Consider the following 57,671-nt stretch of genomic DNA (forward strand, 5'->3'; position numbering starts at 1 on the left):
ACGCCCCGAGGGATTTTCACCCTAGATATGTGGCATGCCCGCCACACATAAAAAAAACAGGAAGCGTTCCTGTTATCCATTGAAATTCACTTTACCAAACTTTGCGCCATTTTTCTTATTTTTCAACTTACGTTCTAACAGGGAGCCTTGTGGCTTCTGTTTTACGCTGCGACTTTTTTCCAGCAAAGCTTTCGTATCTAATTTCTTTTTTTCACTCATGCATTTCACTTCCTATCTTTTACTAAGTAAATATTGTTTTAATTCTTCAACATCGTTCACGATGACATCCGCACCTGCAAGTTGTAATTCCTCTTCATCTCCATAACCAAACAATACACCGACACTGGCAAGATCATGTTCCTTTGCCCCCAATATATCATGCTTACGATCACCAACCATCACACAATGCTCTTTTTCTAGGTTTTCCTTTTCCAAAATATAGGCGATGACTTCACCTTTACGACTTCTTGTGCCATCCAATTCACTGCCATAAATACCATCAAAATATTCAGCAAGTTGATAATGATGTAAAATCGTTTTCGCAAAAACATGTGGCTTGCTCGTTGCCACAAACAACTGTCTTCCATCTTCCTTCAGTTGTTGCAACATCGTTTTTATACCAGGATATACTTTATTTTCCAGGATTCCCTTTTCTTTAAAATAAACGCGATATTGTTTGATTGCTTCATCGCACTGTTCCTTATTAAAACCATAAAATTGTGCAAACGAATCTGCTAAAGGCGGACCGATAAAGGTAATTAAATCATTTTTATCTTCGATAGGGATACCCGCTTTTTCTAAAGCATATGCCACGGAATTTGTAATGCCTTCCTTAGGATCCGTTAAGGTACCATCTAAATCAAATAGAATTGCTCGCATTATTCATCCTCCTCTAATATAGAATATAACTCTTTTAAATTGGTTATTTCATAGGTAATTGGTAAATCCTGCACATTTGGTTTTTGTTTAGGATTCATCCAACAGGTCGCAATACCTGCATGAATACCTCCCTGCATATCACTTGATAAGGAATCTCCGATTATTAATGTCTGCTCTTTTTCAAATGATGGAATATGAGCAAAACAATAATCGAAATATTCCTTCATTGGTTTTCGATAACCGATTTCTTCTGATATGAATGCTTTACGGATATGTTGATCTAAGCCTGAATCATGCAAACGCGAATGCTGCGTTGCGCTTACCCCATTTGTTACGATATACAATTCATAATCTTTCTTCAAATGTTTCACAAGTTCGAGCGCATGTGGCATGAGGGCATGTCCTTTTCCTAATTCTTTTTGATATATATGCTCAAATTGAACACCATCTTCAGCAATATGGAATTCATCAAACAGCTTACCAAAGCGTGTAAAGATAACTTCTTCCCTTGTCATTCTTCCTTCTTCATAGGCATTCCATAAAGCAGTGTTAATCTGCAGATAACGGTTTTTCATCGCTGGAGTAAAGGGAATATTCTGCATGGTAAAGGTTTTACGCAGAGCTTCTTTTTCCGTCTTATCAAAATCCAACAAGGTATTATCTGCATCAAATAATAGCGTTTTATATTTCTTCATACTGACTCCTTATGCGTAACGTTCATAATGCCATCATAACTTTTACAGCGGCATCACTTTATCACAAACTTCATTCTATTCCTTTACGTATTCATTTTAATCCCACATAACTATATCATAAACAGGAGATAAAACCTATAAAAATTGCCGATCCTATGCTTTTCTACAACTTAGAACCATGATACAATCATTACCATAAGAGCAGGAGGGCATGTGAATGAAAGAATTAATTTTAGTGGGATGTGGAGGCGCCTTAGGAGCCATATTGCGTTATGGTTTAGGACTTCTTCCGATGCGTACTTCTTTCCCCTTTATGACTATGCTAATAAATATTCTTGGTGCACTCTGTATTGGTATGATAATAGCTTATGCTCAAGAAACAAAAGCACAACCGGATATCATACTTTTCATTAAGACTGGATTTTGTGGAGGCTTTACGACTTTTTCTACCTTTTCTTTAGAAACGGTGCAGCTTTTTGAAACACAACGTTATCTTAGTGGCAGTATATATGCATGTGGCAGTCTGCTGTTTTGTATCCTTGCTGTCTTGTTAGGACGATGGCTAATGTTGCTGTTTCTTTCTTGATATACTATAAAAGATGATTACAGAAACACTGTATTTATCAATGATTACTGTATTAGCACTCTCATTTATAGAGTGTGTTTATACAAGTGATGTTGATGGATGTTGATCAAATAAGCTCTTGTAGTTTTTCTAAATCAAATAAATTTGTCGGTAAGGTTAATAACGCTTTCTTCCTTCCATCATTATAATTATCTAATAAATATTGAATTTACGACGCACTCCCACCATTTCCTAATGAAAGGTTTTTTTCCTCATATGTTTTAAGGTTAAAATCATTTATAAAAGATACCCATTTTTTGTATACAACATCGGAATATAACGAATGCCTCCGGCTTCAATTTCATGATTGATGGCGCGAAAGCCTAAATGTTCGTACACTTCTTTTGCATAGAGTGAGGAATTCACCGTGATGATCATTTGTTTTTGTAAACGCAACATGCTTTGAAACAAAGCTTTCCCTACCCCTTTGCGATGGTAGTGTTCATCTACAAAGAAAAGTGAGATGTGTCCCTCACACATTGCCATTACTCCAATCAAAATATCCTCTTCATATGCTCCTAAAAAGATGAGACGCTCAAAAAGATCATCCCGCATCAGATAGGCATAGAAATCCTTCACACCTTCTTCACTATAATCAACTGCATCAAATCGCAAAAAGGTTTTCCATATCAGCTCCCTCACCTGAACATCTTCTTGTTTCGATATCCGATCAATTCGCATTTACGCTCATCTCCTTTCCATATTTGCGTATATGCAATGTTTTTTAAACCCATCGTTATACTTGCTGATAGATAAAAATATTATTTCATTATCAGATTATTTTTCTTACCTATAGCATACCATGAGCAAAAGAAAAAATCACTGGCTTATGACATATCCAGAATCCTAGACACATTGAAATTTTACTAACTTTTACCACATGGATTTGGCGATGTAATTGTTGCTTCCGGTATCCCTCCATCTGTATTTCTGCCAGGTAGCCACTGTAAATTTGCTCCTAATTCATTTCCAGATGGAATTCTTATATTCCCAGGATTTTTTATATCAACTCTTACTGGTGATGCACCTAATGTACCAGGCTCGTAACTTTTTCTAAATTAGAAATTTCTTCTCAGCTTGCTCTATAAGGTCGTCTGCAACAGATGATGGCATAACAAAAGTTCCTCCTGGAGGTCCAGCAGTTCTGATTTTAGCCTGTATCATTATTTTTGCGACATCTCCATCAAATTGTACCTTCGCCGAATTGCTTTTGTAGTTCCTTAATTTCTAGAGGTAATTTATCTATAATATTATCTATTTGTTTTTCATTAGGTTTGAAATCATTGAAAATTTTAAATTTTATATTTTTACACCTTATATCAATATGTTAATTTTATATTCAATTTAACATTATCCCTTGCACTTTGGAAATTGTAATTGCATAACCCATAATCTGATTTTCTAAATCATCTATTCGATAACGCCATTCTGACCCAACGGATAAATTTATATTTCTATCACCTAAATTAGTTGAATTCATTGGTTTACAATACTTCATTATCGCGTCTGGACATCTTTTAAAGCTTTTATAATATCCTCATAGTTTGTAATTAACTCTGCTTCTTTTTTTTCTTTAAGCTGATAGTATCCTTCCATTCCCCTATGAATTATTGCATAAGTAGTTGGATTATTTTCTCGATCTGTACAATTGATAACATATTGACAGAATTCCACAGCTTGATTTGTTTCATACCCCAACTCATGAATTGAAAGTTCAATCATCATTCCTTGAACATCTGTAGGTGATTTCCCCATCTCATAAGCAAGCGCATTTAGTACTCCAAACATAAATGCTCCATACACTTGACGTGCCAGTTCATCTTGAAATTCTGTTATTCTTAAAATTCTAGAAATATCATTGCTGGCCTCTTTAGCTTTTTTTAAAAAATCTGCCTTTCTTTTCATTTTTTCCTCCTAAAATACCAATATTCTTCCTTTGGGATAGTTACCTTCCCAGCCATATGGCAAATGCCCTAATAAATAAATTTCTAACATTTCACTATAAAATTCTGAGCGGATAATGTCACAATAACTATTAACCATAATTATATTTATTACATCGAAAACAACAGCCGTTTTAATTGATTCTGTTATCTTATCTTCTAATAGCATGGCATCTAATTTAATGATAAGATCTGGTATAACTGTTGCTTTAATTTGATTGACCATATCGTTCCAATACAAATTATACTCATTTGGATTATTTACCGATAGCCATCCTGTTACTTGATTAACTTCTTCTAAACAAATATTTTCCCATTTCAACCCAGCAATTGATTTACTTATTTTTTTAAACTTTTAGTTTTAATATCGCCTTTATAAGCTTCACCCATCTTTGATAAAAGATTAGTTTCATTAAATTTTTTGATCAGTTGCTCATCCAGTTGCATTTCAATCACCTTTCTATAATTTCAATACGTTAATCCGTATCCATATAATATTATCAAGCAAGCATTTTAATCGTTCAACAATAGTATTTACTACCTTATGAATAACCTTTAAATAGGAAATATTTCTAATTATCAATTTTTTCTTACCTATAGCATACCATGAGCAAAAGAAAAAGCATATCCTAAGTATGCTTTTTCTTTAATCATTAAGCTGAATTCTTACTTTCTTGCATATAGTGTTTGTTTATAACTCATGCACGTAAATACATAATAGCTTCCATAAATTAAGATAACGACAATGGCACAGAAGAAATTAGCTAATCCTATATCACCGATTCCCAAACCGGACATTAAAGATGTAGATACTACAGGAATACCAACAGATGCATGAATAACAGCCAACACTAATGGCAACAAGAAATAAATAGATATCTGTGCATAGATGGAATGATTCATCATCTTTTCACTTGTACCGATTTTTCTTAAAATCAAATAACGTTTTTGATTATCCTCAGCCTCAGAAAGCTGTTGCAATGCTAATACTGCTGCACTTGCCACTAAGAAGACTACTCCCAAATACAAACCGACATACGTGAACAGCATACCTAATCCTGCCTGATTATCAATAATCAATTTACGAGTCATAGAAGAATAGCGAAGAGTTTGTTCATTCGTTCCCAACAGCTTCTTTGCATTCTCATGTACCTTCGTATCATATGCCTCGATCTTACTTTCATCTTTAACATCAATATTCCAGAAAGTATGATGGCTAGCTATTTGCGGTGGCAATATGGCATCAGGCACAACGATGGCAGCCCCTGTACTAAACCCAAATTCTGTGGCAATATTGATGGCTTCCTCTTGCTTTACTTGTAAATGCAGTTTATGATTAAACACCTGCAGTGGCTTTTTCGTCTGTTCTGCGATTTCATTTAAGGTTGGAATGATACTAGATGAGCCGCTGATAAAGAAAGTTTCATCCTGCTTTAACTGCATGGGAGATAACTTCCAGGCACGTCTGGCTTTATTAAAGTCACTTAATGTGATAATTTCCAGATCTGCATCTTTATACAACATACCAGTGTCTACATCTTTCGCATAATTAAATAAATCCTTTAATTTCAGATGATCCGTATAAACGGAAATTGTCTCACTACTCGTTATATTTTTATCCGTGTCTAGCATCAAGATCTGACGCATCTTTTGTGTATCAGCTTTTTGATATTGGGTAAAGGAATAAGCATATGGTGTCTGTGTATCCAAGGATGTTTTTAATGAATCATTCAGATTCCATCCTACAGATAAGGCTCCTACACTTAATAACAGCATAAGGCAAACTATGCTCATAGAAACAAAACTAGTATTGATTTTGGCATTTACCTGACGTAATACAAACATACGCAATCCGCGATAGTATAAACGCTTGCTGGAACGTATGAACTGTAAGAGGAAACCCGATAGGGACAAAAAGAAGAACAATGTTCCTAAGCTTCCCATAATTAGAATAGGAACTAAACAGCTCGCAAACATCTGAGTAGAGCGTGTCGCCAGATAATAAGCTGCCCCTAACAACAACAACGAAACGATAAAAATGAGTACAGCGATGAAAGGTTTTTGAATTCTAGCTTTTTCTTGTTTACGCTCAGCCTGCAATAGTTCTATCAATTTTACTTTCGCTATAACTCTGGTATTCAGCATCATGATAACCAGAAAAATAATCGTAAAGGAAATAGCAGTGATAATAGCTGCTGATGGCGAGAAGACAAAGTTATAATTTACTTGAACTGAGAACAGATGTGCGGTAAAGATGCCTAAGCCTTGTGAGCACAATATACCTAGTAATAATCCAACACCAAGTGATACCACACCAATGCATACGGTTTCATAAATTAAAACCTTAGAGATATCTTTTTTCTCCATGCCCAACAACATATATAAACCAAATTCTTTTTTCCGTCGTTTAATCAAAAAGTTGTTGGCATACATGACCAGAAAGGCCAGTACGATAGCCACAAAAACGGATAAGATTCCCATGAAAATGCCAAGTGTTTGTAGCATGATGGATTGTGAGTCATTTAATGACATGATTTCCTTTTGCGCTTGAAAGGAATTAAAGGTATAGAATAAACAGATAGAAAACATCAGAGTTAGAAAATAGATCATATAATCTTTATAGCTTTTTCTGACGTTATGCAGCGCAAGTCTGGTTAATTTCATTTACATCCCTTCTTTCACTGTAATTATAAAAGAACAAGTATCTCGCTGCCATCGTTGTCACTTACACTTTCCTTACAAATTTGAAATAATAATAAATTTTTCCACATAGCATTGGCCAAAAAAGCATAAGAGGGGTTATGTATCTAGAATGTCTTATGATACGTTATGTTATAACTATATTTATAGGAAGTAGTCAAAGCGAAATTAGGCAACAGAATGCTGAACATGGCATGTTTGTTCCTATAAAACAAAAAGACAATATTTTCCATCCGTATGAATACTATTTTACCATATGCTGGCATGTTAGAAAGTACATATTTTTCCTTATTTTATTATTGCCAGATTTTATTTTCTATGGTAATATAGTTAAGCAGTTAAATCTTAGGGGTATAGTACAATGGTAGTATAACGGTCTCCAAAACCGCTGATGGGAGTTCGATCCTCTCTACCCCTGCCATGAAAAATAGCCAGACACCGAAACGGTGTCTTTTTTTATAAACTGGCAGGGGCAGAGAGGTCCTTATAAACAGACCATATCTTTCCATAGCAAAAGATAATACTCAATATGCTATAATAAACGCATGAAAACAACACATAAAGAAAAATTATATCTGAATGAACATAATAAAAAACAATTAGGCGCTATGATACGATGGCTGCGTTTACAAGCCGGCTGGACACAACAACAGCTTGTTGATAAAGTAGGGATCCTCTCTTTACGGACATTGATATCTTTAGAACAAGGAAAAATTGTAAAAGATGATGATATTTATGATACGTTACTGGATCAATTTGCATTATCCTTTAATTATACGCACCCTATGGATAAACATATCGAGCAAATGCTATCGGCTATGCTTTCTGCTTATGCGCATTATGATGACGAAGCTATGCGTGCCATCTGCATAGCTTTATTGCAATCCTTACTTCCTTATCAGCAACATGTGCAGGAATTCTTTTATATTCGCATATTACAAGTCTTTACTCGCCTTTGGACAAGTCAGGAATATCTTTCATCAAAAGATTACCAATTATTTTTATCCTGTCATGATTTTCTAAGTGAATCCTTGCAAATCATGATGGAGGATGCTCTTTATCAATGGCAATGTACTTTTCCCCATAATAACATTGTATTAGAACAACTTTATCAACAATTCCATATGCATTACCATCATCATATCACCCGCTTTTCAATTGGTATTGTCTTACATTTAAGTGATAAACATCACGACTATCTACAAGCTTTTCTCATCTTAAAGGAATGTGAACAATATGAGCTAATGCATAAGGACAATCCCCATGCACTTTTTTCCATATATCATTGGATGAGTAATCTTGCCATTTTTATAGAGCCCCAGCAATTTGAATTCTATAAAGAAAAAGCTTTATCTTATATGAAACAAACAAGCCTTTCTTCTCATACGCTTGCTATCTTCTATTATAATATTGGCGGATGTTATTATTATCAGAAACAATATGCCAAAGCGCTGACATGTTATCAATCTTCTTTCGATACAAAGAGCCATTCCCCCTTGCCTTTATTGATATGGATGTGTCATGCACAATTCTGTCTTGATAAAACATTGCCAGCCTGTATCATGCAAAAAATTGATGTACAAGCCTGCAGTAAAGCATTACGCGATTGTTGGCACTATTTTATCTTAAAGCGTGATGGTCAAAATGCCCAGACATTGGAAACCTATATCATGAAAACACTGTTACCTGTCTTACAGACTCTGGCACCGGAATTTCATAAGGTTTACCACGATGAGTTAAAAGCTCTGCTTCCTCTAACACGCAATTATAAACAACTATTGTTATTTGAAGAAAAATTAAATCTCGCCTAACTATCTTTTCCCATTTCTTTTGCATATGCCTTGTTTTTTTCTTCTTAACAAGCGTCTTTTACCTATACATGCAGATTTATTGGAAGGCATTTTATCAGTGGTACAATAAGCTTTACAGGAGGCTGATATTTATGAATTTAGAAGAACTTTATCAACATGTTCATGAAGAAGAACGATTACAGAAATCACCCGCAGCGCATATCGAATTTCTTACGACCACGCAGTATCTTACACAATATTTGCATGGACATGAACGTATTTTAGACTTAGGAGCTGCCACTGGAGCTTATGCTTTACCGCTTGCTGAAGCAGGCTATGAGGTATGTGCCATGGATCTGATGCCCCATCACCTAAATCGTTTGAAACAACAAAAGAAGAAACAGATGAAGCTGACCCTACACCAAGGAAATGCTATGGATCTCTCCAGGTTTTCAGATGATAGTTTTGATATCATACTATGTATGGGACCTCTATATCATCTTAAAGAAGAAGAGCAACGAATCTGTTTGGATGAAATGCATCGCGTTGTAAAAGATGGTGGAATTATCTTTTGTGCATTTCTTAGTAACCTTGCCGTGTTTACCACGGAAGCCTTATATCCGAATAGTTCTTTTTTGAATAGCTCACAATATGATCCAACTACCTTTAAAGTCATCAATGATCCCTTTGTAAGCACCTATGTGCAGAAAGCAGAGCAACTCTTTCAAAGCATGGGCTTTACGCTTTTAAAAACCTTTAGTCAAGATGGACTTGCTGAAGTATTGGCAGAACGGATCAACGCATTAACAAAACCACAATATGAAGAATGGCTGCGTTTTCATCTGGCCATTTGTGAACAAAGAGAGCAACTTGCACATTCCAATCATCTCATTAGTATTTTGCAATCCCATAAAACACGTCAACGTTTACAGGATACAACGCGTTTACGGCTGCAGCGACTGTCTATGCAAGATCATGTACAAATGTACGAGATGGCTAAAGATCCTGACGTTGCTCGCATGTGCGGATGGAAGCCGCATGCTTCTCTGGAAGAAACAAAACAAATCTTATCTAATTTTCTGATAAACGATCACACATGGGGCATTTATCAGAAAACGGATAATACTCTGTATGGACTCATCAGCTTAGATGCGGATCAACATCGTCCTCGCAATGGCTATCGCATGTTGGGCTATTGGATCGGAAAACCCTATTGGGGCAAGGGCATTGTTGTCGAGGCTGCAAAAGAAGTCTTACGCTATGCATTTGAAGATCTGCACTGCACAATAATCAGTGTCTATCATTTCCCTTTTAATACACAAAGTAAACGTGTTATCGAAAAACTGGGATTTCAATATGAAGGCACCTTGCATGATGCTTATGAATATTACGATGGTACCTACTTTGATGAAGTATGTTATTACCTAAAGCAGGAACCGTCATAGCCATCTTGTGATTTCTCACTTTATAAAAGTTAAAAAGGTAAAATCTTGAATATGTGATGCTATACTATTGCATACAAAGTATTCACAAATTGGTGGTATTTGCCAATACGAATGGTGGTAGCATTTCTACGCTTTCTTCTGATGAATTCTTTCCTTCTTACATCGATAAATTTTTTAATCTTCATCGCGTTTCATCTGAAATAATGATACAATAATAAGATGAAAGATAAGGTGATGGTATGGAATTTACAATAGCTCAGATACGTGACTTTGCAGGCGATGAGCAAACATTTGAAAAGGGAGAAAAATTGATGAAGGAAAAAGCCATCAAATCGTTGGATATCGATGACTTTTCAAGTCCTGAGATCATTATGGTCAATGCTAATGTCGTAGATAAAAAAGTATATCGGGAAGTGAATATGTCAATCGATAAGGATGACTTCATCGTAAGAGCTCATTTGTGTGGCTGTGAAGAGCATGCCCAAAAAATGACCTGTGCACATTGTGTCGCTGTTTTGCTGCGCCTAATGGAAGACAGTAAACGCAAAAACGCGGAAAAGGAACAGATGGAAAATAAAGTAGTCGATAAACATGCCATTCAGATCATGAATATCTACGAAGAACAAATCGTCTATTCTTCATTGGCCATGAACTTAAAAACAGCCATTCATTTGGAACCCGTATTAGAAATACGTAAAAAAAACATTCTTGCGTTAACCTTAAAAATCGGCAATGAAAAACAATATATCGTCAAAGACATCGCATTATTTCTGGATGATATTGCCCATAATGTAAAAAAAGCCTATGGTAAGGAACTGGAATTCATGCATAATTATTATAGCTTTGATGAAACGAGTCAAAAGCTGATTGATTTCATGCGTCATCATGAACATGATGTTTTGTATTTTTTAAATCATCCTACCTTAGAAAAAGCCCCGCAATCCCGTAATATGTGCATGACGCCGGATGCTTTAGATGAATTTTATGAATTATATACCGATCAGGATGTCATGCATCGCATGAAAGAAAAAACATTGATCAACATGCGCTTTCTTGCTATCAATCCCCCTTTTTCTTTACAGATACACAAAGATGCCCAGCAGATTTTTCATATTTCTCTGAATGAAGGAGACTATCGTCTGTTTAAAGGACGAAACCATCTATATGTTCTTATGAATCATATCCTTTATCGTTGTGATAAAGATTTTACAAAAGCCTGTGAGCCAATGCTCAGCGGATGCTTAGAACATCATAATACCTTAACCGTGTCAGATGGCTTGATGAGTGCCTTCTATAATAATGTTATTTTAAATGTCAAAAAATATCTGCCTCTGCATGGTGAAGATATTTCTATGTATGCGCCATTACCATTAGAATGTAAGGTGTATATCGATATGCCGAAACAAAATGTCATATCTGCACGTTTGCTGTATTGTTATGGAGATGATATGTATAATGCGTTCAGTGATACTTCCTTATCTGCCAGTCGCAACTTCAATGATGAAATTGCCGTACGTCTGATTTTTACCAAATATATGACACGGATTGACGCTATGGAAGGACTTGCCTATATTGAACATTCACAAGATGCCATATATGAATTTTTAAATAAAGGCTTTGAAGAATTATCACAGACCTGTGAAATGTTTGCCAGTGAGAAATTCCGCAAACTGCAGATACGTGATAGTGTGAATATCTCCATGGGTGTACGTATTGAAAGTGATTTGCTAGAAATTGATTTTGATACCTTTGATTTTCCTGTCGAAGAGTTGCAAGAGGTATTAAAAGCATACCGTTTGAATAAAAAATACTATCGTATGCGCAACGGTTCTTTTGTCAATATTGAAGATAGTGCTTTGCAAGAGTTGTCTTTTATTTTAGATGGCATGCATGTAAGTGAAAAAGAGCTCGAAAGTGGTAAAATCAAGGTTCCCAAATATCGTTCTTTATACATCGATAAAAGCCTAAAAGATGCTGAGATGATCAAGGTTGAGCGCGATGCGACTTTTAAAGATATCATCCGTAGTATACGCAATGTTAAGGACTCTGATTTTAAGGTTCCTCACAGTCTGAAAAACATTTTGCGAAATTATCAAAAAGATGGTTTCCGCTGGCTAAAAACGATGGCCAATTATGGTTTTGGAGGAATTTTAGCTGATGATATGGGCATTGGTAAGACCTTGCAAGTAATTACTTTATTGGAAGATGAAAAGCTCCATGATCCACAGGCTATCTCTCTTGTTGTCTGTCCAAGTTCACTGATTTTGAACTGGCAAAGTGAAATCGCGAAATTTTCTGATGCCTTAACGAGCATTTTGATTACCGGGAATATGGAGGAACGAAAAGCCTTAATCTACAAAGCGAAAGATTATGATGTCGTGATCACCTCTTATGATTATCTCAAACGTGATATTGAACACTATGAAAATTTCCACTTTACTTATCAAATCATTGATGAAGCTCAGTATATCAAAAACCATAATACGAAGAATGCCGTATCTGTCAAACAGATTCAGGCAGCCCATCGATTTGCCTTAACCGGAACACCAATTGAAAATTCATTAGCGGAATTATGGAGCATTTTTGATTTCTTAATGCCAGGTTATCTATATACTTACCCTTACTTCAAAAAGCAATATGAGATTCCTATCGTGAAAGAAAATGATCCTATAACCTTAAAGGAATTAAAGCGAATGGTAGAACCGTTCATCTTGCGCCGTGTAAAGAAAGATGTCTTAAAAGAACTTCCTGAAAAAGTCGAACATACGATGATGATCGAATTAGATGAAGAAACCCGAAAATTATATATGGCAAATGTATCTTTGATACGAGAAGATTTGCATAAAAGCTTTAAACAAAAAGGCTTTGAAAATAGTAAGATCATGGTGCTGAGTATGTTGACCAGATTGCGCCAATTGTGCTGTGATCCCCGCTTGCTGTATGAAAATTACCAGGGGGTAGGCAATAAAATTAACGCGTGCATGGAATTTATCGAAAACTGTCGTGCATCGGGTAAAAAAGTCTTATTATTCTCACAGTTTACCTCACTGTTATCGTTGATTGAAAAAGAGCTAAAGCAACGCGAAATTGATTACTATCTATTAAAAGGCAGCACCCCAAAAGTACAGCGTCAGCAATATGTAAATGCCTTTAATGTTGATGCTACACCGGTTTTTTTGATATCTTTAAAAGCCGGAGGAACCGGGTTGAATCTTACCAGTGCCGAAGTTGTCATTCACTTTGATCCATGGTGGAATGTATCTGCCCAAAATCAAGCTACCGATCGAGCCTATCGCATCGGACAGCACAACAATGTACAGGTCGTTAAACTAATTGCCAAAGATACAATCGAAGAAAAAATCATGCATTTACAAGAATTAAAACAAGATTTAAGTGATAGTATCATTCACTTGAATGACGGTTTGATTACTAGCATGAGCAAAGATGAAATTATGGATTTGTTCTAACTTACAAGAACAAGAGGCTGGATCCTTGCAAAGCGCATATACTTTTAAGGACAGCCTCTTTCATTTCGTCTATAAGATTTTCAACGTTTTTTTAGTTATAGAAACAAGCTTTTTTTCAACGCTTTTTTTATTTCTTTGTTAACATGGATTGTGCCTTTGTGAATAATATCGGCTGTATCTGAGGATATGTCCACTCTGGTATCTTCTTTACATCCGTGAAGAAAGCAATTTCCTGTATCTCACTTTCAGGAAGTTCATCAAAGTCATACACCTCTGCATAATACAACATACCAAATGTTTCATGCTCATCACTGCTTTCTTTTACGCGTGTTTTACCAAGGCAGGAATACACACACAAGGGAATCAGTTGATATTCCTTCGCTCCACTCTCTTCATAAAACTCCCGTCTTGCACAATCCAGAATAGACTCATTTGCTTCTCGATGTCCGCCGCATAATTCATAGCTGTTGCGCTGTTTGTGTTTACAAAAGACCCATTGTTCCTTATATTTAGCCACTATGACAGCAAATAGCAACTTTTCATCATCAACCTTTTCATAAAATTTGATTTTCATAAGACCACCTCTTCACATTTTTCATGCAATTGTTATGGTTTTATATAGGTAAAACCTTTTTCTTGCAATGCGACAATATCAGCCACACCTGCTTCAACAATGACGATATGCTCAAGAAGATCGACAGCTTCTAACTGCTGTGCACGCAACGCATTTTGACATGCGTGAAAAGATATTCCCTTAGCAAATAAAGCAAGGATTTCCTTTGCAATATTTTCCTGTGTGTCCTCTTTCCCATATCCTTTTACGGCTTCACCATTTGCTACGACGACGATTTGAAACACCTCATCATGGTGTTCATAAAACGTGATAAGATTCTTCACATTTCCTAATGTTAATGACCAATTCTTCATTTCATCTATATGAAATACAACTTTTTTCATATTCAACACTTCTTTCTGTGCATTCTTTTTTTTATTATAGCACATCTATTCTTACACATAACGATGATTGCTAGGAAAGCATGTTTTCAACAGATCATTTGACTATTTTGTTAATGGCGAGCATACCTATTTAACAGGTGATACTATGCTGTTTGCATTAGAATTTGATGAGGAAGTCAGTGCTCGCTCTTATTTAAAAGAATTATTAAAATGTTATCCATACGATATTGAAGAGACCATGGTGCTTTCTCTTTTAACAAAAAATCCTTTCCCTTACCGTCCTTTATTAATTTTTCTGCAATACTTTTCTGCTATTGGTAAAATTCACATCATCACCAAGCCAGATGTTCCTTCTCCCTCTTTACAGCATCTTTGGGAAAATATGAGTCGTCTTGTTCAACAATCAGGCTCCATTTTACCCATGCATCAATTTGCTTTTGATGCTACCTATCAAGTAAAGAAACACCCCTTATCGCATCCCTATGCGCATCTTCCCTTGAGTCATATTCCTTTCTTAAGCGAAGTACAGTTACACAGTGTTCCGGTCATCGCTATGGCAAAACATTCTCATCAATATCCGATACGAAAAAGCGATACTTTTTTATATCGGGATATCAGTATGGATGCCACTAGCTACCTTGGCATCTGTATCCGCATCGGCAATTTTCAAGGCATTGTTTTTTTACATCGTAAAGCATTGTGGTTTGCGGCAGCTCTGTCCGCCATGTATCCTATTACAGAACCAGGTGTTACTTATGATTTTCTTCTCTTGTTTGGATTACAAAGCCATCGTAAACAGCGGAGTTACTATTACGATCAGACAAATGCCTTATACATCGGTATGGTCAGCGGTGGGGATGAGATGTTACATTTTCTCTACTTAAAAGAAATGATCTTAACCTTATACAATGCGCTTTGTATTCAAAAGCATGATCTCCCTATTCATGCCTCCATGGTGCATATTGCATATTCGCAACAGCAACAAAATCTTGTCTTTGCCGGGATGACCCACAGTGGTAAGAGTGAATTATTAGATGCCATATTGAAAAGTTGTCATACTCGCAAGATAGCCGCAAGTGCTTATTATGATGATAGCGGCATTTTGCACTATCTTGATAATGCCATCGTCAGTACCGGTAGTGAGGTCAGTGCCTGTAAAGATATCTCTTATGTAAAAAAGCAACAACTATTCGCACATTATGCATCCGGCATCTTTCTAAAAGAAGAAGATACTATTCGTTATCAGATCACTCCTTTGACAACCTATGAAAGCAGTCTGCAATTTTATCCGGTCCATGCCTTATTCTATTTAAACGCAAAGGCAAAGTTTCAAGGATGGCGAAAAGTTGAGAGTTTGGATGATGCCATCGCTTTATTTCTCGGTCATCATGATAAAGAAGATTTCTTCTGTCAAACCTTAGCTGCTTATGATCATCAGGTAAAAAGCCAAGAACTCATTCATGAATTTTTAACCATTCTATATACACAAAACGTAGGTATTTATGAGCTGAGTACGAAGGGAACACCGTATCAGAAACAATTTCTTTTTGAGCGATTGGCAAATGCTATTCTTGATGAAATCCTGGACGGGAAATGATTGCGTTTAAAGGCGGAAACAGGTATACTATGAGTAGTGTTTTCAAGGAGGATCTGCATGGAAACAAAAGAGATAATCGACGCTTTAGGATTGCGCCGCAGTTTAACCAGAATTACACATGAAATCATTGAACATAACAAAGGTGTTGAGGATATCGTTCTTGTCGGCATCAAGACCAGAGGTGAAATTCTCGCTCAGCGTTTAGCTAAAATGATTGCGCGTGTAGAGCAAGTACAGGTACCTTGTTATGCATTGGATGTTTCCCATTGGCGTGATGATCTGGAGCAGGCACACCCTTTACCAAACCAAACCATGCCGGTAAAGGATAAGAAAGTTATTTTAGTAGATGATGTCTTATTCAAAGGACGAACCGTGCGCGCTGCCATGGATGCCATTATGCATTATGGAAGAGCAAAAGAGATACAATTGGCCGTCTTGGTTGATCGCGGTCATCGTGAATTACCGATACGCGCAGACTACATCGGCAAAAACATTCCTAGCTCTTTACAGGAACAGATTCGCGTAAAAGTTGAAGAAATTGATGATTGTGATGGTGTGTACATCTCACGTTAAATCACTAAGTAAAAATAGAAAGTAGGTAAGATGATGATGAATAAAGAATATGTTGTAGCATTCGCAAAAAAGTTATTAGCAATTGATTCCCCTACCGGGTATACCAAAAAAGCCATCGACTTCGTTGAAGAAGAAGCAAAGCGATTCGGATATCAGACAAAACGTAATCACAAAGGCAATTTATGGATCTATGTAAAAGGTAATCATCATCATAAGACACTTGGTTTATGCGCCCATTGCGATACCTTAGGTCTTATGGTCCGCTCGATAAAAAGTGATGGAAAGCTTGCCTTAACCAATTTAGGCGGTCCTATCATTCCGACACTGGATGGGGAATATTGTCGTATCTATACAAGAGATGGTCAATGCTATAGCGGAACGATTTTATCCACTTCTCCAGCAGCCCATGTCTATAAAGATGCCAGCACGAAGAAACGTGAAATTGATGAAATGGAAGTACGCATTGATGAAGTCACTTATACAAAGGAAGATACGCAGAAACTTGGAATTCAAAATGGAGATATTGTTGCCATCGATCCAAAAGTACAAATTACCGAAAGTGGTTTTATTAAATCTCGTTTCTTAGACGATAAGATCAGCGTTTCTGCATTGATGGGCATTTTACATCATTTAAAAGAAAATGCCATTACCCCTGCTTATGATTTGATCTTTATGATGAGCACCTATGAAGAAGTCGGACATGGTATGGCGCATATCCCAGATGAAATTGCTGAGCTTTTAGCTGTCGATATGGGATGCATCGGCTTAGATTTAGCATGCACAGAACAAGATGTTTCCATCTGCGCCAAAGATTCCAGTGGTCCTTATGATTATGATCTTACCAGCAAACTTATTGAGCTGGCTAAACGTGAAGCCGTATCTTATGCAATTGATATTTATCCACAATATGGTTCAGATGTCAGTGCCGCAAGAAATGCCGGAAATGATATCAAAGGGGCATTAATTGGCCCAGGTGTTCACGCTTCTCATGGTATGGAACGTACACATATCGATGGTGTCCTTAACACCATGAAATTGATCCTTGCCTATATTTGCGAGGAATAAAGAATGCATTTCTTACCCGTATGATTCGTACGGGTTTTCTTTTGCTTAGGGCTTTTTCAAAGTAATCCCTATTTTACTGACGCTTACACCTTTCCTTCTTCATATTTATTTTGTCGCAGCAGGGAAAGGATGATTTTATACATGAAAGCTCTTTATTTCACATATAGTAAAATAAGAGGTGATCTTATGTTGCTGCATACGTTTTTATTTGTTTTTATCGCGGAAATGGCTGATAAAACACAACTTATGATGATGGCGCTCACCAATCGCTATCGTATGAAAAGTGTGATATTAGGGATGATGTTAGGGGTCATCATCATCAGTGCTTTTTCTACATTGGCCGGAGATCTAATAGGCGATATGATCCCTATGCAGTTTATCAAATTGGCCGCTGCCGCAATGTTTCTAGGCTTTGGTTTTTTTAACTTACGCATTACAAAAGAAGAAAGCAAGGGGCATCATATTTCCTTAGGATTGCCTATTTTTTCTATTGCCTTTACCTTTATTCTAGCTGAGCTCGGTGATAAGACGCAATTAGCAACCGTAGCGCTTTCAGCCGATCACATGGACCAGCACCTTCAAGTTTTTCTGGGAGCATCCTTAGGCCTTATCATGGCAAATATTTTTGGTATCTTCGCTGGAAAATTTATCTTTGCCCATTTAAGTGAAGATAGTGTTAAAGTAGTTTCTTCCTTTTTCTTCTTTCTCTTTGGCTCCATTACCTTGTTTGAGGCCTATCCAGCAGCCCCCTTTTTCTATATCATCTATTCCATTCTCATCATCAGCATTGCCTGTATGATTTATGAGAAAAGTCATAAAGAGATAGCATAGTATTATCTTCACATTCATCAAAAAAGAAGAATTGCTTACGGCTTACACACTCTTCCTTCTAAGAAAATAAACCTTCCATAATCTTCTCCTTCATTTTGGAATTTCTATGCTATAATAGGGGTAATCTAACAGAGAAAGAAGGTCTAAAATGAAAGAAACTTGGTCACTTGATGTCCTCTATAAGGGTTATGATGATCCGCAATTTGAAGCAGATATCAAGAAACTTGATGAATTGATTGCACAATGCAATACCTTGGCAGACACCTTATCCCATAAGGATGAAACTGCTACCTTGAAACAAATTCTAACTACATTAAATGAATTAGAACAGATCAGCTACCAGCTGTTGGCATATGCCAATCTGCGCCAAAGCTGTGATACCACTGATGCGCAAACAGCAGCTTATTTAGATAAGATCACTAAGAAAACAAGCAACGTGGCAAAAGCAAAAGCAAAATTTAATCGCTATATTGCACAAATAAAAGATCTTGATGCTTGCCTGGAAAAAGAAGAAGCATTACAGGAATATACCTACTTGTTACATTCGATTCAAGAAGATGGTCGTTACTTACTCAGTGATGATGTAGAAGAAGTATTATCCAAGATGGATATCTCGGCAGGACAGGCTTGGGAAACCATGCAAAGCTATCTGACCAGCACCTTAGAAGTAGACTATGATGGAAAAACAACTACCCTTTCACAGATTCGCAACTTGGCATATGACTCTGATAAAAAGGTGCGTAAACGCGCTTATGAAGCAGAATTAGCTGCTTATGCCAAGATTCGTGATGCTATTGCCTTTTCTTTAAACAACATCAAAGCACAAGTCTTAACAGAATGTGAGTTGCGCGGTTTCGCTTCTCCTTTAGCAATGACACTGCATCAGTCCCATATGAAACAGGAAACCTTAGATGCCATGCTATCGGCCATGGATGATTATATGCCGGTATTCCGTAAATATTTAAAACGCAAGGCGGAAATGTTAGGTTATCAAAACGGACTTCCTTGGTATGAGCTATTTGCACCTATTGGAAAAGACGACACAAAATTCACGATTGAAACAGCAAAAGACTATCTGTTGAAACATTTTGCGCCTTTTGCACAGGATATGGCGGATATGATGGAAGAAGCCTTTGCAGATGAATGGATTGATTTCTATCCACGTAAGGGTAAGGTTGGTGGAGCATTCTGCGAAAATCTCCCTTTCTTGAAACAAAGTCGTGTTTTAACGAATTTTGATGGTTCCTTAGGCGATGTTGTGACATTGGCTCATGAATTAGGACACGCATATCATGGTATGATGATCCAGGATCACAAGATGCTTAATACAGATTATTCCATGCCAGTTGCCGAAACTGCTTCTACCTTTAATGAAAATATCATCATGAATGCTGCAATTGATGAAGCAGAAGGAGAAACAAAGCTGGCATTAATAGAAACACAGCTTCAAGATCTTACACAGATTATGTGTGATATTTATTCTCGTTTCTTATTTGAAAAAAAGGTATTTGAAAAACGTAAAGAGGGGTTCCTATTCCCGGATGAACTAGAAGCGATGATGTTGGATGCACAAAAACAAGCATATGGTGATGGCTTAGATGAGCAGTATTTGCATCCTTATATGTGGATCAATAAGAGCCATTATTATTCATCAGCTCTGAGCTTTTACAACTTCCCTTACGCTTTTGGCGGTTTATTTGCCCGTGGCTTAATTGTAAAATATCATGAAATGAAGGATGCTTTCGTACCAAAATATCGTGAATTGCTACATGCGACAACGGTATCCGATGTTGAAGATGTTGCTAAATTGGCTGACATTGATCTGACTTCTAAAGATTTCTGGATCAGTTGTTTAAAAACCGCTGAGGAAAGAGTAAATGAATTCTTAACTCTGAGCGAGTCCTTTAACAAATAAACCCTATGTTCATATAAAAACGGTAACTATTCGCCATATCTTAACATGGCATGTAGATACCGCTTTTTTTGCATATTCTAATTGTATTGTTTCATAAAACACAAACAACAAAATGCTGTATCATACATCGTTTTTTTAACTGCTAGGTATCAACAATTTAGAAGCTTATTCTTCTCTATTTTGATACTAGAAAATACTCTATATGTATATGCATCATCTTTTTTATTTTTCATAGTATCATATACGGCCTGATTCATAATTTCTAAATAATCCGTAGTTATGATTTCAACATCTACTGTGACTTTCTTTTTTGACACTTTTTGCTTGCCTACTTTGAATACCACAGCGGCATAGCTTTCTTTCGTTGTCTTTTTCTGCAATGCCGAGCTTTTATCATAGGATGTTTGATCAAAATTAATACCTGCATATTCACAAGCTTTTTTGTAATCATCCGTCTTCATGGAAGTCAAAAAAAAACTCTATATTGGATTATCCAATATAGAGGTACATATACCTGTAAGATTCATTTCATAATAGGTATTCTTAAATAGTAACTGTCTTGACAGGTCTTTTATAAGACTTTCGTTTCTCATTAAATAAGCGATAAGCTTTATTGAAGGAAGCAATTACTTCTTGATCTGTTGTTTTTTTCAGTCGATAATGACGACGAAAATACTGACTGAGCTCCATCGTCACCTTTTCTGCACCAAAGATATTCAAATGTACTCCGGAATCATTCGTATCCCTTCTCCAATCGATGTTCTTCTCCATATTCGTATTTAAATCTAAATATGGCAGATGTCGTTCTTTTGCATACAACTCTACTGCCTCTTTTTTACTTTGATTCCATTCTTTGGCACCCGGTACTTTTAATAACATAAGCTTAATATGATTCTTTTTACATATATCATGAATCATATCCATATATTTTTTACTATTCGCATCAAACATCGCCTGTGAAGATGCACGCATATAATTGGTCTTCCCTTTATACGGTTTTTGCTTGTAGCTACTAATAAAGCCCTTCGTATCATTCATTGGCGAACCAAAGGTTTCAGCTATATCAACCGCATTTATTTCATTATAACGATTATGATATAAAAAGACAGGGAATAATAAACTTATTTTATCAGTTAAAGAAAATTGAAATGCTGCATCTTGAATCATATTAATTTTATTCATCGAAAGTTTCATGTGATCGATAATCTTTCGTTTATTTCCCATAGAATATTTATGATCATTAAATGCGCAATTCACTTCCATAACGACTACTTTTGGCTTTTGCGTTTTTAATGCTTCTTCCAATAAATAATACAAAGCATAGGTTCTTACCGAAGGAGCGCCCAGTGCATAACTGGTAAAACCATTTTCCTTCCACAACTTAGCAGGTATGATACTGCGATACATACTACTATCACCAAGAAATAAAACATCTAATGAGTTTTTCTTTTCTTCATAGAAGCCACGTATCGTTTTGCTCATCTTATTATCTTTGGGAATTAATATCATGGAAAATAAGTTTAATAATAGAGCAAAAATAACAATAAAGGATGTAAAGGCTAGGATAGATTTACGTCTGTTTTTCATGATGTTTGCTCCTTTCACTAAAATTCACCATATATAAAATCGCTTGCTTGATAACCATGACCATAAATACCAAATACGATAATGGATACCCCTATGATAAGGATAATACCATAACGCAACAACAGACTTTTCTGATCAAATAATGCAAATAAATTTACACGTCTTTCCTTTAAGCCTGCTATTATAAACATCAATACCAATCCCCATATCAAAATGCCAAAATCAACAAGAGTCAGCCCATGTGCTAAGATATCTGTTTCCTGCATCGTAAAGATCCGCAACAGCATTTGCAAGGCATCATCTAGTGAGTGCGCACGAAAGATCAGCATGCCACCAAAAACAATCAATACCGTACGTAAGATACAAAAGAGACGATAGCCTTTTCGCTGTTCATGAAGATGCCATGTATCTTTGATTTTCGTAAAAACAGGGGCAAGCAACAACCCCATCATCATAATTAGATAATAATATAAACCATATACAATATATTTCCAGCTGGCGCCATGCCAGAATCCATTGAAAAACCAGACAAAAAAGAGGGGAAATGCGCTTAGGATAAATCTTCCGAAATTCCCTTTCATATGCTTTTTCACAGAACGGTTCAAATTCATATTCATTTTAGATAATGATATTGAATAAAATACGTAATCTTTTAGCCAAGTCCCTAACGTACGATGCCAGCGACGCCAGAATTCAGCTATACTTTTTGAGAAAAACGGTTGTTCAAAATTTTTCTCCATGTGAACACCAAACAAATAGCCAATTCCACGTACGATATCCATAGCGCCACTAAATTCAGCATATATTTGTAATGTATATAAGGCAACAGCTAAAAAAGCGGTAAAACCTCCATGCATACCACTAAATACTGGATTCACATATAGCGCAGCTCGATCAGCGATGACTAATTTTTTAAAAAGTCCCCAAAGAATTAGATATAAACCACTCTTGAATTTTATAATGTCAAATTCATTGCCCGCATACAATTGATCGGCTAACTGATCAAAACGTGAGATCGGACCTTCTGTCATTTGTGGGAAGAAGGACAAATACAAAGCGACTTTCCCAAGCTGAGGGCTTGCTTCGTATTTGCCTCTATACACATCTACCATGTAACTGATGGCCATTAAGGTATAATAGGAGATTCCAAGTGGCAGTACAAATTTTTTTACTGCGATATTAACATTAACATGCAGTAAAGCATTTATGGCATTCAGATTACCGGCAAAAAAACCGTAATATTTTAAATAGCATAAGATACCAATATTGATTGCCAATACGACGATCAAAATCAGTTGCTTCCGTTTCTTCATCATAGCCTTATAGGCTTTCTTTTTGTCTTTTTCTAAACTTTTTATGGTAGCTTTTTGCAGCTTTATCTGTTTGTTAATAGCTAAGCCGCCGATATATACACTCAAAATACTACCTATCAGGAAAATGATCAATGCCTGCGAGGCCGCAACATAAAAGATGACATTTGCTAAGAGCAAAATACACCATCGCCACTGTTTCGGCGCAAGATAATAAAGCACACAAGATGCTGTCACTAACAGCATGAATGGCAGCGATATCAATGACATGATACAAATCCTATTCTTCCATTAATCGCTCAATCAGCGCATATAGCTTTTCTACATCATTGAAAACCTCTGGCTGCACTTCCATAACTGGAATTTCAACATCAAATTCATCATCGATAGCCGCAATGATTTCAACGATATCGAAGGAATCTAAAATACCATCCTCAATAAGTTTTTTTTCTTTTTTAAAATCGACTCCTGGCTTCATATCTTCTAAGATTGCTAGTAATTTCTCCATATTTTTTATCCTCCTGCATACATAGCTTTTAAAGCTTTCCGATCTATTTTCCCATTTGCATTATAAGGCATGCGTTTTATAGGAATAAATTTATTGGGCCACATGTAATTGGGCAGCTTGGCCTTTGCCTGTTCCAAAATTGCTTTTTCCGTTAAATTTTTGCCCTGATAATATAAGATGATCCATTTCGCTTGTGTATCATAGATACACGCACAGGCATCCATCCCCTCTATCGCAAACATAGCGGTTTCAATTTCACCAAGTTCAATGCGATATCCCATATGCTTGATTTGAAAATCCTTACGTGATAAGTACATCAACTCACCGTATTCATTGTATTTCACAATATCACCACTGCGATAAATAAGCTCTGGATAATGAGGCTGCAATGGATTTTGAATAAACACTTCGCTTGTTTTCTCCACTTGATCATAATATCCATTTGCCAAAAAACTTCCTCGTACACAAAGTTCACCGGCTTCATCGCCTTTTGCTTGTGTACCATCTTCTTTTAGCACAATAACATCACAATTGTTACAAGCATTTCCGATTGGCAAAGCTTCATCATCCGCAAAATCACGGTTTACAATATAATACGTACAAATATCGGTAACTTCTGTTGGACCATATAAATTTGCATATAAAGCATCAGGTAAATGTCTGCGCCAGATATTTAAAATCTTTGTTGGCATTACTTCACCTGCAAACAACACCTTTTTTACATCTTTAGGCGGCAATACTTCTAAACCTTTTAAGTTTGCCACGATACCTAAAGCACTCGGCACCCAGTAAATGGTATTGATCTTATTTTGAATCATGCAGTCCAAAAGCTTTGCTGGAAAAGAGAAATAAAGTTTTGGCAGCAAATAAAGACTAGCACCTGATAAAAGGGTTGCATAAATATCAAGCACAGACATACTGAAATAAAACGGTGTCTGATTACCAAAGATCGTTGTTTCATCGATTGCAAAGGTTTCAACAACCCAATGGGCATAGGCAAGGACACTGCGATGTGATACAACTGTTCCTTTCGGAATACCGGTAGAGCCGGAAGTAAACAATACATATGCCGGATCCGTATCAATCATCTTTCTTCGCCTGGATAATAAGTTTGCTTCTTCTATCGCATAGGTCTTGTTTTCTTCATAAAGCAACAAATCTCCTTTAAAATTTAACTTTTCGGCTGTTTTCCATTGCTTATGATCGCTAATAAGCAGGCTTGGCTGCAACGTATTCAGTATACATTCCATACGCTCAACGGGCATCTTTACATCTAAGATCGTATAATAATTTCCACTATATAACACTCCCATCATTGATACGAGAGCCTGAATGCTTTTATCAATCAAAATGACAACAGGCTGATTCTGTGATGGTATTTTTTCTATAATCTTACAAGCAATCGCTTTTGCTTCATTGACAAACGCTTTATATGTAATGCTCTTTTCCGGTTCCATAAGCATTGTTTTATCAGGATAACGAGAACAACTGTTTTCCAGCATCTCAACTATATTCTTCATAACAATTAGCTCCTTTACATAAGAAGGAAACACCCTTCCTGTTCACCTGTATTATAGCATCTAGATGCATTTTTACTTCTTAAGGGTTCTTAATTCTAAATGACATATATGTCACTTTTATCCTTACATTCTCCTACAAAGAAAAAAAGTCATTTTTACTTATGTTAGAATTATCGGTAAATAAAACCTAAAAAAAGTAAGCTAACATGCTTACTAGACAAACACATCATGTAAAAAAGTCATGTTCTGGGAGTAACATGACTTTTTTAAAGAAAAAGGATTCATCTAAGGCTGGCTGGTAACAGCCTTACATTATGGTATTGCAGATAGTATTATTATAGTCTCTTTATCTGCATTTTTATTATAGAATGAAAAAATAGTAAAATTTAGCTATCTTTAGCAATTCTTTGTGTTTAACCCCATACAAAGCTATTATTCCTTGTTCTCAAAGGTATTTTTATATACCTTTGGGGTAACGCCGGTATAATTTTTAAATACTTTAGTGAAATAATTTTGCCCTTGGAATCCTACTTCATAAGCGATTTCTTTTATACGTTTATTTGTTTTCAGTAATTCTTTACTAGCCTCTACACGTCGTTCACTCACCAGTTCCGTAAATGTTTTATTCAAAGAGCTGCTGAGTAATTTGGAAATATAATAAGGTGATACCTGTAATGCATCTGCCATATCACTCAATGTAATTTGTTTACGATAATTACTGTCAATATAACGAATGGCATGACGTACCAGTAAATTCGTATTACGGAATTTCTCCTCAGCAATCAGATCATACAAGCGATGTATTTGCATATGTAAATATAAAGGTACTTCTTGGTGAATACTGCTTGTCACACGCAAAGGTGTAATTTTGACTTTAGTAAAATCAATTTCCGGATATTGTTTTTCACAACTGTTTTTCAAAGACGTAATTAATTCAGATACATCTTTATACAATTGTTCTTTTTCCTCCTGAATCAGTTGAAGACTTAATTGATTCAAATGTTTTTTTAAAGATTCTTCATCCATCTTCTGAAATGCTTTCATGAATACTTCTACCTGTGTAGCAATATTTACCGCATTTTCTTCACTGCTTTTTTCATCTTCCATCAATAGCTTCAAAGCTGGCTGTGCCTGAGCACTTAATCGATCTCTCGCCAAATCAAAGGAATGATGAAATTTTATTAATTCACAAACAATAGGACCAATACCAATTACGACATCTTTATATTCACTACGCAAACCATCGATATATCCTGCCAGCTGTCGGACTTCCTGTTGGTCAATCGGACGCTCAAAAAGGATAAAGAAAATTTGCAGTCCATGAAACAATTCTTTGATACAGCGATATCCCTGCTTTTTAAAGTTTTCACAAATGGTATCCATGGCTGTGGTATGAAAAGCACATGTCAAACTCTGCATGATCATACAAAAACCACTACAGATATGGGGACTTAATAGTCGTAAAGAACGTTTTAATTCTAATTCGTTCTCATTTGAGATGATCGCATACAAACATTCATTTTCAACTACCGGAGTAATTTTTTCAATCTTCTCCAATAATTCATCATGCTGTTGCTGCTCTTTACGTTTTTCTCGATGCTGGTGTATCAATCTATCTACGACTTCTTTCAAATGTTCTATGTTGTATGGCTTTAAAATAAAATCACTCACACCTAGGCGAATGGCCTCTTGTGCATATTCAAAATAGTTATAACTGGATAATACAAGGAAGGAAGTGTCTTGTTGCTGTTGTTTGATTCGCCGTATGACCTCTAAGCCATTGATTCCCGGTATATTGATATCGGCTAAGACAATTTCCGGCTTTTCACGTTCAAAAACATCCAGTGCTTCTTTCCCGTTTTTCGCCATATACAATCCTTTTAAAGTAAAGTTATCGTGTAAGATTTTATAAAGTGTCTCGCGTTCAATTTGCTCATCCTCGATTATTAAAATTTTATACATCAGGAACGCCTCCTTAGATCAATCTTAATATTAATCTCAAAGCCACAGTTTTCCAGACTATTGATGATAATGCTTACTTCATCACCATAAAATTTCTTCAAGCGGCTGGTAACATTGTATAAGCCCAGATGCACACGATCATCGCTTCCTTTGGCATAATCATTTAAAATTAATTTTTCCAATTCATCTGAGGCCATACCAACACCATTATCACTTACACTGATGATTACATGATCGTTTTGCTGCGTAACCTCAATCATGACCTCACCATCTTCCGTAACATCCTGTAAACCATGGAGAACTGCATTTTCAACAAGCGGCTGTAAGATCATGCCTGGCATGCGTATATCAGGAAGATCCTCTTCTGCCTCGACAATAAAGCGAATGCGTTCTCCATAACGTTTCGCCTGAATATAATTATAGTTTTCAATAGCCGCTAATTCTTTTTTCAAACTGCTGATGCGGCTTGTATTATCCAAAGCATAACGCAACAGACGGCTGGTGCGTTCCATCAGTTCACTTGTTTCATATGCACCTTCACTGTAAGCCTTTTTATAAATCATATTCAAGGTATTAAATAAGAAATGGGGATTAATTTGATTTTGCAATACCCGCAATTCGCTTTGCGCAAGCAGTTCATCTTTTTTCAAATTTTCGTTTTGCTGCTCCAATACACGTTTCTCTAGATCGGATTTATCATTCGCATATTGAATATTTTTTTGTATACTTCTTGAAAGGTCCTCCAACGCCAAACAAAGCACATTCATTTCTTTGTTTACATTGGAAATTTTTGATAAGTCGTATTCACCCATTTTAATGCGATTCATATTATTCATGATTTTCTCAATCGGATCTGTCATCGAACGAATCATCGTAATGGAAAAATAAGCAAGCCAGGTAATCACAAACAGAATAAAGAATAAAGATACTAGATGCAGCGTTCGCTGATTATCATTTACCGCAATTTTCTGCAGCTGCATATCTTCGGTTACGATATCATAATATTCTCCACTTGTCTTTGCTATCAGCTCATATTCATGTATTAACTTCTGATACTTCTGATTAAAGTCTTCTTCTTGCTGTAGATTACTGGCAATGACCAATTCAGCATCGATATAATACTTATCAATCATATTCTGCAAGAGTTCAAAACGCCATTTTCGCTCATTCCCTTTTAGGCTCAGCATGATCTTATCTATGTTTTTTCCGGATGCATTATAAGAATCACGAAAAGCTTTATAATTTGCATCACTGGGCTGATATAAATAGACCTGAAAATTATCATTCATTTCCTTCACATGAAAATAAAAGCCATTTAAATCATTGTAGCTCACATAGGTATCATTAAACTTATCGATAATTCGTATATTCAGCATGACATATGTCGAACAAACAAAGGCTACAATGACGATTAACATGAGATTGTAATTAAAAATCTTATCGCTGAAGCTTTCCAGCTGATCATTATGACGCAACCACCGTTTCATCATTCCTTCAGCTCCTTTTCATATGTTTTTAGATTTCCTTTATTAAGCAATAGAATTTGCGCTGGCTGAAGCTCTTTCACCGGTTCTTTTCCATTTCTTACATACTCATATAACATCTCCACGGAATCATATCCGTAACGATAAAAAGATGTAACTATGCTTCCGGCAATTTTACCTTCTTTGATCATCTTTACCGTATCATCCATATCATCAACACCATAGATCAGCAGATCATCTTGCATATTCAGATATTCACGCGCCATCACACAGCCAATCGCACTTTCACCGGCAAAATTTAGCGTGATATTTAAATTTTTTTCTTTTTGCAAAACGCTGATCCATTCATTACGTGAACGGGATTGATCTGACTTAGATTCACTGATTGCAACAATTTCAAAACCGCCCGGATGTTTTTTAAATACCGTACGGACGGATTCAATCTGCTGTTTGGCCAAATCGAAATCTTGTTCCGATACCTGAATTCCTATGCGCAGATGTTCATTCTTTCCTATCCGTTTTTCAATATCCGTCAAAAGCATCTGTGCCTGTTGTTCAAAATCCTTACAAATAGTTGCAAGGGGCTTTGCGTCTTCTACCGGTGAATCAACAAGAACGATCGGTACATTTTGCTCCATTGATTCCATGATATATGTTTTCTTGATAACTCCCTGTGTAATAATACCATCTGCTTTTTTCAAAATTGCTGTCTGAATTACATCCTCCATTTGTTCTGTTGAAATTTTGATTGGTCCTTGCCAATCACATTGTATATGATGTAGATCACAAGCATCCTGCATACCGCTTTTTGCCTGCAGCCATAGGGTATGTGTAGATAATGGTGTTGCAAACACAAAATATAATGGTTTTTCTGTTTCCTTCTTCGTTGTTTGACATCCGCACAAAAGCATGAGCGATGCCGCTAGTACTGCTTTTTTCATATGTAATCCCTTTCCTCTTTTCATTATTTTAACATAGTTAAGCATAAAAAAAAATGATTCTTGAAAGGGATTGTAAGAATCATTTCTTTCCACCACATGTCGCTAAAATCAAGGTCCTCACACCATGATTCCTCATCTTTTTCCTTGAACTGACTCATGTCATAGGGTTTTCTTAAGAAAAGATGTGCATACAGATGATGCTGTACTGCGGGGTTGCTATCCGCTAATTACAAAATAATTATATCTTACGAAATAAGAAATATCTTGTCATTTTTAGCAAATTATTGTCGTAAGCGCTACAATCAGATTCTCACATCTCACATATTTTTTTAATTTTGCTAATTTCAATGCCAAAAGAGCTATGCGCTACATTTAATCTAATACAATAAGAGGTACGACACCTTCTTTTTATTGATGATTCCAACGTCCTACTTTTTAACTTACCTACTCATTAGCATACAATTTGTATCCTATTAAGCATGCGATCTCTTATCTATTTCAACATACTTCCCACACAACGATTAGCGATCCTCTTAGAATCCCTTATATTGTATTCCTAATAAAGCAAAAAAGGATATCTTTGCGTGATATTACCCTTCAAAAGTTAGACTCACTTTAGGAGGTCACTACAATAAGATACCCTTTTCAATGATTAATCCACTGCTTTTTTAACTAAATCAAGTACTTCTTCAGCAGTAGCAAGTTTTAATGCTTCATCAGCAAGTTTTGCTGCTTCATCTTTGCTTAAACCGTTTACCATCTTACGTGCTTTCAGAATTTGTGTAGCAGACATTGAGAATTCATCCAATCCCATACCTAACAGCAAAGGTACAGCATATGGTTCTCCAGCCATTGCGCCACACATACCAGCCCATTTGCCTTCTTTATGTGCACCATCAATCGTCATCTTGATTAAACGCAATACAGATGGATTGTATGGCTGATATAAGTAAGATACATGCTCGCTCATACGATCTGCGGCCATTGAATACTGAATCAAATCGTTTGTACCAATAGAGAAGAAGTCTGCATGTTTAGCAAAGTTATCCGCATTAACAGCTGCAGCAGGAATTTCCACCATCATACCAACTTCGATATTATCGGCAACCTTTACACCTTCGGCAATCAATTTTGCCTTTTCTTCTTCATAAATAGCTTTTGCGTCACAGAATTCTTTTACGGTTGCAATCATCGGGAACATGATGCATAATCTACCATAAACACTAGCACGAATCAAGGCACGCAACTGTGTACGGAAGATATCTGTACGATCCAGACACAGACGAATTGCACGATAGCCTAAGAATGGATTCATTTCTTCTGGGAATTCAAAGTATGATAATTTCTTATCTCCACCGATATCTAAGGTACGAACAACGACACGGCGTCCTTGCATACCTTCTAATACAGCCTTATATGCTTCAAACTGCTCTTCTTCTGTTGGGAAGTGATCGTTGTCCATATATAAGAATTCCGTACGGAATAAGCCTACGCCTTCACCACCGTTTTTCAATACACCTTCAACATCTTTAAAACCACCGATATTACCAGCTAATTCAACTTTATGTCCATCTGTTGTGACAGATTCCGCATTCACTAAAACTTTTAATGCTTCTTTTTCTTCAGCATAAGCCTTTGCTTTTGCTTCATATTTCTTAATTGTTTCTTCATCAGGATTTACAAATACTTCGCCATCTAAAGCATCCAAGATTAATGTATCCCCATGTTCAACAGCGCTCAGGATATCTCCACATCCTACAACTGCTGGTATTTCTAAAGAGTTTGCCATGATGGCAGAATGACTTGTTTTACCACCAATACTAGTCGCAAAGCCTTTTACAAATGTATTCAGCTGTGCCGTATCTGATGGTGTTAAATCATAAGCAACAATAATAGAATCTTCACTGATGCTTGATAAATCAGGAATTGTCAGTCCCAGCAGGTTACATTTCAAACGATACGTAACATCCTTGATATCCGCAGCTCTTTCACGGAAATAATCATTATCCATAGACTCAAACATAGCTACCATCTGGTTGGCAACCGTATCAGCAGCATATTCTGCATTTACTTTATCATTTTCGATCATGCCGACAATCTGTGATGCGAATTCAGGGTCACCAGCCATCATCAGATGAGCATCAAATACAGCCAATTCTTCTTCTGACAGACGTGCTGCTGCTCTTTCTTTTACACCCTCGATATCTGTTTTTGTCTTTTCGAGTGCTGCATTGAATTTTTCAACTTCAATTGCAGGATCTCCTTCTTTTTTAACGATCTCAACTTTTGGAGATTCCAATTTGTATGCTTTTGCGATGGAAACTCCCGCTGATGCTGCAATACCTTTTAACATAAGTACATCCTCCTCTTACTCTTGCAACTTATAAAAAAAGTGTTTTATATTGATAGAAACGTGGTTTTCTAAACGCTTCCATATCTCTATCTCTATATTAAATAATAACATTTTTTAAGCCGTTAAGCAACGAAAGAATGCATGTAAAGCCATGTTTTTCTTCTTATCAAACATCTCTTTCTCATAGTTGATACACCACCAATTTTGATCTGCCGGTAAAAAATACTCATTCATCATCAATATACACTCCTCCCTTTTCAGCTTAAGCAGTGCCTGATTAATTATTTCATGCAGTTCATATAGCCTTTCAATGTCTTTGCAAGTGCGTAAATAATCACGGCGATATAATTGTGCCAGATAATTTGCTTTTGCATGCAATTGACTCATAGATTCCATGTGTCATCACTTCCCTCTACTTATCTATACGACACAAAGAGTCTAAAAACGTAATTTTTCTTCCTTTTTTATCAATTTGCCTAAAAAAAGATGTCCTGCTTTCACAAGACATCCGTATATCAACGAAGGAAAATCAGCCAGAGCACAAAATAAATAATGGCACAGGCAATCAGAATAGGAGGTAAAAACGTGATAAATGCCGCAATTACCATTGCCAACATATCATGTTTTTCCAGATCCACATCCTTTAATTTATCTTCATCAACTTTATTTAAACGATTTTTTATTTCGCGTGCCTTTTTGAGAATCACTTTTTAAGACTCCTTAAATGACATGCGACAAAGTGTTCAGGCTCAATTTCCACCCATTCCGGACGTTCACATTTACACTTCTCCATAGCATATTTACAACGTGTATGGAATTTACATCCTTTTGGAGGATTTACCGGACTAGGAATATCTCCTTCCAAAATCTGTAATTCTTTGTTATGGATATCGGTTGTCGGAATAGCATTTAATAAAGCTTCGGTATATGGATGTAATGGGTTGCGGAAGATATCTTCTGATCTAGCGCTTTCCACCATGTTACCTAAATACATAACACCGATACGATCGGAAATATACTTCACGACACTTAAGTCATGAGAAATAAACAAATACGTCAGATTCTGTGTTTCTTTCAATTCCTGCAACAGGTTTAATACCTGTGATTGAATAGAAACATCCAGTGCGGAAACCGCTTCATCACAGACAACGAATTTAGGATTCAAGGCTAATGCACGGGCAATGCCGATACGCTGACGCTGTCCACCAGAGAACTGATGTGGATAACGATGGATGAAATAAGCCTCCAGACCACATTTATCCATAACCTCGATAATGTAATCTTCTAACTCTTTACTTCCTTTTTTAAATTTCTTTTGTCCAACTAATGGTTCCGAAATAATCTGTCCGACAGTTAAACGAGGATTCAAAGAAGAATATGGATCCTGGAAAATAATCTGAAGATCCTCACGTAAGATGCGCATTTCTTCTTTTGTCAATCTTGGTAATTCAATACCATGTTCCCACATCGCATCAATCTTAGCAAAGTTCTCGTTTGAGCGATAGCTGTCTTTCATCTGTTCAATGGATTTTAAGATGGCATCATGCTTCGCTTCTGCTGCTTTAAGTTCTTCTGCACTGGCATTTTTCTTTTCCAGCTGTGCAACATTACAGCCGGCCTTATATTCTTCCAATAATAGTTTGGATACTTCACTATAATTGTCAGAGAAAACCAGACCACCACATAAACGATATAAATGGCGCATTGCGTCATCATAAGCATCAACAGATGTATGATTTGGATCTTCGTTATTGATTTTGCTTTCTAAATGCTTCGCTTTTTCATGTAATTTGGCCAAGTCATTTAAATCTTTTTCATAATACTTTGGCTGATATTCATATACCGTACGTCCAAAGTATACCGTATCACCGCGTGTCTGATCATATAATTGCAACAAGACACGTCCTAAGGTTGACTTACCACAGCCGGATTCACCAACTAGTCCATAAGTTTCGCCTTCATGGATCGTAATGGTGATACCGTCATTTGCCTTTACATACAGCTGTTCTTTCTGTAATAAAGATTCTTTCTTGACAGGAAAATACTGTCGCAGATTTGCTATCTCAATCAGTTTTTTCTTTTCCATTACTTGTTACCTCCTCTTTTGACAGGGAAGAAACAACGAATCTGATGATTAGGTCCGATTTCCTTCAACTCAGGTTCTTCGTTTCGACATTTCTCTGTGGCATATTTGCATCGAGGAGCAAATTTACATCCTTGTGGCAATGCTAACGGATGCGGCACAGAACCAGGGATAACATCCAGTTTTTCACCACGCTTGGTATTCAAACGCGGAATGGATGTCAGCAGTCCTTCTGTATATGGATGGATATATTCGCTATCCATAAAGATATTGTCAACAGGTGCAGTTTCAACGACCTGACCACAATACATAACGGCAACATCATCTGCCATCTGATTGATAACTCCAAGATCGTGCGTGATAAACATGATTGCTGTACCTGTTTCAGCTTTTAGTTCATTCATCAGTTTTAAGATCTGCGCCTGAATCGTAACATCCAGTGCAGTTGTCGGTTCATCGGCAATTAACAGTTTTGGCTTACAAGCAAGTGCCATGGCAATCATGACACGCTGGCGCATACCACCGGATAATTGGAATGGATAGGATTTGTTGACAGTTTCCGGATTGGCGATTTTTACTTGTTTCAGCATTTCGATACTGCGTGCTTCTGCTTCCTTCTTATTTAAGCCCTGATGCAACATCAGAACTTCACTAATCTGACGATTAACAGTAAATACCGGGTTCAGAGACGTCATTGGCTCTTGGAAGATAACAGAGATATCGTTACCACGAATTTTCTGCATTTCCTTTTCACTAAGCTCAGAAATGACTTTACCCTCGAACTTGATTTCACCTTCATATATTTTCTGATTATTTTCAAATAATTTCAAGATACTCATTGCTGTCTGACTTTTACCACTGCCAGACTCACCTACTACACCAAGTGTACGACCTTCTTCAATCGACAGGCTAACACCGTTGACTGCCTTAATCAGACCTTTTTTGGTATCAAAATAGGTGTGCAGATTATTAATTTCCAGTAATTTCATGTTCTTCACCCCTACTTCTCATTCTCTTTTGGATCTAAGGCTTCACGTAATGCATCACCGACCAGGTTAACACCCAATGCGGCAATCACGACGCAGACAGCAGGTGTGATCCATTGCCACCAATAGTTCTCGATAACGATTGCTCGCTGCGCTCCATTTAACATGTTACCCCACGACGGCATCGGTTCTTGAACACCAAAGCCCAGGAAGGATAATGCAGCCTCCATCAGCATCTTATCGGCATAACTTAAGGTCATATTTACGATACAGATATTCATAACGTTTGGTAAGATATGACGAACAATGATAGAGCCTTCTTTAATACCCAAAGCACGCGCAGCAAGTACGAAGTCCTTTTCACGTTCGATCAAGATCTGTGCACGTACTAATCGTGCCATACCTGGCCAGGAGATAACACCCAAGATAATCATAATCAGATACATTTTCTGATCTGTTGATAAATCATTTCCAAGTGATGCCGATAAGGTGATAACCAAAGGCATAAATGGAACAGAACTTACGATTTCCGTAAAACGCATCAGCAGATTATCAACCTTGCCGCCTTTAAATCCGGAAATCATACCGATCAATAAACCAAGAACGGTTTCAATGATAACTGCGATGATACCAACAACTAAGGTAACACGACCACCATGCATTAAACGTGTGAAATAATCACGACCTTGAGCGTCTGTACCTAATACATAACCATCATTTCCCCATGCGTGGATTTCATTGTTGTTATCCACAGCATAATTTTGGAAATAACCACTGAAAACCTGCTTGATATTCGTTGCACTGCTAGGTACACTGATATCATTTAAGTCATCATTTCCCCATGCATACACTTTACCACTTTCACTAACAGCAAATAACGCATTACGGCTTCCGGATACATCAACGACTTTTTCATTGATTGCCGGCACACCATCACGCATATTATCGCCATTTGCACCCCATACATGGATCTTGCCTTGGTCATCAAGCGCAATACCGTTTGCATAAGACATTTTTGCTTTTACGATTTTAATGCTGCCATCTGTTAATTCTTTTGGCACATCTGAGAATTCATTACCGGAAACACCCATGGTTGCGATGGTTCCATCTTTTAATAAAAGAACCATATTGTAGCTGTTTGCATCAACAGCCGCAACTCTTCCTTGAATTTCGGAAGGTACATAATCCATGTTGTTTGCGCCGGTTGCACCTAAAATAATTACATTTCCTTTATCCGTAACAAGTGCTGTATATTTATCACTTGCCGATACATCAATAACCTTTTCATCGCTTTTCAGCTGGGCTTTGGCTTCATAAGTCAATTCTGCCTGATGGAAGTCGTTCTTACCCCAACCGATAACTTCACCGCTGTCTGTCAATGCCACCACATGACGGTCACCAGCAGCAATTTTTACTACATTCGTTCCTAAATTGCTTGGAACTTCTGTAGCTCCATCGGTATCTTTACCCCAGGCATATACTTTTCCATCATCAGTTAAGGCAACTGAGAATGTAATACCTGAACTGATTTGTACAATCTTCTTTCCTTCTAATTCTGAAGGGAAATCCAAATAACCAGTACCCGGTCCGATATTTTGCAGGATAGGTTCCTGATAAACCGGATCCATTTGACGGAACATACCGCCAATATAAGCAAAACTGAAAATACCAATGAATAAGATCAAACCAATAATGGTAAACTTATTATGTATGAAGTTGGAGAAAATGACCTTAGAAGGTGATTTGATTTCTTCCTCTTCAAATACATTTAATTCTTTTTTCTTTCCACCAAAGGAGAACAGACGTTTGAACATTCTGCCAAAGGAAGAAAAGATTGATTGCTTTTGCTTGTTGTCTTTCTTTTCCATCTGTTATCCTCCTAATCTAACTTCACACGTGGATCTACTAAAGCATACGTGATATCCGCAATAAAATTGGAAATCAAGTAAATGACTACGTAGAACAGGTTCATGGATACAACCAGCCACAAGTCACGTTTTTGCAGACCCTTCAACAAGATGAAACCTAAACCATTCCATTGGAATACGGTTTCTGTAATCATGGAACCACTAAACAGCATACCGATCTGTGTGATAACAATGGTTACAACAGGAATCAACGCATTGCGGAAAGCATGAGAATATACGATAACTTTCTGGCTTAAACCTTTTGAACGTGCTGTTCGGATGAAATCCTGACTCAATACTTCCAGCATTGCATTACGCACATAACGCATCGTACCGGCTAACTGGATGACGGTCAGGGTCGTAACAGGCAAGATCAGATGCCTGAACCAGGAAGTAATATAGGCTCCTGTAGATAAGCCTTGCTCTGGCATACCAAAAGAAGGCAGCCAGCCTAATTTGAAGGCGAAAATGAAAATAAGACATAAACCGACGAAGAATGTTGGTACACTCATACCGATTAATGAGAATACCTGCCAGAATTGATCGAAGAACGATCCTTTCTTTACGGCAGAGCGGATACCTACCAAAATAGAGATTCCTAATGAAAAAATCAAAACAAAGAAGTTTAGGAATACGGTATTCTTTAATGGTTCTGCAACTACGTTTTTCACTTCTGTTTGATATGTAGAGGATACACCTAAGTCACCATGTGCCAGGTTACCCATCCATTTTACATACTGTGTTACAACATCTTGGTCAAGTCCAAGACTCTTTCTTGCTGCTTCTACTCGTGCGTCATATGTTTCCGGTCGTCCACCTTGTACCATTAACTTCGCAGGGTCTCCAGGCATCAGCTTTGTTAAACCAAACAGCATGATGGAGATAATAAAGACCACCGGGATCAATGACAAGATACGCTTAACTGTATATCTAAGCATTGTAATTCTCCTCTCATTTATAAACACTAAGAAAGAAGATAGCTTTTTGGAGCCATCTTCTCCCTCGTGTGTTTCGATATTACTTCAGACGTACTGCTTACTCAATTGAGAAATTGCAGATACTGTTTGCCCAGTCACGGAATGGAGTAGTCTTGAATCCTTTTACCTTGCTGGCAGCGAAGTCATAGTAATCGTTCGTGTAAGTTGGAATTGTTGGCAATAAGTAGTTCCAACGTTTCTGATATGCTTTCCAGTTTTCTGAAAATTCTTTTTCATCTTTAGATGCTTTCAAGTTTTCAATAGCCTTGTTCAATTCAGCATCATTTAAACCATAAGGGTTGAAGTTTGCTACTTTTTCATATTTACCATGGTAGTCAGCTTCTGGATCTGGTACTTCGTTGAAGCCAGATGCCATGTTATATACGTTGTATTTAACTTCAGCTTTTTGTTTCTGGTAATAGATGTTCAGCATTGTTTCAAAGTCTTTAACTGTAATTTCATATTTGATACCAACCTGAGGAGCGTTCTTTGTCAGCTGCAGTTTGATATTGTCAGTAATGGTATTCTTTTCAGAACCTAAGTGTGAAATCAACAGAACTTCACCTTTGCTGTTGTAACGCAGGTAATCTTTGCTAGCTTTCTTAGCATCGAATGGAGTTTTTCCATCTTTTTCATACTTATAATCAGATTTGTCTAATGCTTTGTTAGCGTTAGCAATTGAGAAAGAATATGTGTTCAGGTTCTTGTCAACCCATTCTTTGTTGTCAATATAAACTTTCTGAGCTGCACCGTAGTCAGAGTAGCATGGTTTACCATAAGCACCCATAGCTGCCTGAGCGATCTTGTTTGTATCTACGATGTAAGCTAAAGCCTGACGTACGTTAACGTCTTTTGTAGCTCCATAGTAGCAAGATATTGGCATGTTACCATAACCATTACGTGGGTAACTAGAGATTGTGAATTTATCTCCTTGTGCTTTTACTTTATCGATTTTTTCAGCTTCGACTGCACCGGCAACGATGTCAACTTCTCCAGCAACCAGAGTATCTACATCCTTGTCCATGTCAATTGCTTTAACGGTAATCTTTTCAATGCTTGGTTTTTTACCTTCCCAGTTTCCAGCATACTCTTTATTCAGAGTTAACTGTACCTGCTGGTTCTTGAAGCCTTCAAATTTGTAAGGCCCGCAAGTTACGGTAGGGTTCTTTAAGAAAGTATTCTTTACATAATCAGCGATAGCTGCCTGATCTTTCTTAGCGATCTTAGCACCTTTGTCATCACTAGTGATCTTCACATCTTTAGCAACAACGTGAGCTGGTAATGGGTAACTCCACAAGAAGTTCTTTTCCCAGTAGTAAGGTAAGTTCTTAGCAGCGATTGTGATTGAGAAGGAATGATCATCAATCATCTTAACGCCTGAGAATGTTTCTGTTTTTCCTGCACTGAATGCGTCGTAACCTTCGATTTCGTATCCTGTTGGGTTACCATTTGCATCGATCCAAGATTTTGATGCACGCATCAAGTAAGTCATTACATAGTCATTTGCTGTAACAGGTTTTCCATCATTCCATTTCAAACCATCGTTCAGTGTAACTGTGAATGTTTTAGAACCGTCTTTGTTGTTCTTAACTGCAGGTTCACCTTTCAGTGTTACCTTCGTTTCCCATTTAATGTTTCCATCGTTGTCAACAATAACTGGGTTGTATCCATGAATTAAGTCACGGATGGATTTGTCATAAGAGTTATTTCCAAAACCTTCGATGAATTCACCGTTCATTTTGTCCTGTCCTACGACAAGTTTGTTTTCTGCCTTGCTGCTGCCACAACCAGCAAGTGAAACCGTCATTAACGCTGCGACTGCAAGAGTTAATAGCTTTTTCATATTTTTCCCTCCTATCATTCCTGATAATGACCATATTATACTCTAAAAGAATTGAAAATACAATATTTTTTCGGTCATTTTCACACAAATTGAGTGAAATTTTTTACAATTGTGTGTAACATGTTTACATTTTTGTGAAAATTACCATATGACACCGCAATGCAATTCATCATTTTCAAACATTTGTGGAAATGTGTACACCAATAATAAACAGCGCTTACGCACCTATAAATTCCATGTTTTAAAAAAAAGAGAAGTTACTTACCATCGTAAGCACTTTCTCCTACTTGTTCATTCGGTTGTAAACATATTGACTTGCCATACGGGCTAGGATATGTAGAATCCAAGCAATCATTTGGTAAGCGATACCATCAATTCTTCATGCTTTGTATTCCTTATATACATAACTTTTATTAGAATACGTGCCATCAAGTTTATATAAATCTTCTTCGTCTTATTTTTCAATGGATTTCATATATAGAAAAATACTTACTGCATTCATCACGAGATCGTTTAGGACAAGATATCCCGCTAAGGCTAAATTTTTAAATGCCAAAATGGTATAGCCTGCAAGGATGCCGATATTCAAAAATGTCAACATCTTTTGTTCTTCTTTGGTACTGGACATCATCATACGGCCAAATTCCATGACATGATAGTGTTTTAAAAGATAGCTGTCCATAAAAAGCAGTAACATCCAAAAAAATAGCTTATCCGGAGTATACGTATAAAGGAACAGTGGCATGCAGATAAGCTGTACGACACAGACCTTGATGGCTTCTTTCATGGCATTATGTTTCATTAAGATCCCTTTCCTTCCTTACTATTATAACAGAAATTTCCATATGCGTCTGAGCGATCTGTTAATGGATCAGAAAAGGGAAGAAGCTATGACATTGCATTTCAGAGATCATTAGGAACGATTGCTACTTTTGCCACGCAGTTTTTTACGTGCAAAAATCATTTTAAAATCATGGGCATGGAAGGGAAATAAGGGATAAAAATAAGAGGTATGCGTAATCGTTTTATTAGATGCTAAAATAAAAGCCATAATGGCTAGCCCGATCCATAGTCCAAAACGTGGCAGAAGGGCAATGATGATAAGCATCATCATTCGCATAAACTTAATGGCATATCCTAATTCATAACTAGGCTGAGTGAAGTTTGCTAATGCCACAAATGCCATATATAAAATTATTTCCGGAGCTAACCATCCGGCATTGACCGCAAAATCGCCAAGGATCAATGCCCCTATGATACTAAAGGAGGAATTTAAGGAGCTTGGGGTATTTAAGCTAGCAAGCTTTAAAGCATCTATTCCTAATTCTAGCATTAACAACTGTAAGATAATAGGAAGATTCATATTATCCTGAATTAAAGCGAATTGAAACCAATCCGGAGCGAAATCCGGATTGCAGTTAAGATAATACCAGATTGGTGTCACAAACAAAGTTAAGAAAAAGACCATGATTCGAATAAGACGTAAATAGCTTCCGGTAATCGGAGGAAGATAATAATCCTGAGCTTCCTGCACAAAATCAAAAAAAGTCGTTGGTAAAATGAGTACCGAAGGTGAATTATCAATCATAACGATGACCTTTCCTTCTAGGACATTACTGGCTGCAGCATCCGGACGTTCACTATAGCGAACCTTAGGGAAAGGATTTAACCATTTATGTGGGACAAGTGCTTCGGCAATGCTTTCCTGTGCCATGGTTAACGCTTCTACTTGTATCTGCGATAACTTATGGCGAATATCCTGCACCAATGCATCATCTGCCAACCCTTCCATATAACATAAGACAATATCCGTTTTACTGATAGAACCGACACTGTGATATTCCATATGTAAGCGTGTGTCACGGATACGGCGGCGAATTAAGGCTGTATTAAAGACCAACGTTTCCACAAAGCCATCACGGCTGCCGCGTAAGACTCGATCATCTTCGGGCTCAGCCATACTGCGGGTAGGATATGTTCTGGCATCAATCACAATGCCTTCTTCATAGCCATCAACGATCATTAATACCGAACCGCTTAATACCGCTGTAATCTGTTTCTCTTCCTCCGCAACCACATCGGTTTCTAAATAGGAGACAAAACGATCACAAAATACATAAACACTTTCCTGTTGTACCGTTGTTTTCATATCTGCCTTTAATAAGAATTCCATCATTTTCTCTAATACTTCATCTTTAACAAAACCATCAACAAAATATAATGTCATATGAACATCCTGCACTTGCAAAGTTTTCGCAACAATATCAAAATTTTCCTGCAAACGCAGTTTCTCATTCAGTTGTTTACATCGATCTGTATACTTCATAATATCACCTGTTGTTAAGATGCACGGATTTCCTTTTTTTATACCCATGACTGCTAACAAGGTTTTAAAAATAACTGACCATTCTCTCAAGAAGATCACATAGGTTTCTTAAACCTATTTTCCTTTTCCACAATGATCCTATCTTTCTATCTGTTTCTGCTTTTTGAACAAAAAAAACATGATGTTATTCACCATGTTTATGTATGCCGCGATACAGACATTCGCCTATGTTTTCTTCTGTCAATAGACCGAAAGCATCTTGCCAAGATAATAGAAAATAAGGATCGCGCAGCAATTTTCTTCCTAATAATACATAATCACAATCTTCCTGTGTCAGAATGGTTTCAATTTCTTCTTCCTTTGTGATTAGGCCAACGCCCATTACCGGCAAAGAAGTCATTTGTTTGATAGCTCGTGCATATGGAATCTGATACATCGGATAGGTCTGTATCGGATGTTTGTTTAATCCTCCGCTGGATACAGAAATTGCGGCAGCACCACAACTTTCTATAGCTTCCACAATATCTTTCATATCGGCTATATGCAAGCCATCTTCTTCATACTCTTCTGCTGATATACGAACGATGACATCTTTTTCAAATGTAGAGCGTACACCGGTGATGATTTCCTTTAACAACAAGGTTCTATCCTCACCATAAAGATCCGTTCGCTGATTGGTAAGCGGTGATAAAAATTGATTGATCAGATAACCATGTGCCGCATGAATTTCCACAAAGTCATAGCCAAGCTCTTTTGCCCATTTACCAGCAAATTCAAAATTAACAACAATGCGATGAATTTCTTCTGCTGTCAACGCATGTACATCTGCATTATCCATGGCGGATACCTTATGGGCTGCACATTTACTTTTCATACCGGCATGATTCAGTTGAATTCCTAATTTCACCCCATAATCATGTACGACTTCAACGATATCCTTTAATGGTTCTCGCTGTCGCGGCGTGAAGATTCCTAAACAAGCGTCACTGATATAGCCTTCTGCTGCGATGGCCGTTGCCTCTTGTACGATAAAGGCAGGGCGTCCTTTCGCTAGTGTTTCATAATGAGCTATATGGTGCAAATTGGCTATGCCATCGCCCTTTGCCATATACGTACACATCGCCGGAATACCTATGCGGTTGTTTAATTCCATACGACCAAGCAATGATGTTTCAAATGGTTTCATATGAAGATCCTTCTTTCTTACTGTTCCAGTTTCTCGCTGTAGTCTTCCCATTTCTTCATGAAATTTTCAATTTCATTATGTACGTCATCAATTTTATCATCTAAATCACGCATTTTTTGATAATCGTGATAATATTCCGGATCAAAACGCAGCTCTCTGAGTGCTTCCAGTTCTTTTTCCTTTTCTGCAATTTTCTTTTCCAGTTTTTTTACTTCGCGATCATAATGAATCCCTCTATCCACTTTTTTTGTTTCTTTTTTCTCAACGGTTTTAACGGCCTGTACATGTTCCTCATCTTTATGCATATATTCTTGATAACGCATCGGATAATATGTTGCCTTCCCATTATCAATGACCAATACCGCAGTTGCCAACTTTGAGATAAAGTAACGATCATGACTCACAAATAGCATTGTGCCTTCATAATCACACAAAGCATCCTCTAAGGCTTCTTTTCCAATTAGATCCAAATGATTGGTTGGCTCATCCATCATCAGAAAATTAGGATGTGACAGCATTAGCTTTACAAAGGATAGACGAACTTTTTCTCCTCCGGATAGACAGTCTACTGTTTTAAATACGTCTTCTCCACTGAATAAAAAACATCCCAGTGCTGTGCGTACCTCTGTTCGATTCAGTTCACTGAAATCGTTCCACACCTCTTCTAATACCGTATTATTGGTATCGAATTGTGCAAGCTCCTGATCAAAATAACCTACCTCAATCTGGTGTCCGAATAAGAATTCACCGGATAATGGTGAAACCTGTTCCATCAAGGTTTTCAAAAAGGTTGACTTTCCTTTCCCATTTGGGCCGATTATGGCAACTTTTTCCCCTTGCAGAATATCGCAAGTAATCGTACACAACGGCAGATCGTAACCGATGGTTAAATCCTTGACCTCTAAGACCCGCTTGCCGCCACGTACCCTTGGGGTAAAACGGGCATGAAACCGTTTTTCATCGACATTGGGATCTTCAATTTTATCCATACGTTCTAAGTATTTGATTTTACTCTGCGCAAAGGCTGCTTTATTTTTCTTATAACGGAATTTCTCAATGAGTTCTTCCATGTGCTGTATTTCTTTTTGTTGGCGCGCATACGCTGATTTTTGTTGTTCAACATCACTTTTCTTGGTATTAACATAGTTTGTATAATTACCCGGATAGCGACGCATCACACCATATTCCAATTCATATACGACATCAACAACATCATCCAGAAACATACGATCGTGACTAACTAAGACAACCGCTTTGGGATAGCGTTTCACATAACCTTCTAGCCATTCAATCGTTTCGATATCCAAATGGTTGGTAGGTTCATCTAACAACAAGATATCCGGTTTGCTTAACAATAGCTTGACAAAGGCCAATCGGGTTTTCTGTCCTCCGGAAAATGTAGCAACTTCACGTTTTAAATCTTCTTCCTGAAACCCAAACTTAGTGAAGACAGTCATCATATCACTATGGTATGTATAACCGCCTAAATCCTCATATTGCTGCTGCAAATTGGCGTATTTATTTAAGATGGTTTCACTATGGTCGTATACCATCTGCTCACTGATTTCTTCCAGCTGTTTACCTATGCGTTTTACCTTCGCAAAGGCTGTTTCCAATTCTTCTTTGACACAGGCATGCTCATTTTCAAACGTCGTCTGTGCTAAATAACCGATTGTCAGATTGTTTTCCTTATGGATATCCCCTTTATCCAACGGTTCTACTTCGGCAATGGCTTTTAATAAGGTGGTTTTACCACATCCGTTTCTTCCCACAATCGCGATTTTTTCAGTATTGCGGATTTCAAATTGAATATCCTCAAATACCGTATTCGCCCCAAAATATTTACTTCCTTTATGAATTTGATACTTCATCTTGTTTCACCCGCCTTATCTGGTGGTGTTGTCGGCATTGATTCCCTCGGCAAAAGCGCGCGCTGTTTCCTTAATAATCGCATTCTTCTGTTTTTTCCACAGCGCTGCATCTTCTTTATTTGATATATAGACAAAGTCAATTTCTAATCCCTGCATGCCATTGGCATTCACAAAATCAGCATTTTGTTCTTGACTTGTTTCTGAGTATTTCCCTGCCAGTGTTGCTCTTCCACCACTTTCTCTTAAATATAAATTCGTATCATATATCGTTTTACCATCTGCCCCTTCGGCCAATAACCCGGTAACGATACCGGCATCGGAACCAGTATACATCGGTGACAGTGGCATTTTTAAGTTCTTATGTACACCATAGGTCAAATTCCTGGCAAGTGTCTTGCTGGAATAATAACTATGCGCTATTTCAAAGCCGCGAATCGTATCGTTGGCATAATTGCTGAAGCGTAAGAACAAATAATATTTTGCATGCTGCTTATAACCTTTTGCTAAACGGCCATCACTGCCATAGGCTTTCCCTTTTTCATCTTTACTTGCCTTTGTAATGGCAACACGCAATCCATATTTTTCTTCTAATTCCTTTTTCATTAAAACCGCTGTTTTATACATTTCATCATTTTCATTTAACCCATTGACCTTTGAGCCTTCATCCGGCAACCACGTTAAATCCGTATTCATTCCAAACGGATCAATCAACACATCAATATCCCCTTTGCGCGGCGTCTGTGAAGTTACTTGTAAGAAAAGATAGTTTTTATCCAGGGTGATCTGATAATCCTTTAACAGCTGCGTATCTGCAATTAAGGAAACTTTATTGACCTTTCCTTTACGCTGTGCCGTATAAAATGCATTTTCCTTTAAAGGCTGTTGAAAAATCACACGCTTTTTTACTAGATTATCAATGATGGAAACCTCATAATATCCTTCCGGTATTTCATCTAATAAGATCTTTTGATCAACTGTATTTTCCATTGTCATCGAAATTGTCTTTCCATCACAAATGTTTTTTAATTCAACGGTTTTCCCACTCAACGTATCTTTATTTTCCGGTGAATATTTCTTTTCATACAAATCCAAAGATTCTCCATAATACAAATAATCCGAAACGCTAATCGTTTCTTTACTTGTCTTATGCAATGCTTTGATCGTCTGTTCCTCATTCAATCCACACACCGTGAATTTCTTTACTTCTTGATGATTGGAAGGCAGAAACATGCCAATTAAAAGATACACGATCAACGCAATTAAAACAAGCAGTGGAGCCACTACCTTCCAGCGCACTTTATATCTTCTCTGTCTTGGTACATATGCCATGTCTTCTACCTCCTCACAATTTTTACTATGTTTTACGATATTTTATTTTTACCATAAGCTAGCTTTTAATAAGAAATATCGTCTCCATGCTATGCATTTTCATAAGCATGAAAAAGTCATTACGTCATCGTTTCTAAAATGCAATATCCTTAATATGCTTTGGCTGTTGATCTTTTTTCGGCGGATAGCTCATATGATTCACGGATACTTCTGCATCCAACAAATCTTTAGGCCGCTTTGGTATTGGCAGCATTGTATCTTCAAATGGGACATACTGAATCGGAAAAATGCTTTCCTTTGGATATACGACCGGATGGAAGAAAGAATTAAAGCACCATGTCAGATCAAAACCGATCATTGGGCTGTCTTGATTTTGCTTACCATACTTACGCGCATTTCGCACATAGCGTTTCTTTAATGGCAATGGATTGATATGTAGATTTTCCAATGCGGCAATCAAGAGCATCAAGATTCCATTGCGGCAGCGACACACAAAATCTTTTACATGATTCTCACTCACATAGTCAATGATGAAAACATCGATAAAAATGCCATCACTGTCTTTGCATTTGTTTTTTAATAACGCATTGTATTCTTCACAATACGTATGTTTTAAACGAATCTTCATCGCCGGAATCAACACATTGTATTCCTTATGTGTTTCAAAGCTTTGTACGATGTACTTCTTAGGATCCAGATCCTTAACGGCTTCTAACAGTTTCAGATAATCCTCATACAGCATACCGATATCCGCATCATCATCCCAAGGAATAAAGCCTTTATGACGTACAGCACCTAAGCAGCTGCCACCTGTCAGCCAGTATTGGACTTTGTGCTTGCGGCATACAACATCTATATCTTTCAGCATCTCTAACAATTTCAGCTGTAAATCACGCACGGTAATCGTCGTTCCATCTTCTCTTGTTTTCAATATGTATTCTTCCATAAAATCACCGTATCTATTATAGAAGATATTTGTTTTTATCACAATCATTTTATGGAAATATCACAATTTCGCAAGAATGTCTTCAGAAACGATTGCGAAAACAATGAAAATTTAAACAAATATCCTACTTTTTATCTTTTCCTTATGCAGGTGGCTCTACAACATTTGCTGTCAAAAAAAAACACACTGTACTTAAACAGTATGTTTTATAAGCATTTCAAGAAATTGTACGACCCCATCTTCCTTTGCCTCTTTACAATGATAACGAGCAGCATTTTTTATTTGCGTACAGGCATTTGCTACAGCAACACTGTTAGGGAAACAGGAAAACATGGAAAGATCATTTTCGCTGTCGCCAAATACTAAAACTTCCTCTTTTGTGAAACCGTGTTGAGCAACATAGATTTGTAAAGCTGTCCCTTTCGATACTAGCGGCGAAGTGATTTCCAAATTATCCCATCCGGAAGTTGTTACCTTTACCTCTTGCAAGGTGGATAGTCGTGTTTGTAAGCGTTGGCGGTTTTCTTCATCCTTTTCCAAAAGTTCTATTTTTAAAATGGTTTTAGGTAAGTCTGTTTCCGTAATCGTCTTAAAACAAGACATCACCGGTGTGGTATCCGTGAAACTTTGCAAATAGTGTTTTTGAAAGGAAGGCCGATCCTCTTCTTCTAAAGAATAAATATGGGTCTCATCATAACAACCGATTGCGATAGGTTCTTTTTGCAGCATCTGAAGAATCATCTTTGCGCTTTGTTTTTTTATCGCAGTCGTATGAAGAATCTGCCCTTTTGCGTTTACCTGCATTGCGCCGTTTAATAACAACATATCCAAAGCCAGCAAGTGTTGATTTCGCAAACTTAACACATCCGGATAACTGCGCCCACTGCATAGCACGATTGAAACTCCTTGTTGTTGTAGTTTCTGTAAGGTATGTACGCTGCGCAATGATAATGTATTGTCCATGCTCAATGTGCCATCAATATCACAGGCAATCAAACGAAAGGGAAACACTTATAGATCTTCCCCGTTGCTGGCAATGACACTTCGATACCAGTCATAGCTATCTTTCTTGATACGACGCTTACTGCCATTTCCATAATCATCCTGATCCACGTAAATAAATCCATAGCGCTTGCTCATTTCTGAGGATGAACAGCTAATAATATCAATAGGTCCCCATGGATAATAACCAATCACATCTACCCCGTCCATGATAGCTTCCTTCACATTGCGAATATGCTCACGTAAATAAGCGATACGGCGTTCATCGTGAATCTTTCCATCACTGCTGATTTCATCATACGTGCCAAAACCATTCTCTGCGATGATGATTGGTTTTTGATAACGATCATAATAGTAATTTAATACGGTTCTTAATCCAAGAGGATCAATGCCCCAGCCCCATTCACTTGCATCAATATAAGGATTTACGATGGCCCCATCATCATTAATATCTTGTTTGTCATTGCTTTCTTTTGATGATACACATGTATAATAATAGGATAACGCAAGAAAATCAGCCGGATGCTCTTTTAATACTTGCTCATCCTCTTCACGGATATCTAAATGAATGTTATGCTCTTTAAAATAGCGCAGCATATAGCCCGGATATTCTCCCCTTAGCAATAAATCGGTAAAGAAATATTCTCTTTGATTGCGCTGCATGTTCGCAAAAACATCCTCTGGTTTGCATGTTAATGGTTCACTCAATCCATCATATACCATCATCCCTACCTGAAAGTCTGGATTGATCTGATGGGCAAGCTTAGTGACAAGCGCACTTGCTGTGCATTCATGATGAATGGCCTGGTATTTTGCTTCCATAAGGTTTTCTACTGTATCACTGGGAATACCGAGATGATTAAAAGATTCATGATGTATCAGATTGATCTGATTCACTACGATCCAATATTTTACCTTATCTTTATACCGACGCATAACGGTTTCACAATAGTTCACAAAGAAAGTGATCGTCTTACGATTATACCAGCCCTGATAGTGTGTTGCCAAATGCAGTGGCATCTCATAGTGCGATAAAGTGATGAGGGGCTCCATGCCGTTTTTTATGATTTCATCCAGCAATGCATCATAAAAGCGTAAACCTTCTTCATTCGGTTGAGAATCATCTCCATTAGGGAAGATACGTGACCAGCTAATAGAAGTGCGAAATGTTTTCAATCCCATCCCTGCTAAAAGCTTTAGATCTTCCTTATAAGTATGATAGAAATCAATCCCATAGCGTTTAGGATAATATCCTTCTTTATCCTGTAAAGCGAAATCAATATCGTTTCTGCTCGTTTCTTTATTTGATTTCTTTTTCAAATCACCAGCATCTTGTACTTTTAAGATATCCGCAACGCTCCATCCTTTCCCACCTTCTAGAAATGCTCCTTCTGCCTGATTTGCCGCAATGGCGCCTCCCCATAAAAAAGCTTTCGGAAATCCTGTTTTTACTTGTTTCATTTCAATTCTCCTTGTCACATATTGTTCATACTATGTTCATGTTGAAGCAAAGGGACGATTGTATGCGTCCCTTTCTTTACAAATCTTCTCCATTTGTCATTATGACATGTTGATACCAATAGAAAGAATCTTTACGCAGTCGTTTCCCACTGCCATGTCCACGATCATCCAAATCGACATAAATGTATCCATAGCGTTTACTCATTTCCCCTTGCGAACAACTGATGATGTCAATAGGTCCCCAAGATGCATAGCCAAACACCTGTACGCCATCCTTAATGGCTTCTTTCATCGCCGCAATATGTGTCTGTAAATAGGCGATACGATAAGGATCATGAATCTTTCCATCTACGACCTCATCTAATGCACCCAGTCCATTTTCAGCGATAAAAATTGGTATTTGATAACGATCCCAATACAAATTTAATGAGTTGCGAAATCCTAATGGATCCACTGCCCAGCCCCAGATAGATTTTTCTAAGTAGGGGTTCTCTTTGGGATGGGTAGGATCTTTGGCCTTTGTGATGCGGGTAAAGTAATACGAAAATGATAGAAAATCTGCGGTATTCTCTTTTAACAGCTGTTCTTCCTCTTCTTTGATCATCACATGGATATCATGATCGTAAAAATAGCGCAACGCATAACCCGGATATTCTCCGCGTAATAAGACATCGGAATAAAAGTATAAACTCATCTGCATCTGCTGGGTGTTGGCAAAGACATCCTCTGGTTTACAGCTTGCCGGATATAAGGCATCATCCCCCAACATCATTCCAATCTGCAAGGAAGGATCAAGGGCGTGGGCAAGTTGTGTGGCTTTAGCACATGCCACAAACTGATGGTGCGTTGCCTGATATTTAGCACTTTCCCAATCTTCATAACCATCCTGCACCATTCCCAAACTGGCAAACTCTCCCCAGCTCTGTAAAGAGTTGATCTGGTTCAATAGGATCCAATAGTGTACTTTATTATGATAACGTTCAAATAGCACGTTACAATATTTCACAAAGAAATCAATCATTTCAGGGGCATACCAGCCCTTATACTTGGTAATCAGATGAATAGGCATTTCATAATGTGAAACCGTCATGATTGGTTCTATACCATTTTTCAGCATCTCATCCAGCAAATCATCATAAAACTTTAAACCTTCTTCATTTGGCTGTTCTTCATCTCCTTGTGGAAAGATGCGTGTCCAGTTAAAGGATGTTCGAAAACAGGTAAACCCCATTTCTTTCATCAATGCCAGATCTTCTTTATACGTATGATAAAAGTCAATGCCATGCCGGCGTGGATAATAGCCTTTGGTATCCGCTAATGCTTCTTCTATCTGTTTGGCAGTATGAGCAAATCCGACTACCTTATGGCGATCATACTGCTCTGGAAGGATTTCAATATCCGCCATAGAGGGTCCTTTCCCATCAATGTTCCAAGCACCTTCTGCTTGATTGGCCGCAATGGCACCACCCCATAAAAAGTCTTTCGGAAATCCTGTAATTTTACGTTTCATCTTATTTCTCCAACTTACGATACAGACGAATCATGCTTTGTACCAGATTTACTTCACTGTTGATAGTCATCAGCGTATCCTGTGCATGGGTGAATAATAAGGTTGTCTGCAGCTCTTCCTCATTGATTGAGCTTTGTATCATATCCGTTTGAATAACATGTGCTTTCGTGATTTCTTTCTTTGCCTGCATGATCTTGTCTTTTACTTCTTCTTCACTTTTATCATCTAACAGATCATTGATTGCTTCATTGAGCAAATTCCGACAATCCCCGGCATGCAGAATAATCTGCATCGCAGCACTATTTAATTGTTCAATCGTTGTTTTATCCATAATAAATCTTCCTTCTTATGCATTGTTTGTTTCCTGTCTTGCGTTTTTACGTGCTGCTAATTTTGCTTTTTGTGCTTCATCCTCTGCTTCTTTCTGTACACATTGCTTATCGTATACCTTAAAGAATGGATAATAGATGATCCAAGATAAGACGAAAATAAATAAGGTAAAGATCAATCCAACCATACCTCCTACAGCATAGGAACAAATAGGTCCAGGCAAATACCAGAAGGAGAATAAAGTCGTTACTTTAGGCAATAAATCAAAATATAAGGCAAACCAGGTCAAGGCCGGTGCTAGTAAACCAATGATCCACATCGGTACCATCAGAATCGGGTTAAAGGCGATTGGTGCACCAAATACCAATGGTTCATTGATGTTACATAAGTTTGGTACCAGACTGGCTTTTCCGATGACCTTACACTTTTTCGATTTTGCCATAAACAACATCATAAGACCTAAAGCCAAGGTACAGCCGCCTCCACCAAGCGTAAAATAATAAGATACTCCATCCGCATTGATAACACTGGCAGCATTTCCGGCTGCTACCGCTGCCTGATTCGCCGCAATTCCTTGCAGGATCAATGCCGACTCAATCGGATAAATGACCCAGGTAGAAATACCAAACGTGTATAAGAAGGTATATCCAACAAAGTATAAGACTACAAAACCAAGGAAACTGTCACCGGCTTTTAAGATTGGTGAGAATAATGTATAAATGCAATCAAAGATACTGATATGGAGCTGGAAAGTAAAGAGCCAGCCAACAAATAAAATCATCAGTATCGGAATTAATGTATCAAACCATACGGTGATAAAATCTGGAATAGCGCTGTCTTCCTTAAAGAAGGAATGAGTAGAAAAAGCATTCATCACAAAACCGACAAACAAGCCGGCAATCAATGCTGCAATCATACCGCCATTTCCTAAAGTAGAACTTTGAAACAAAATATTTCCTGCCTCATCAAAGGTTGGAGATACTAACATCAAAAAGAATCCGATACCAGCCAATCCTGCTTCTTTTTTCGTTTTATTATGGCGTTTCTTTTCCATCAGCAGATATGGTACTAAATATGCTAAGTATAAGGATAATAAGCCCAGGGAAAAAGTAGAAAGTGGGCTAAAATCCGGAAATCCTTCAATCAAGCCGCCAAAAGCGGTCAATACGGTCGTAAATGAACCAATAAAAATCATAGGCATCGCAGTCAGGATAGCCTCCTGGACAGAGGCAATCCACGGATTTCTTGCGAGCTTATTCATTCTCGGTGCGAATTTATCTGTCATCCAATCCATGAATTTTTTCATATGTTTTCTCCTCGTGATTCTATTTCTTAATCACCTTTTACAAAATAACCGCTTGCTTAATTTAACATGCTATGGCAATCTTATCCAATGTATATAGTTCATCAGGGAATTATTTCTAACGTATCTGCTCATAAACATTCCTACGATACCATCGTTTATTAAGCAAGCATTCTACCATTAACGTTCATGCGTTTTCTCATCTTTTAGAAAAGGTAAAGCAAAATCAAGAACGGCATCGCCATCCAATTCCCCATATGCATCTTTGGGGATAATCTGAACAGGAACACCAAATGGATCTGCAATATCCTCTAAATCATGCAGCATGTAGCTAAGATGTGGTCCTACCAACAATAGATCAATATCTTCAATATAATCCTCTACAACAGAGTCACTTCTAGCTTTTACGCCAATTTCAATATTGCGAGCTTTCGCTGCCTGGCGAATGTTTTTGGCCATGAAACCGCTGCTCGCACCGGTGCCACAAACTAATAAAATGTTCTTCATGATCTTCTCCTTTATAATTATGAATGATTTTTATCTGGATTGGTGTTATGATATAAGAGAGATGTATCAAAGTATTCCCGTACTTGTCTGAAGTCATATTCAGCGACGATATATCTCTTTTTCATATTTGCCAATCACATAACTGTCCTCCTTTCCTTATCACACCCTCAGTATAGCGAACACAGTATAACAAGACAAATCAGAAAAGTTCCGTGCAGTAGGAACTTTTTTAATTTGAGCAAAGATTACTTATACTTTATACTTATCGTGTACATATATAATGATGAAGAGTATCTGGGGGCCTTGCATAGGAGAGTGAATAGACATATGAAGGATAATATCTCAATCTTGTTAGACTATCTCTGGCACCATTATGAACATTGGGTAGCTGCCGGTGAGCTATCTTCACTGCTTCATGTTTCCACACGTCAGATACGTAAATATGTCAGTTCACTAAATGAGAATGAAACAAGTCCTTTAGTAATATCATCAAATAAAGGGTATCGATTAAACAGTGCTCAGCAATATTTAGCTTATCGGGAAAAAGGAAGTCAAAATGTGGAAACCCCGCAAACACGGCAAAATCTGATCATTCAAAAACTTATTTCTTCACAAGATGGTATTGATCTATTTGATCTAGCGGATGAATTATTTGTAAGTGAGTCTACGATTGAAAATGATATTCGCAGTATCCGTAAGATTGTTTCTAGCTGTAATGTAACCATACGCAGAGATCATGATTTGTTATATTTAGAAGGCAGTGAAAAAGATAAACGGCGATTAATGAGCCGCTTAATTTCCAGTGATACGTATGATAATTTTGTCTTAAAAGATGAAGTGCGTTTATTGACTTATCATTATCATTTTTGGGATTTCCGTAAAAATCTTGCCGATATTTTTTCACGCAATAATGTATTTGCGAATGATTATACACTAAATAATACGGCATTGCATCTTATTGTCATGATTGATCGTATCCGTAATGCCTGTGAGTTAAATGATCAAGTCGATTTCACACCGTTTCTTGATTCACAACAATATCTTGTGGCACAGGAAATAAAACAGTATATTGAGAAAAACTATCAAATCCATATGAATGATGCTGAAGTTTATAATTTGACGCTTATTATCTCGAACAATACAACGATGATTGATTATTCTTTTATTAATGGCTCTAATATTTCATCTTTTATTGAACAGAAATATATTGATATCGCCCATGCCGTGATTCACAATGTTGAAGAGCGCTATTTACTGGATGCCTTTGATGAAGAATTTATTGCGAAATTCACCATCCATGTTAAGAATCTGTTTAATCGTGTTGCACATAACTATTATGCCAAAAATCCATTGACCGCTAAGATCAAGGCAACGTATCCCTTGATTTATGATATTGCCGTTTATATTGCCCAACAGTTTAAAGAAAATTATGATGTAGTGTTGAATGAGGATGAAATTACCTTTATTTCTTTTCACATCGGCAGTTACTTTGAAAACAATGTGCAATCAAAAAACAAGTTAACGATTCTCTTTTTATATGCCGATTATTACAGCATTCATCAACATACCTTAGAGAAGATCAGCCGTCATTTTGAAGATAAGATAACGATAAAATATGCCGTTTCTATGCCTTCCTATCAGCCCAACATGCTGCATGCAGATTTGATTATTTCAACAGTAGAGGCAAGATTTCCTCAGCCATATGTGTTAATTCATCCATTTCTTACAAATAAAGATATGGCCTTATTGGAAACTACCATTTCTAAGATGTTATCCGAAAAAAACAAACAGAAGCTGAAAGATTTTCTATTTGATTTATTTGATCCTCGCTTATTTTATACGGATGTTCACTTAGATCGTACCCAGCTCATTCAAAAGCTTTGTAACGATGCGATTGCACTGGATTATGCCGAAGCTTCCTTTACACAGGATGTCTTTGCTCGTGAGCATATGTCAAGCACCGCCTTTGAGGACGCTGCCGTTCCTCATTCACTTGGTGATAACGCTAAAAAAAGCTTTATAAGTGTCGTCCTTTGTCCAGATGGTATGCAATGGGGAGTGCATGAGGTGCATATTGTCACCTTACTAGGCGTACATGATGACAGCAGACAAATATTTGCCCAGATCTTTGATCAGTTGATTGAGATTCTTAGTGAACCGGCTTTTTTAAAAGATCTCATCAACTGTCAAGATTATCAAACATTCATTCGCAAGTTAACTGCTTATATGAATGAGGTCAGTGAATAGAAAAAGCAGTTGCTATTCTAACAATCGTTTGTTACCCTTGTGTTATCGCTTTTCTGATGTCATACTATATCTATATAATTGATAAAGGAGTTATCTTATGAACATCTATGAATTTTGGAAAGCCGTCCTAAAACAGGATGAGCAGGAAATCAGAAACTATTTTCATCAGGATGCGAGGATTTGTTGGCATTGTACCAATGAACTATTTACGCTTGATGAATATATTATTGCGAATTGCGAATATCCGGGAGATTGGGATGGGGTCGTAGAAAGAGTAGAGTTACTTGATGATTTGATCATTAGTGTTACACTTGTTTATCCAAAAGATCAAACTGCTTCCTATCATGTTGTTTCCTTTCTGAAGCTACAACAGGATAAAATTATTTCTTTGGATGAATATTGGGCAGATGATGGCAGTGCGCCGCAATGGCGATTGGACAAGCATATCGGAAAGCCTATCAAAGAATAATTTTTAAAGAAATTGGATAAACGTATTGGTAACGCGAAGAAAGGATACCTTTAAAAAGCTGGACTAACCTATTAAAAAACTCATGAAAGAATAACTTTTGACAAATTGGGCTAACATATTGGAAACCCCATGAAAGAATCACCTTTTAAAAAGGAAAGGCACAAAACCCCAAACAGATAAAAAGCAGCTACAGGAAGGATGCAACCTTCATTCGTTAGATTTTAAGTCTAACTTTTGGAGGTCACATTAGAAATCATTCCATGCAAGCTGCTCTTTTTATGATTTATTTTATAGGCTCATTGTCTTTGTTTAAAAGTTCGCTTAGATTCTTTGGCAATTGTTCAATGAAGGATGCCAATGGCACGATTGGTTGAGGTACACCTGGTGAAAGTAATTCTTTATCCATCCAAACAACATCCAACCACTTGTCAAATTTATAGCCGGTATGAGGAAATCTAGCCACTAATTGAAATCCTAACCGCTCATGCATACGCTCACTTTTCGGATTGGGAGAAGTGATACAGGCATATGCATGATGTACCTGCTGTTTCTTTAATAAAATAAATAATACTTTATACAGCATACTGCCAATACCTTTTCCATGAACATCCTTATTGACATATACGCTTAATTCCACATCCCATTGATAAGCCGCACGCTCCTTATAACGATGCGCATAAGCATAGCCTAAAATATTTCCTTCCTCTTCATAGACCAGATATGGATATACCTGTTGTATCACTTCCATACGTTGTTCAAATTCCGTAAGGGAAGGCACTTCATATTCAAAAGTTGCACTATCATGCAATACATATTCAGCATAAATTGCTAATATGCTTGCGGCATCCTGTTTTGTTGCTAAACGTATCATATTCTGTTCCTTTCTTACCCCTTTGTATCATCTATTGTAAAAGAAGACCTTCACATACCCTGTGAAAGTCTATTCTACGATTAGAAAATCAAATTTCTTGGTGTACGTGGGAATGGCTCAACATCACGAATATTCTGCATGCCTGTTAAATACATCAGCATACGGTCAAAGCCTAAGCCAAAGCCGGCATGTTTACAACCGCCATAACGACGCAAGTCCATATACCATTGTAAGCTGTCAGTTTCCATACCCATTTCTTTCATACGCGCTTCTAGCACATCATAACGCTCTTCACGCTGACTTCCGCCAACCAATTCGCCAACGCCTGGCACTAACAAATCACATGCCGCAACCGTCTTATTATCTTCAT

51 protein-coding genes and 1 tRNA gene (1 of these 52 running past the window's edge) are annotated in these 57,671 nt (G+C 37.3%); 12 read left to right on the top strand and 40 right to left on the bottom strand.

Going from position 1 to position 57,671, the window contains the following annotated elements; all coding sequences use genetic code 11:
• Nucleotides 1-72 precede the first annotated feature (72 nt).
• The 3 genes from AC1VS3_RS04035 to AC1VS3_RS04045 are packed head-to-tail and all read right to left on the bottom strand — an operon-like array spanning nt 73 to nt 1,574.
• Nucleotides 73-219 (bottom strand): hypothetical protein, encoded by a 147-nt coding sequence (locus AC1VS3_RS04035; protein ID WP_008689780.1) that lies wholly within the window; start codon nt 217-219, stop codon nt 73-75.
• Nucleotides 220-231: 12 nt separating this feature from the next.
• Nucleotides 232-879, bottom strand: coding sequence for an HAD family hydrolase (locus AC1VS3_RS04040; protein WP_008689781.1), 648 nt, complete (start codon nt 877-879; stop codon nt 232-234).
• Entirely contained in the window at nt 879-1,574 is a 696-nt protein-coding gene (locus AC1VS3_RS04045; RefSeq protein WP_008689783.1) for a YjjG family noncanonical pyrimidine nucleotidase, read from the bottom strand. Before AC1VS3_RS04045 ends, AC1VS3_RS04040 begins: the two co-directional genes overlap by 1 nt.
• Before the next feature lie 217 nt (nt 1,575-1,791).
• Between AC1VS3_RS04045 and crcB the strand changes: the two genes are divergently transcribed.
• Nucleotides 1,792-2,160: a fluoride efflux transporter CrcB gene (gene crcB, locus AC1VS3_RS04050; RefSeq protein WP_008689785.1), complete on the top strand. Its 369-nt coding sequence runs from the start codon at nt 1,792-1,794 to the stop codon at nt 2,158-2,160.
• A 276-nt stretch (nt 2,161-2,436) separates the two neighbouring features.
• Here crcB and AC1VS3_RS04055 read toward each other — a convergent pair whose 3' ends face one another.
• The 5 genes from AC1VS3_RS04055 to AC1VS3_RS04075 form a co-directional block, all read right to left on the bottom strand.
• A complete protein-coding gene (locus AC1VS3_RS04055) occupies nt 2,437-2,880 on the bottom strand; it encodes a GNAT family N-acetyltransferase (protein ID WP_008689787.1) in 444 nt (147 codons plus the stop codon).
• Between the two features lie 658 nt (nt 2,881-3,538).
• Nucleotides 3,539-3,697, bottom strand: coding sequence for a polymorphic toxin type 15 domain-containing protein (locus AC1VS3_RS04060; RefSeq protein WP_412293225.1), 159 nt, complete (start codon nt 3,695-3,697; stop codon nt 3,539-3,541).
• Entirely contained in the window at nt 3,697-4,104 is a 408-nt protein-coding gene (gene imm48, locus AC1VS3_RS04065; RefSeq protein ID WP_331866912.1) for an Imm48 family immunity protein, read from the bottom strand. Before imm48 ends, AC1VS3_RS04060 begins: the two co-directional genes overlap by 1 nt.
• 9 nt (nt 4,105-4,113) lie before the next feature.
• A complete protein-coding gene (locus tag AC1VS3_RS04070; protein ID WP_331866911.1) occupies nt 4,114-4,464 on the bottom strand; it encodes a hypothetical protein in 351 nt (116 codons plus the stop codon).
• Nucleotides 4,465-4,808: 344 nt separating this feature from the next.
• A complete protein-coding gene (locus AC1VS3_RS04075; protein WP_331866910.1) occupies nt 4,809-6,806 on the bottom strand; it encodes an ABC transporter permease in 1,998 nt (665 codons plus the stop codon).
• Nucleotides 6,807-7,189: 383 nt separating this feature from the next.
• On the opposite strand from AC1VS3_RS04075, the gene AC1VS3_RS04080 reads away from it, so the two are divergent.
• The 4 genes from AC1VS3_RS04080 to AC1VS3_RS04095 all read left to right on the top strand — a co-directional run bounded on the left by AC1VS3_RS04080 (nt 7,190) and on the right by AC1VS3_RS04095 (nt 13,544).
• Nucleotides 7,190-7,263 (top strand) — tRNA-Trp (locus AC1VS3_RS04080).
• Nucleotides 7,264-7,387: 124 nt separating this feature from the next.
• Entirely contained in the window at nt 7,388-8,653 is a 1,266-nt protein-coding gene (locus tag AC1VS3_RS04085) for a hypothetical protein (RefSeq protein WP_481275522.1), read from the top strand.
• 131 nt (nt 8,654-8,784) lie between these two features.
• Complete coding sequence (locus AC1VS3_RS04090) at nt 8,785-10,077, top strand: GNAT family N-acetyltransferase (RefSeq protein ID WP_481275523.1); 1,293 nt, start codon at nt 8,785-8,787, stop codon at nt 10,075-10,077.
• A gap of 239 nt (nt 10,078-10,316) precedes the next feature.
• Nucleotides 10,317-13,544 (top strand): DEAD/DEAH box helicase, encoded by a 3,228-nt coding sequence (locus tag AC1VS3_RS04095; RefSeq protein ID WP_008689794.1) that lies wholly within the window; start codon nt 10,317-10,319, stop codon nt 13,542-13,544.
• A gap of 127 nt (nt 13,545-13,671) precedes the next feature.
• Here AC1VS3_RS04095 and AC1VS3_RS04100 read toward each other — a convergent pair whose 3' ends face one another.
• Nucleotides 13,672-14,118 carry an NUDIX hydrolase gene (locus tag AC1VS3_RS04100; protein ID WP_008689795.1) on the bottom strand — a complete coding sequence of 149 codons (447 nt, stop codon included), beginning with the start codon at nt 14,116-14,118 and terminating at the stop codon, nt 13,672-13,674.
• 32 nt (nt 14,119-14,150) lie between these two features.
• Nucleotides 14,151-14,546, bottom strand: coding sequence for a DsrE family protein (locus tag AC1VS3_RS04105; protein WP_008689797.1), 396 nt, complete (start codon nt 14,544-14,546; stop codon nt 14,151-14,153).
• Nucleotides 14,547-14,646: 100 nt separating this feature from the next.
• Here AC1VS3_RS04105 and AC1VS3_RS04110 point away from each other — a divergent pair, with 100 nt between their 5' ends.
• The 5 genes from AC1VS3_RS04110 (at nt 14,647) to AC1VS3_RS04130 (ending at nt 20,482) form a co-directional block, all read left to right on the top strand.
• Nucleotides 14,647-16,098: a hypothetical protein gene (locus AC1VS3_RS04110; protein ID WP_008689799.1), complete on the top strand. Its 1,452-nt coding sequence runs from the start codon at nt 14,647-14,649 to the stop codon at nt 16,096-16,098.
• Nucleotides 16,099-16,155: 57 nt separating this feature from the next.
• On the top strand, nt 16,156-16,671 hold the full coding sequence (gene pyrR, locus AC1VS3_RS04115; RefSeq protein WP_008689801.1) for a bifunctional pyr operon transcriptional regulator/uracil phosphoribosyltransferase PyrR: 516 nt from the start codon (nt 16,156-16,158) through the stop codon (nt 16,669-16,671).
• A 36-nt stretch (nt 16,672-16,707) separates the two neighbouring features.
• Nucleotides 16,708-17,736: a M42 family metallopeptidase gene (locus AC1VS3_RS04120; protein WP_008689802.1), complete on the top strand. Its 1,029-nt coding sequence runs from the start codon at nt 16,708-16,710 to the stop codon at nt 17,734-17,736.
• A gap of 186 nt (nt 17,737-17,922) precedes the next feature.
• Complete coding sequence (locus tag AC1VS3_RS04125) at nt 17,923-18,567, top strand: TMEM165/GDT1 family protein (protein ID WP_008689804.1); 645 nt, start codon at nt 17,923-17,925, stop codon at nt 18,565-18,567.
• 148 nt (nt 18,568-18,715) lie between these two features.
• On the top strand, nt 18,716-20,482 hold the full coding sequence (locus tag AC1VS3_RS04130) for a M3 family oligoendopeptidase (protein ID WP_008689806.1): 1,767 nt from the start codon (nt 18,716-18,718) through the stop codon (nt 20,480-20,482).
• 149 nt (nt 20,483-20,631) lie between these two features.
• Here AC1VS3_RS04130 and AC1VS3_RS04135 read toward each other — a convergent pair whose 3' ends face one another.
• From AC1VS3_RS04135 to AC1VS3_RS04270, 28 genes are all read right to left on the bottom strand, one after another.
• The gene (locus tag AC1VS3_RS04135; protein ID WP_008689808.1) at nt 20,632-20,943 is read right to left on the bottom strand and encodes a hypothetical protein; all 312 of its coding nucleotides are present in this window, start codon (nt 20,941-20,943) and stop codon (nt 20,632-20,634) included.
• Between the two features lie 82 nt (nt 20,944-21,025).
• Nucleotides 21,026-22,069, bottom strand: a complete 1,044-nt coding sequence (locus tag AC1VS3_RS04140) for an SGNH/GDSL hydrolase family protein (protein ID WP_008689809.1) — start codon at nt 22,067-22,069, stop codon at nt 21,026-21,028.
• A gap of 17 nt (nt 22,070-22,086) precedes the next feature.
• The gene (locus tag AC1VS3_RS04145; RefSeq protein ID WP_481275524.1) at nt 22,087-23,649 is read right to left on the bottom strand and encodes an MBOAT family O-acyltransferase; all 1,563 of its coding nucleotides are present in this window, start codon (nt 23,647-23,649) and stop codon (nt 22,087-22,089) included.
• 10 nt (nt 23,650-23,659) lie between these two features.
• Nucleotides 23,660-23,887, bottom strand: coding sequence for a phosphopantetheine-binding protein (locus AC1VS3_RS04150; protein ID WP_008689811.1), 228 nt, complete (start codon nt 23,885-23,887; stop codon nt 23,660-23,662).
• Between the two features lie 5 nt (nt 23,888-23,892).
• Nucleotides 23,893-25,407: an amino acid adenylation domain-containing protein gene (locus tag AC1VS3_RS04155; RefSeq protein WP_008689812.1), complete on the bottom strand. Its 1,515-nt coding sequence runs from the start codon at nt 25,405-25,407 to the stop codon at nt 23,893-23,895.
• Between the two features lie 432 nt (nt 25,408-25,839).
• On the bottom strand, nt 25,840-27,369 hold the full coding sequence (locus AC1VS3_RS04160; protein ID WP_008689813.1) for a response regulator transcription factor: 1,530 nt from the start codon (nt 27,367-27,369) through the stop codon (nt 25,840-25,842).
• Nucleotides 27,369-28,859: a sensor histidine kinase gene (locus AC1VS3_RS04165; protein ID WP_008689814.1), complete on the bottom strand. Its 1,491-nt coding sequence runs from the start codon at nt 28,857-28,859 to the stop codon at nt 27,369-27,371. The genes AC1VS3_RS04160 and AC1VS3_RS04165 overlap by 1 nt, the downstream gene beginning before the upstream one ends.
• Nucleotides 28,856-29,794 carry a sugar ABC transporter substrate-binding protein gene (locus tag AC1VS3_RS04170; protein ID WP_008689815.1) on the bottom strand — a complete coding sequence of 313 codons (939 nt, stop codon included), beginning with the start codon at nt 29,792-29,794 and terminating at the stop codon, nt 28,856-28,858. Before AC1VS3_RS04170 ends, AC1VS3_RS04165 begins: the two co-directional genes overlap by 4 nt.
• 652 nt (nt 29,795-30,446) lie before the next feature.
• Complete coding sequence (gene ptsP / locus AC1VS3_RS04175; protein ID WP_008689816.1) at nt 30,447-32,147, bottom strand: phosphoenolpyruvate--protein phosphotransferase; 1,701 nt, start codon at nt 32,145-32,147, stop codon at nt 30,447-30,449.
• A gap of 114 nt (nt 32,148-32,261) precedes the next feature.
• Complete coding sequence (locus tag AC1VS3_RS04180; protein ID WP_008689817.1) at nt 32,262-32,543, bottom strand: MG284/MPN403 family protein; 282 nt, start codon at nt 32,541-32,543, stop codon at nt 32,262-32,264.
• Between the two features lie 119 nt (nt 32,544-32,662).
• Nucleotides 32,663-32,854, bottom strand: coding sequence for a hypothetical protein (locus tag AC1VS3_RS04185; RefSeq protein ID WP_008689819.1), 192 nt, complete (start codon nt 32,852-32,854; stop codon nt 32,663-32,665).
• Nucleotides 32,851-34,233 (bottom strand): ABC transporter ATP-binding protein, encoded by a 1,383-nt coding sequence (locus tag AC1VS3_RS04190; protein WP_481275525.1) that lies wholly within the window; start codon nt 34,231-34,233, stop codon nt 32,851-32,853. The genes AC1VS3_RS04185 and AC1VS3_RS04190 overlap by 4 nt, the downstream gene beginning before the upstream one ends.
• The gene (locus tag AC1VS3_RS04195; RefSeq protein WP_008689822.1) at nt 34,233-35,219 is read right to left on the bottom strand and encodes an ABC transporter ATP-binding protein; all 987 of its coding nucleotides are present in this window, start codon (nt 35,217-35,219) and stop codon (nt 34,233-34,235) included. Before AC1VS3_RS04195 ends, AC1VS3_RS04190 begins: the two co-directional genes overlap by 1 nt.
• An 11-nt stretch (nt 35,220-35,230) precedes the next feature.
• Nucleotides 35,231-37,084: an ABC transporter permease subunit gene (locus AC1VS3_RS04200; protein ID WP_481275526.1), complete on the bottom strand. Its 1,854-nt coding sequence runs from the start codon at nt 37,082-37,084 to the stop codon at nt 35,231-35,233.
• An 11-nt stretch (nt 37,085-37,095) separates the two neighbouring features.
• Complete coding sequence (locus AC1VS3_RS04205; protein WP_008689825.1) at nt 37,096-38,061, bottom strand: ABC transporter permease; 966 nt, start codon at nt 38,059-38,061, stop codon at nt 37,096-37,098.
• Nucleotides 38,062-38,158: 97 nt separating this feature from the next.
• Nucleotides 38,159-39,943 (bottom strand): ABC transporter substrate-binding protein, encoded by a 1,785-nt coding sequence (locus tag AC1VS3_RS04210; protein WP_481275527.1) that lies wholly within the window; start codon nt 39,941-39,943, stop codon nt 38,159-38,161.
• Nucleotides 39,944-40,397: 454 nt separating this feature from the next.
• On the bottom strand, nt 40,398-40,745 hold the full coding sequence (locus AC1VS3_RS04215; RefSeq protein ID WP_128125411.1) for a hypothetical protein: 348 nt from the start codon (nt 40,743-40,745) through the stop codon (nt 40,398-40,400).
• A 111-nt stretch (nt 40,746-40,856) separates the two neighbouring features.
• Nucleotides 40,857-42,269 (bottom strand): spore germination protein, encoded by a 1,413-nt coding sequence (locus tag AC1VS3_RS04220; protein ID WP_017144566.1) that lies wholly within the window; start codon nt 42,267-42,269, stop codon nt 40,857-40,859.
• A gap of 184 nt (nt 42,270-42,453) precedes the next feature.
• Entirely contained in the window at nt 42,454-43,455 is a 1,002-nt protein-coding gene (locus tag AC1VS3_RS04225) for an oxidoreductase (protein WP_270373500.1), read from the bottom strand.
• 17 nt (nt 43,456-43,472) lie between these two features.
• A complete protein-coding gene (locus AC1VS3_RS04230) occupies nt 43,473-45,326 on the bottom strand; it encodes an ABC-F family ATP-binding cassette domain-containing protein (RefSeq protein ID WP_196029491.1) in 1,854 nt (617 codons plus the stop codon).
• Between the two features lie 15 nt (nt 45,327-45,341).
• Entirely contained in the window at nt 45,342-46,655 is a 1,314-nt protein-coding gene (locus AC1VS3_RS04235; RefSeq protein ID WP_481275528.1) for an N-acetylmuramoyl-L-alanine amidase, read from the bottom strand.
• A 133-nt stretch (nt 46,656-46,788) separates the two neighbouring features.
• Nucleotides 46,789-47,601, bottom strand: a complete 813-nt coding sequence (locus AC1VS3_RS04240; RefSeq protein ID WP_333491036.1) for a LicD family protein — start codon at nt 47,599-47,601, stop codon at nt 46,789-46,791.
• 192 nt (nt 47,602-47,793) lie between these two features.
• On the bottom strand, nt 47,794-48,612 hold the full coding sequence (locus tag AC1VS3_RS04245; RefSeq protein ID WP_270373496.1) for a Cof-type HAD-IIB family hydrolase: 819 nt from the start codon (nt 48,610-48,612) through the stop codon (nt 47,794-47,796).
• The gene (locus AC1VS3_RS04250) at nt 48,613-50,064 is read right to left on the bottom strand and encodes a glycoside hydrolase family 1 protein (protein WP_270373495.1); all 1,452 of its coding nucleotides are present in this window, start codon (nt 50,062-50,064) and stop codon (nt 48,613-48,615) included.
• Nucleotides 50,065-50,140: 76 nt separating this feature from the next.
• The gene (locus AC1VS3_RS04255; protein WP_270373494.1) at nt 50,141-51,574 is read right to left on the bottom strand and encodes a glycoside hydrolase family 1 protein; all 1,434 of its coding nucleotides are present in this window, start codon (nt 51,572-51,574) and stop codon (nt 50,141-50,143) included.
• A gap of 1 nt (nt 51,575) precedes the next feature.
• Nucleotides 51,576-51,905: a PTS lactose/cellobiose transporter subunit IIA gene (locus AC1VS3_RS04260; RefSeq protein WP_196029487.1), complete on the bottom strand. Its 330-nt coding sequence runs from the start codon at nt 51,903-51,905 to the stop codon at nt 51,576-51,578.
• A gap of 15 nt (nt 51,906-51,920) precedes the next feature.
• Nucleotides 51,921-53,210, bottom strand: coding sequence for a PTS sugar transporter subunit IIC (locus AC1VS3_RS04265; protein WP_008689838.1), 1,290 nt, complete (start codon nt 53,208-53,210; stop codon nt 51,921-51,923).
• A gap of 177 nt (nt 53,211-53,387) precedes the next feature.
• Complete coding sequence (locus AC1VS3_RS04270; RefSeq protein WP_008689839.1) at nt 53,388-53,714, bottom strand: PTS sugar transporter subunit IIB; 327 nt, start codon at nt 53,712-53,714, stop codon at nt 53,388-53,390.
• 327 nt (nt 53,715-54,041) lie between these two features.
• Between AC1VS3_RS04270 and AC1VS3_RS04275 the strand changes: the two genes are divergently transcribed.
• Together AC1VS3_RS04275 and AC1VS3_RS04280 are read left to right on the top strand one after the other, a co-directional pair.
• Complete coding sequence (locus AC1VS3_RS04275; protein WP_017144564.1) at nt 54,042-55,961, top strand: BglG family transcription antiterminator; 1,920 nt, start codon at nt 54,042-54,044, stop codon at nt 55,959-55,961.
• A gap of 97 nt (nt 55,962-56,058) precedes the next feature.
• On the top strand, nt 56,059-56,430 hold the full coding sequence (locus AC1VS3_RS04280) for a hypothetical protein (RefSeq protein ID WP_008689843.1): 372 nt from the start codon (nt 56,059-56,061) through the stop codon (nt 56,428-56,430).
• A gap of 283 nt (nt 56,431-56,713) precedes the next feature.
• Here AC1VS3_RS04280 and AC1VS3_RS04285 read toward each other — a convergent pair whose 3' ends face one another.
• Both AC1VS3_RS04285 and asnS read right to left on the bottom strand, forming a co-directional pair.
• A complete protein-coding gene (locus AC1VS3_RS04285) occupies nt 56,714-57,301 on the bottom strand; it encodes a GNAT family N-acetyltransferase (RefSeq protein ID WP_008689845.1) in 588 nt (195 codons plus the stop codon).
• An 80-nt stretch (nt 57,302-57,381) separates the two neighbouring features.
• On the bottom strand, nt 57,382-57,671 hold the 3' end of the coding sequence (gene asnS / locus AC1VS3_RS04290; RefSeq protein WP_008689848.1) for an asparagine--tRNA ligase. The gene runs 1,096 nt beyond the window's last position; only the last 290 of its 1,386 coding nucleotides appear in the window; its start codon lies off the right edge, out of view; it ends in the stop codon at nt 57,382-57,384.

This window comes from Longicatena sp., from assembly GCF_982403165.1.

Excerpts from the sequence above, each read along its gene's own strand:
- AC1VS3_RS04035 (WP_008689780.1), bottom strand. The coding sequence starts at position 219 with ATGAGTGAAAAAAAGAAATTAGATACGAAAGCTTTGCTGGAAAAAAGT.
- AC1VS3_RS04040 (WP_008689781.1), bottom strand. The coding sequence starts at position 879 with ATGCGAGCAATTCTATTTGATTTAGATGGTACCTTAACGGATCCTAAG.
- AC1VS3_RS04045 (WP_008689783.1), bottom strand. The coding sequence starts at position 1,574 with ATGAAGAAATATAAAACGCTATTATTTGATGCAGATAATACCTTGTTG.
- crcB (WP_008689785.1), top strand. The coding sequence starts at position 1,792 with ATGAAAGAATTAATTTTAGTGGGATGTGGAGGCGCCTTAGGAGCCATA.
- AC1VS3_RS04055 (WP_008689787.1), bottom strand. The coding sequence starts at position 2,880 with ATGCGAATTGATCGGATATCGAAACAAGAAGATGTTCAGGTGAGGGAG.
- AC1VS3_RS04060 (WP_412293225.1), bottom strand. The coding sequence starts at position 3,697 with ATGAAGTATTGTAAACCAATGAATTCAACTAATTTAGGTGATAGAAAT.
- imm48 (WP_331866912.1), bottom strand. The coding sequence starts at position 4,104 with ATGAAAAGAAAGGCAGATTTTTTAAAAAAAGCTAAAGAGGCCAGCAAT.
- AC1VS3_RS04075 (WP_331866910.1), bottom strand. The coding sequence starts at position 6,806 with ATGAAATTAACCAGACTTGCGCTGCATAACGTCAGAAAAAGCTATAAA.
- AC1VS3_RS04085 (WP_481275522.1), top strand. The coding sequence starts at position 7,388 with ATGAAAACAACACATAAAGAAAAATTATATCTGAATGAACATAATAAA.
- AC1VS3_RS04090 (WP_481275523.1), top strand. The coding sequence starts at position 8,785 with ATGAATTTAGAAGAACTTTATCAACATGTTCATGAAGAAGAACGATTA.
- AC1VS3_RS04095 (WP_008689794.1), top strand. The coding sequence starts at position 10,317 with ATGGAATTTACAATAGCTCAGATACGTGACTTTGCAGGCGATGAGCAA.
- AC1VS3_RS04100 (WP_008689795.1), bottom strand. The coding sequence starts at position 14,118 with ATGAAAATCAAATTTTATGAAAAGGTTGATGATGAAAAGTTGCTATTT.
- AC1VS3_RS04105 (WP_008689797.1), bottom strand. The coding sequence starts at position 14,546 with ATGTGCTATAATAAAAAAAAGAATGCACAGAAAGAAGTGTTGAATATG.
- AC1VS3_RS04110 (WP_008689799.1), top strand. The coding sequence starts at position 14,647 with ATGCTGTTTGCATTAGAATTTGATGAGGAAGTCAGTGCTCGCTCTTAT.
- pyrR (WP_008689801.1), top strand. The coding sequence starts at position 16,156 with ATGGAAACAAAAGAGATAATCGACGCTTTAGGATTGCGCCGCAGTTTA.
- AC1VS3_RS04120 (WP_008689802.1), top strand. The coding sequence starts at position 16,708 with ATGAATAAAGAATATGTTGTAGCATTCGCAAAAAAGTTATTAGCAATT.
- AC1VS3_RS04125 (WP_008689804.1), top strand. The coding sequence starts at position 17,923 with ATGTTGCTGCATACGTTTTTATTTGTTTTTATCGCGGAAATGGCTGAT.
- AC1VS3_RS04130 (WP_008689806.1), top strand. The coding sequence starts at position 18,716 with ATGAAAGAAACTTGGTCACTTGATGTCCTCTATAAGGGTTATGATGAT.
- AC1VS3_RS04135 (WP_008689808.1), bottom strand. The coding sequence starts at position 20,943 with ATGAAGACGGATGATTACAAAAAAGCTTGTGAATATGCAGGTATTAAT.
- AC1VS3_RS04140 (WP_008689809.1), bottom strand. The coding sequence starts at position 22,069 with ATGAAAAACAGACGTAAATCTATCCTAGCCTTTACATCCTTTATTGTT.
- AC1VS3_RS04145 (WP_481275524.1), bottom strand. The coding sequence starts at position 23,649 with ATGTCATTGATATCGCTGCCATTCATGCTGTTAGTGACAGCATCTTGT.
- AC1VS3_RS04150 (WP_008689811.1), bottom strand. The coding sequence starts at position 23,887 with ATGGAGAAATTACTAGCAATCTTAGAAGATATGAAGCCAGGAGTCGAT.
- AC1VS3_RS04155 (WP_008689812.1), bottom strand. The coding sequence starts at position 25,407 with ATGAAGAATATAGTTGAGATGCTGGAAAACAGTTGTTCTCGTTATCCT.
- AC1VS3_RS04160 (WP_008689813.1), bottom strand. The coding sequence starts at position 27,369 with ATGTATAAAATTTTAATAATCGAGGATGAGCAAATTGAACGCGAGACA.
- AC1VS3_RS04165 (WP_008689814.1), bottom strand. The coding sequence starts at position 28,859 with ATGATGAAACGGTGGTTGCGTCATAATGATCAGCTGGAAAGCTTCAGC.
- AC1VS3_RS04170 (WP_008689815.1), bottom strand. The coding sequence starts at position 29,794 with ATGAAAAAAGCAGTACTAGCGGCATCGCTCATGCTTTTGTGCGGATGT.
- ptsP (WP_008689816.1), bottom strand. The coding sequence starts at position 32,147 with ATGTTAAAAGGTATTGCAGCATCAGCGGGAGTTTCCATCGCAAAAGCA.
- AC1VS3_RS04180 (WP_008689817.1), bottom strand. The coding sequence starts at position 32,543 with ATGGAATCTATGAGTCAATTGCATGCAAAAGCAAATTATCTGGCACAA.
- AC1VS3_RS04190 (WP_481275525.1), bottom strand. The coding sequence starts at position 34,233 with ATGGAAAAGAAAAAACTGATTGAGATAGCAAATCTGCGACAGTATTTT.
- AC1VS3_RS04195 (WP_008689822.1), bottom strand. The coding sequence starts at position 35,219 with ATGAAATTACTGGAAATTAATAATCTGCACACCTATTTTGATACCAAA.
- AC1VS3_RS04200 (WP_481275526.1), bottom strand. The coding sequence starts at position 37,084 with ATGGAAAAGAAAGACAACAAGCAAAAGCAATCAATCTTTTCTTCCTTT.
- AC1VS3_RS04205 (WP_008689825.1), bottom strand. The coding sequence starts at position 38,061 with ATGCTTAGATATACAGTTAAGCGTATCTTGTCATTGATCCCGGTGGTC.
- AC1VS3_RS04210 (WP_481275527.1), bottom strand. The coding sequence starts at position 39,943 with ATGAAAAAGCTATTAACTCTTGCAGTCGCAGCGTTAATGACGGTTTCA.
- AC1VS3_RS04215 (WP_128125411.1), bottom strand. The coding sequence starts at position 40,745 with ATGAAACATAATGCCATGAAAGAAGCCATCAAGGTCTGTGTCGTACAG.
- AC1VS3_RS04220 (WP_017144566.1), bottom strand. The coding sequence starts at position 42,269 with ATGAAGTATACAGATCGATGTAAACAACTGAATGAGAAACTGCGTTTG.
- AC1VS3_RS04225 (WP_270373500.1), bottom strand. The coding sequence starts at position 43,455 with ATGAAACCATTTGAAACATCATTGCTTGGTCGTATGGAATTAAACAAC.
- AC1VS3_RS04230 (WP_196029491.1), bottom strand. The coding sequence starts at position 45,326 with ATGAAGTATCAAATTCATAAAGGAAGTAAATATTTTGGGGCGAATACG.
- AC1VS3_RS04235 (WP_481275528.1), bottom strand. The coding sequence starts at position 46,655 with ATGGCATATGTACCAAGACAGAGAAGATATAAAGTGCGCTGGAAGGTA.
- AC1VS3_RS04240 (WP_333491036.1), bottom strand. The coding sequence starts at position 47,601 with ATGGAAGAATACATATTGAAAACAAGAGAAGATGGAACGACGATTACC.
- AC1VS3_RS04250 (WP_270373495.1), bottom strand. The coding sequence starts at position 50,064 with ATGAAACAAGTAAAAACAGGATTTCCGAAAGCTTTTTTATGGGGAGGC.
- AC1VS3_RS04255 (WP_270373494.1), bottom strand. The coding sequence starts at position 51,574 with ATGAAACGTAAAATTACAGGATTTCCGAAAGACTTTTTATGGGGTGGT.
- AC1VS3_RS04260 (WP_196029487.1), bottom strand. The coding sequence starts at position 51,905 with ATGGATAAAACAACGATTGAACAATTAAATAGTGCTGCGATGCAGATT.
- AC1VS3_RS04265 (WP_008689838.1), bottom strand. The coding sequence starts at position 53,210 with ATGAAAAAATTCATGGATTGGATGACAGATAAATTCGCACCGAGAATG.
- AC1VS3_RS04270 (WP_008689839.1), bottom strand. The coding sequence starts at position 53,714 with ATGAAGAACATTTTATTAGTTTGTGGCACCGGTGCGAGCAGCGGTTTC.
- AC1VS3_RS04275 (WP_017144564.1), top strand. The coding sequence starts at position 54,042 with ATGAAGGATAATATCTCAATCTTGTTAGACTATCTCTGGCACCATTAT.
- AC1VS3_RS04280 (WP_008689843.1), top strand. The coding sequence starts at position 56,059 with ATGAACATCTATGAATTTTGGAAAGCCGTCCTAAAACAGGATGAGCAG.
- AC1VS3_RS04285 (WP_008689845.1), bottom strand. The coding sequence starts at position 57,301 with ATGATACGTTTAGCAACAAAACAGGATGCCGCAAGCATATTAGCAATT.